Raw genomic sequence first — 53,095 nt, 5'->3', positions numbered from 1 at the left:
ACGGCGTGCTTTGATGATTTCTTCAATCGGCTCTTGGGCTTTTTCTGTCCACATTTCAATCAAGAAAGCACCTCGGTAATTGAGTTCAGCAAGGGTTTTAAAGCAGGTCACAAAATCCACACAGCCCTTACCAAATGGCACATCACGGAATTGCCCTGCGCAGGTTTCTGTGACTTTATAAGTATCTTTCAAATGAATCGCAGAAATCTTGTCGATGCCTAATTTCAATTCCTCTACCACATTGTCATTCCAGGCAGACAGGTTGCCGAGGTCTGGATACACGGTAAACCAAGGGGAACGGATAATGTCATCCCATTTTTTCCAACGCGTAATGGAGCTCATAAATTGCGTATCCATAATTTCCATAGAGAGGGTTACTTGATTACTTGCTGCTAACTCAACCGCCCATTCCATCCCTTGATGAAAGCGCTCAAGCGTACCTTCATCTTGCTCTTCGTAATACACATCATAGCCTGCCAGTTGAATAGTGCGAATACCAACATCTACCGCCAGCTGAATGGCTTTTTCCATGATTTCATAGGCTTTTTGGCGTGTAGTTTCATCGTGGCTGCCAAAAGGAAAGCGGCGATGCCCTGAAAGGCACATAGAGGGAATCGTCACGCCGGTATTGATGATAGTTTGCACCAGTTCAAGGCGCTGTGCTTTTGTCCAATCTAAGCGGCTGAGGCGCTCATCGCTTTCATCAATGGAGATTTCCACAAAATCAAAGCCACAGGCTTTGGCGATGGAAAGTCTATCTTGCCAGCTGATATGTTTAGGTAAGGCTTTTTCATAAATGCCTAATTTGTGTTTTCTCATTTTGTTTTCCTAATAAAATTAGTGAAATTTTGACCGCACTTATGTTTATTACGCAAGAATAACTTCAAGGCCTAATAAGGTTAGCTGTTCAATAATTTGTGGATCGGCTTCTTTACCCGTAATGAGTAAATCTATATCTTGTAATTGGGTAAATAGCATCCCTACTTGTTTGCCTAATTTCGAGCTATCTAGTAGTACAACGTATTTTTCTGCTTTTGAGGAAAGTTGTTGCTCTGAGTTGGCAATAATCATATCTGTTTTGAATAGACCATCACGCGTAAAACCTTTACCGCTAGTAAACATAATATGTGCAGAGTAATTGGTTTCATTTTGTTGGTTAAGAGAGAGTGTTATTGCTTTTTCCTTATTATATTGTCCTCCCATAATCACTAGATCAGAGTGTCGACATTCAATTAGGTAATTAGCCAGAGGAATGTAGTTCGTTATGATTTGGACATCTTTTCTGCTTAGTTGCTTACCTAATAATTGCACTGTTGAACCACAGGTTAAAATAACACTTTCCCCGTTCTTACATAGCTGCGCGGCTGCTTTCGCAATACGTTGTTTTTCATCAAAGTGATTGATGGTTGTTTTTTCAATAAGGGGAATGGTTCCTTTGATTGCTTCTGCCCCATTACGAATTTTTTTTAGTTTGCCTTGTTGATCGAGTTTGCTAATATCTCTACGCGCTGTTGCTGGAGAGATATTTAATAATTGCATAATTTCAACAGTAGACAGTACATTTCGTTCTTCAAGTAAATTGAGCAATGCTTTATGTCGATAGTTTTCGTTCATTATATTTCCTTAATGATCACTAGAAGTTACTGCAATAATGAGCGAAATCCCCTGCTTTCACAGGGGATGACCAATTTTAAAGCATGGCTTTAAATTGGATATTCGGCTCTTGCTCAAAGCAGTCATCAAAACCTCTAGGATGATGGTATTCAATGAGGTCTTTATCCCTTGGATAAACATATTTTCCGCCAACTTCCCAAATGAACGGATGGAATTTATATTGTAAACGTTCTTTGCGCATTTTCCATAAGGCAATGATCTCATCTGTGCTTGCCATAAAGTTCGTCCAGATATCATGATGGACAGGGATGATGACTTTACAGCGAAGACTTTCTGCCATTCTAAGTAGATCAATGGATGTCATTTTATCGGCAATACCGACAGGATTTTCGCCATAGTTATTTAATGCAACGTCAATATCAAATTCTTTTCCATGTTTAGCAAATTGGATAGAGAAGTGGGAGTCCGCACCGTGATAAATTGTGCCACCAGGAGTTTTGAATACATAGTTAACCGCTTTGCGTCCCATTTCTTCATCACTCGGACATAGCCCTTTCAATTCTCCACCTTGTTCTTCTGCCCCTTCCACTGGAAGGGTAACAAGGCAAGTTCTATCAAAAGAATCTAAGGCGTGAATTTCAACATCCTTAATTTTCACTACGTCTCCCGGTTTTACTGTAATTAGACGATCTTCTGGTACGCCCCATTTTTTCCATAATTCTGTGCAATGCCACGGGCCTACAAATTTTACATGGTCTAATTTAGGATTGTTCACAATAGCGGCGGCCACATTTACATCAATATGATCGCTGTGGTAGTGGGAGGCGAGAATAAAATCCACTTCATTAATAGCAAAAGGATCAATAACCATTGGTGCTGCGCGTAAATTGGGCTGTAATTTACGCACGCCAGCCATATTTGCCATTTGGTGACCTCGAACCATATCTTTTACTTTTTTGGTTGATTTACCGCGGCTACACCATAAATCCATACATAAATTTGCTCCACCGGGTGTTTTAATCCAGACGCCAACGCAGCCTAGCCACCACATAGCAAAGTTACCTTCTGGGACAACTTCTTGCTCTATTTCTTCATTTAACCAAGTTCCCCATTCAGGAAAGGTAGATAAGATCCAGCTTTCGCGGGTGATTTCATTTACATTTGGCATAATCGACTCCTATAAGGTTTGTTATCTTCTTTAATCTTTTTTAATCATAAATAATCATTAAGGGTAAATAAAGATGATTTTCATCGAATTGTGACATAGATCACGTTTTATCTGATTGCATCCTTCTGTTTACGGATATCTTTCCTTATTTTTATTAGTTGTGATTTTATTTTATATGATTATTTTTGTGACTTTGCTCACATATTGTCAAAAATAATCTTTTTATCTGATTGTAATTGAGTATTATAGTCACGATTTTTGTCGCGTTAGATAAAAACATCTTTTCATAATCATTGTTTATTCAAGGGGATAAATATGGATACAATAATGCACTATTTCGGTATTTTTAATACGCAAGTCTTATCTAAGGCACCTTTCTTGTTAGGTATTGTTGCGTGTTTGGGATATATTCTTTTAAAGAAAGATACAACTACGGTTATTAAAGGTACGATCAAAACCATTGTGGGTTTTATGATCGTGCAGGCAGGGTCAGGGTTCTTAGTTACAAACTTCAAACCTGTAATTGAAGGGCTTTCTAAATTTCATAATCTGACAGGGGCTGTTATCGATCCTTATACCAGTATGCAGGCAACCATCCAAACTATGGCGGACAATTATGGTTGGGTTGGTTATGCTGTTATTGGCGCATTATTTTTAAACATCTTATTAGTTGTATTTAGACGTTTCACGGGCATTCGCACTATTATGCTAACTGGACACATTATGTTCCAACAAGCTGGTTTAGTTGCGGTATTTTATATGATCATTGGCGCTTCAATGTGGGAGACAGTCATTTATACTTCGGTATTAATGGCGTTATATTGGGGGATTTCGTCAAATATTATGTATAAACCAACTCAAGCAGTTACTGGTGGAGCAGGTTTTTCCATTGGACATCAACAACAAATTGCTTCTTGGATCGCAACCAAAGTTGCGCCAAAACTGGGGGATAAGACTGACAGTGTTGATAATATGAAGTTGCCAAAATGGCTACATATTTTCCACGATAGTATTTCTGCAACAGCATTAGTTATGACGATATTCTTTGGGATTATCTTGCTCTCTTTTGGTTTAGATAATTTGCAAGCAATGGCGGGCAAAACCCATTGGTCTATGTATATTTTAGAAATGGGACTAAAATTTGCTGTTGCAATCCAAATTATTGTAACTGGTGTTCGTATGTTCGTGGCTGAATTGTCTGAGGCTTTCAAAGGAATTTCTGAACGTCTTATTCCTAATTCTGTGTTAGCGATTGACTGTGCTGCCATTTATGCCTTCTCGCCAAATGCGATGGTATTTGGTTTTATTTGGGGGGCGATTGGTCAATTTGTTGCAGTCGGATTGTTACTTGGGTTTAATTCTCCGATCTTAATTATTCCTGGTTTTATTCCAATGTTTTTCTCTAATGCGACTATTGGTGTATTTGCGAACCAATTTGGTGGCTGGAAAGCAGTGATGAAAATTTGTTTTGTGATGGGGATTGTCGAGGTAATGGGGTCAGCGTGGGTAATCCAACTTTTGGCTACGCAAGGTGCAGAGTTTAATGGTTGGATGGGAATGGCTGACTGGGCATTATTTTTCCCACCAATTTTACAAGGTATTGTAAGTGTGCCGGGATTCTTCTTTGTTATTCTTGCGCTTGCTATGGTCTATATGTTCTTTGCTTCTCGTAAATTGCGAGCTGATGAAGCAGCAGCGGCTGCGGCAGGGAAAACATTGGAACAAATGGATGGCTACGGCAATGATGATGTGGTTGAGCAAGAGTTAGGTGCAGAAGTGCAAGCAGAAAGCCCAATGGGAGAAAATCCAGTACGCATTTTGGCGGTATGTGGCTCAGGACAAGGTTCATCAATGATGATGAAAATGAAAATTAAAGGTTATTTAGATAAACAAGGAATTGCCAATATTATGGATTCTTGCGCTGTGACTGATTACAAAGGAAAATTAGATGGCGTGGATATCATTGTGTGCTCTAAACACCTTGCCGATGAAATTAATGGTGGAGAGCGCGTTTCTGTACTAGGCGTACAAAATATGCTAAACCCAAATTCCTTTGGCGATGAATTAAAAGCGTTAATTAAGAAGTATCAGTAATTTGTGTATCCTGCCGCATTTTATCTAAGTGCGGTAGGAATTTTGGAGATTTTTATATGTTAAAGCAATCATTAATTGAAAATAATTCAATCAAGTTACATCAGAAAGCGGAAAATTGGGAAGAGGCGATTAAACTTGGAACAGATATGCTTGTTGCTTCAGGCGCAATAGAGCCTCGTTACTATGATTCCATCATCAATATGATCAAACAAATGGGGCCTTATATTATTTTATCACCTGGTTTAGCTATGCCGCACGCAAGACCCGAAGATGGTGTAAATCGCACAGCCTTTGCTTTAGTTACATTGGACACGCCTGTGCAATTTGAAGGAGAAGAAGAACCGATTAGTGTATTAATTACTCTCGCAGGAAGCGACTCTGATCAGCATATGCAAGGGATTATGGAAATAACTCAAGTATTAGAAGACGATGATCCAAATAGTGAAACAGGTGTTGATTTAGAAAAAATACTTCAGTGTCAGCGTGCCGAAGATGTCCATCTCGTTATTGATCAAGCATTATCAAATTAATTGTTAATTAGAAGGAAGAAATTATGTCAAAACCTTTACTACAAATTGCGTTAGATTCTCTTTCATTAGAAAAAGCTGTTGCAGATGCTAAACAAGCTGAAGCTTTAGTGGATATTATTGAAATTGGCACAATTCTCGCTTGTGCTGAGGGAATGAAAGCTGTTAGCACACTACGCGCCTTACATCCCAATCACATTCTAGTCTGTGATCTTAAAACAACAGATGGTGGCGCGATTTTAGCAAAAATGTCTTTTGAAGCCGGGGCTGATTGGCTAACAGTTTCTGCTGCCGCGCATCCTGCAACTAAAGCAGCTTGTAAAAAAGTAGCAGATGAATTTAACCAAGCTCATCCAGAGCTCAAAGTGAAAAAAGAAATTCAAATTGAGATTTACGGCAACTGGACACTTGAAGACGCTAAACAGTGGGTTGATCTTGGTGTCACTCAAGCGATTTATCACCGTTCTCGTGATGCCGAATTAGCAGGTAAAGGTTGGACAGCGGAAGATATTGAAAAAATGAAAGCACTAGAATCTTTAGGGTTACAACTTTCCATTACAGGCGGGATTGTGCCTGAGGATATTCATTTATTCAAAGATATCAAAAACGCCAAAGCCTTTATTGCTGGGCGTGCGTTAGTGGGAGAAAAAGGTCAAGCTACAGCGCAAGCTATCCGAAATGAAATTGATAAATATTGGTCTAAGTAAATTTTTAAATCTAAATAGAGAAATGGCACTTTGAATAGTGCCATTCTGGATTTTGTCTAGATACAACAATTGTATGCTTTGCGTATGTAATTAACATATTTAAGCAAGTAAGACAAAATTTTTCTATATAACGGATAAGTTTGTCAAGCAAAATTAAATCGTATTTGCATTTTATATGCGTTATCAATAGCATGTAGCTATTATGATAAAAATTATCCACTCAGAATTAAAACCGAAAAGAATGGGGGGAATTTTTATGTTTTTATTTGCTTAGACTTCTATTTAGCTTGATTTTCTAAGTAAATCCACTCTGCCACTTGTTTGGCGAAATAGGTGAGAATGCCGTCTGCGCCTGCGCGTTTAAAGCACAGCAGACTTTCCATAATACATTCTTTTTCTTTCAACCAGCCGTTTTGAATAGCCGCCATATGCATTGCGTATTCACCCGATACTTGGTAAGCAAAAGTTGGCACGCCAAAGTGTTGTTTCACGCGGTACACCATATCCAAATAAGGCATTCCCGGTTTTACCATCACCATATCCGCACCCTCTTGAATGTCTAATGCCACTTCTTGCAGGCCTTCATCGCTGTTGGCAGGATCGAGCTGGTAGGTTTTCTTATCGCCACCTTTCAGATTGGCTGAAGATCCCACCGCATCGCGGAATGGGCCATAATAATTCGAGGCATATTTGGCAGAATACGCCATAATTTGCGTGTTGATAAAGCCTTTTTCTTCAAGTGCGGTGCGAATTTTGCCAATTCTTCCGTCCATCATATCACTTGGTGCGACAATATCAGCCCCTGCTTCGGCGTGGGAAAGGGCCTGTTTCACCAACACTTCCGTGGTGATGTCATTGAGAACATAGCCGTCATCATCAATAATGCCGTCTTGTCCGTGTACCGTGTAAGGATCGAGTGCCACGTCTGTTAGCACGCCCAATTCTGGATAAGTTGCTTTTAACGCTTTGACCGCACGTTGTACTAAGCCATTAGGATTGTAGGCTTCTTCCGCCATCAGGGATTTTTTACTTTGATCAATCACAGGGAACAAGGCGATCACTGGCACGCCATATTTGACTAACAATCCCGCTTCAATAAGTAACTGATCTAAGGTTAAACGCTCCACGTTAGGCATTGACGGCACAGGTTCGCGATAATTTTCACCTTCAATAATAAACACCGGATAAATTAAATCATCTGCTGTGAGCTTGTTTTCTGCCATTAAGCGGCGGCTGAAATCGTGCTTACGCATACGGCGTAAACGGCGTGCAGGAAAGCCTGTAAAAATTTGTTGAGTCATCATTATTCTCCAAAATCTTTTCGTTATAAGGATAAGGGGCGAACACATTGGTTTGCCCTAAAACTGGTTGGAAAGAAATTATTCTTTGTTTTGTTGTGCTTCACTCTCGTTGCTGTCGGTGTCGCTGCCCGTGTCGTCATTATCTTCTTTCGGGCGATAAAAACGCGCAAATAATAACCCCACTTCAAATAATAGGCACATTGGAATAGCAAGCAAGGTTTGTGAAAAAATATCCGGCGGTGTAAGCAACATTCCCACCACAAAGGCGGCAACGATAATGTAAGGACGTTTTTTCTTCAAATCGTCAATAGTGGTAACCCCAGACCAACAAAGCAAAATAATCGCCACTGGAACTTCAAAACACACGCCAAAAGCAAGAAATAAGGTGAGAACGAAATCTAAGTAGCTACTAATATCCGTGGCAATGGCAACCCCTTCTGGCGCGGTTTTGGTAAGAAAACCAAACACGAGCGGAAACACCACATAATAGGCGAACGCCACGCCTAAATAAAACAGCACAGTGCTAGAAAATAACAGCGGATAAATTAAGCGTTTTTCGTGCTGATACAATGCTGGCGCGATAAATGCCCACACTTGGTAAAGCAAGAATGGCACAGAAATAAACACCGCGACAACACCCGTTAATTTCAATGGGGTAAAGAAAGGCGTCGCGATATTGGTTGCGATCATACTCGCCCCTGACGGCATTACGCTGAGTAATGGCGAGGCGACAAAATTATAAATATCGTTGGCAAAATAAACCAAGCCTAAAAAGACCAGCGCCACCACGAACACGCAACGTAATAGACGATCACGCAGTTCAAGTAAATGGCTAATTAAAGGTTGGGTTTCTTCAACAGTCATAAAATGCCTTTATGCTTTTTCTGATTGGGATTTTGTTGAAGGGGCAACATCAGCAAGGGTATCATCTTCAGGATAGTATGCACTGGTTAGCTCCAATTGAGATTCATCTTGCTCGGCAAGCTCTGCCATATCCGCAGGGGAAAGTGCGTTTTCTGCTGATGTATCACTTTGAGTGCTGTCGTGATGTGCGGTTTCTTGCTGTGCAATTTGTTCAGAATTTTGCACCGCACTTTTTAATTCTTGCACTTGATGCTCAAAGGACGTTTGCGTGCTTGCCGCTTTTTCTTCTAAATTGGCTTTAATTTTTTCCGCAGAAGCCTTTAATTCTTCCACCGTTTGGCTCAATTCAGGAGAAAGCTGCTGTAAATTAAGGTGTTCGGCTTTTTTGATGCTTTCCTGTAATTCCTGCAATTTTAATTCTTGGCTCAATTCATTTTGAACATTCGCCGCTAAGCCACGAATGGTGCGAACCCAGCCCATCACGGTACGAATCGCCACGGGCAAGCGTTTAGGGCCTAGCACCACTAAGCCCACAATAGAAATTAACAGTAATTCAGAAAAACCAATATCAAACACGGATTATGCCTGTTCTTTGTCTTTTACAGTTTCCGCTTTCGCTTGTTGTGCGTCATCGACAATTTTTTTCGGCTCTGCAGCTGTTTCATCATCTTTCATTGCGTTTTTAAAGCCTTTCACTGCAGTCCCTAAATCTGAACCCACATTACGCAATTTTTTTGTGCCGAAGAAAACTAATACAATTAACAAAACAATGAGTAATTGCCAAATACTTACGCCACCTAAACCCATTTTTTTACTCCTATAACTAACTTAATGAAATCGTGCCAAAATATAACTTTTTTATTCATCTTGAACAATAGACAATTTGCATTATTTCACATTTTATTGATTTATCGCCACATTTTGCCTATAGATAAAGGCTATGGCATTATCAGAGCTATAAGCCAAAGCACTCCACCGCCTGTTAATAAACCGATATTTTCCCATAAAGGTAAAGCGGAAAATTGCCATAATGTTCCCAAAAACAGCACCGTTCCCATTATCAGCGCAAGGGCTTTTTTCTGCCAGCGTTGCTGTCTTGCCAACTTTTTATTGATTTCGTGTAACTGTTGGCGAATTTGTGTTTGCTGTTTCAAGGCGTCCATTAATGTCGCGGGGAATTGGGGTAAATGCTCGGTAATATAAGGCAAACTGGCTTTTAAATTTTTGGCGAACGCTTTAATGCCCATTTGCTCATCTAACCAATTTTGTAAAAAAGGTTTTGCTGTATCCCATAAATCCAACTGCGGATAAAGTTGTCGTCCCAAACCCTCAATATAAAGCAAGGTTTTTTGCAACAACACCAGTTGCGGTTGCACCTGCATATTAAATTCGCGTGCCACATTGAATAAATTGAGCAATACCTGCCCGAAAGAAATTTCCGATAAGGGCTTGGCGAAAATTGGCTCGCACACTTCACGGAAAGCCTGTTCAAATTCATCAATATTAGTATCTTGCGGCGTCCAGCCTGCATCAACGTGCATTTGTGCTACGCGGCGATAATCACGGTTAAAAAAGGCGACAAAACTTTCTGCTAAATAGCGTTTATCGTTATCGTTCAAACGTCCAACAATCCCGCAATCAATGCCGATGTATTGTGGATTTTCAGGGTGATTTGGATTAACAAAAATATTGCCTGGGTGCATATCGGCGTGGAAAAAGCTATCACGGAACACTTGGGTAAAAAACACTTGCACGCCACGTTCTGCCAGCAATTTCATATCCGTGCCGTTGGCTTTTAGGGTTTCCACATCAGAAACGGGAATGCCGTAAATACGCTCCATTGTGATCACATTGCGATAGCAAAATTCTTGATACATTTCAGGAATATACAACATCGGGCTATCGGCAAAGTTGGCTTTGAGCTTAATGGCGTTCGCCATTTCGGTGCGTAAATCCAGTTCATCACGCAAGGTTTTTTCATATTCGCGGATCACCTCCACCGCCCGCAACCGATAGCCTTCGCTTGATAAACGGGGAATCCAACTCGCCAGCTTGTACATCCAGCTCAAATCCGCATCAATTTGTGGCTGAATATTTGGGCGTAGCACTTTCAGCACCACTTCTTTGCCCGCAAGGGGTTGTTCGGCATTAAAGCGAGCGGTATGCACCTGTGCAATGGATGCGGACGCGAGCGCGATTTCATCAAAATCTTCAAACCAAGTTTCTAATTTTCCGCCAAAGGCTTGTTCAATTTGTTCGCGAGCGATTTTGCCGTCAAATGGCTCAACTTGATCTTGCAATAATGCCAATTCATCAGCAATATCAGGGGGGAATAAATCTCGTCTTGTGGAAAGCATTTGTCCGAGCTTGATCCAAACTGGCCCAAGCTCTTGTAACGCAAGGCGTAAACGCAAACCAAAGGCGAGATCTTTATGCTGATTGCGTAGCCAAAATAAGGTTTTTCGCCAACAGCGCAAAGGTCGCGTATAGGCGTTGTGGGGCAAGGCTTCATCAATGCCGTAAATTAAAAAAGTGCGGATAATTTTGTATAAACGTTTGAAATCTTTAAAAGTCATCAGATTAAATTCGGTTCTTTTCAAGTTGAGCTAATTTTTGTTCCACAAGTGCGGTCTGTTTTTCCAGTGTTTTTACTTGCTCGCAAAAATCTGCAATGGCAAGGCTTGGCGAGATCACCGCCCATTCTTCCGTTAAACGCTCGCCGCAATATTGTTGGCTTTCGCTCAATTTGCGTTTTGCGATTTGACAAAAACCACGCAAAAAATCCACCGCACTTTGTGCGATCACATCGCCGACAAAAGGAGAAAGCAGTTCGGCAGGATCTTTTTCTAAAAATTCTAGCAGAGCGGTGAAGTCTTGCAACACTTGCAGATCCCCTTGAAGCTGAATAGATTGATCATTCAGATAGCGGGATAATTGCTGTTTGCTCGGCATTTTGAATAATAATTGAGCGTTCAGGCTGACCGCACAATCTACCTCGCCCTCATAGCGATTGAGCAGGTCGATACGTTGCGGTGAAAATAAAAAATATATCGAAAAATCAAACTGTTGCGGCTGGATTTTCAGCACCTTGCCGTTAAGTTTGCGTAAATAAATTTCGCTATGTGTGGTGCGTTTTAACAAATAATTGAGTAAGGATTCCAACGCACCGTTGAGCCATTGTGGCAGCATTAATTGTTGCAGGAAGTTCATTTTTTGCTCGCTTAAAATTTATAGCCACGGTGCAACGCCACAATGCCCGCGCTGAGATTGTAGTAACTCACTTGCTCGAACCCCGCTTGCTCCATCATTGTTTTAAGATCTTCTTGTTTCGGGTGCATTCGGATTGATTCGGCTAAATAACGGTAACTATCGCCGTCATTCACCACCACTTCACCGATTTTCGGCAAAATATTGAAAGAATAAAAATTATATATTTTGCTGAGTGGATCTAAAATCGGTTTGGAAAATTCCAACACCAACAAACGTCCACCGGGTTTCAGCACGCGAAACATTGAACGCAATGCTTTGTCTTTGTCTGTAACATTACGCAACCCGAAACTGATAATCACGCAATCAAAGGTGTTATCAGCAAAAGGCAAGGTTTCCGCATTGGCTTGCACATAATTGATGTTGCCAATCACGCCAAGGTTACGCAACTTTTCTCGCCCTACATTGAGCATTGAGGAATTAATATCCGCCAAAATTACTTGCCCAGTTTCCCCCACAATGCGAGAAAACTTGGCACTGAAATCCCCCGTTCCCCCTGCCAGATCAAGCACTTTCTGCCCTTTGCGTACGCCGCTGCAATCAATGGTAAAGCGTTTCCAAACACGGTGAATGCCAAAAGAAAGCAAGTCATTCATTAAATCGTATTTGCCCGCCACCGAATGAAACACGTTAGCTACGAGCTTTTGTTTTTCTGCTTTCGCCACAGTTTGGAAGCCAAAATGGGTGGTTTCTTGCTCGTTATCAATAGGATCTACGTTAAGCTGTTCTACATCAGTTTGCGCAAAGTGCGGTGCATTTTCTTGCTGTTTTTTGTGGGTATTGTTGTGGGAAGTCATAACCTTGTCCGAAAATAATCTGAATGCTACTTAGGATAACAAAAAATAGCGGATTTCTCCGCTATTTTTATTCGATGTGAAAAAGAAAATAAGGGCGAAAGGTTGCTTTCGCCCTTATCATTTTAGAACCACAATAAATAAGCCACTGTACCAATCACAAATACGCTAATGAGATTGAGCAAGATACCAGCTCGGATCATTTCACGTTGTTTCACTTCGCCAGTACCAAATACAATCGCGTTTGGCGGTGTGGCGACTGGTAACATAAAGGCACAAGATGCCCCTAAGCCGATGATTAACGCAAGGCCAAGCTCTGGCATTCCTAAAGATTGTGCAATGGAGATAAAAATCGGTACTAATAAGGCCGCACTTGCGGTGTTAGACGTAAATTCCGTTAAGAAGATGATAAATGCTGCCACCAATAAGCCGATGAGATAGAAATGTCCGCCTTCAATTAAGAATACGATACCATCAGCCAAAATGCGGCTCGCGCCTGAATCACGCAATACGGAACTTAGGGTTAAACCACCACCAAACAGCATTAACACACCCCAGTCCGTGTTGTTTTGTAATTGTTTCCAAGAAGCAACTCCTGTGGCACAAATCACCACCGCAGCGAAGAGCGCAATCACACTATCAAAGCTGGCAATTTTTTTCTCAAGCCCTAGTAAGGAAGAAAGCATTGGGTTGATTTTGCTGCTGAATACCCAGCATAGTGCGATCAAAACGAAAATCGCAAGGGTGATAATGCGTTTTGGATTAAACTCAATTTTCTCAAACTCTTGTTTGAAGTGAAGATTAAGTTTTGGTCGGAATACCATATATAATGTGCCGATCATTATTGGCAATAACAGGATCATTACAGGTAAACCATAACCTAACCAATCAGAGAATGTCAGTTTAAGTTGGGTGGCTACAATATTATTCGGTGGGCTACCCACGAGTGTTCCCATACCGCCGATACTTGCACTATAAGCAATCCCTAATAGTACGAAAACATAGGTATTATGCTCACGTTCTTTATCCATTTGGCTTAAAATCCCCATTGCCAGTGGTAACATCATTGCCGCGGTTGCGGTGTTACTCATCCACATTGATAAAAATGCGGTAATGGTAAAGAGATAAAGCACCGCCACCAATAAACGTCCGCCTGCTAATGCCATAATTTTGTTGGCAATCATACGGTCAATATTTTGTTGGTGTAAGGCTGTGGCAAGCGCAAATCCCCCAAAGAATAGGAAGATATTTGGATCAGCAAAGGCAACCAGCGCCTGCTTGGTGGTAACCAAATCCAACACAATGGCCAATAGCGGCACTAAAAGCGCAGTGATGGTAACGTGCAAGGCTTCGGTAAGCCATAACACGGCGATAAATGCCAGCATTGCTAAGCCTTTGTTCGCTTTGGGATCGAAAGGCAGAAAATTCAATAAAATAAAGAAAAGCACCATATCGGCAATAAGAATAATTCCATTGCGATGTGAGGTGGTTTGAGTTGATGTTGCATTCATAGTAATTCCTCTTTATGGTTGTTATTTGTGCTAACTTTTTTGGGTTAGCCATAAAGACAAGCTAACGTTATCAACTTGTTAATAAAAAGCAACAAAAAATTTGTGGTTTTGTGAGGCAGGTCAGAAAAATAATTGGGGAAATCGTACAAAGGGATAAGAAAAGGAAAAATAAGGACAAAAAAATAATGGCAAGAAAAACTTGCCATTATGTTAATCCTTAATCAAATTATTCTTCTTCGGTATCTTCTAACTCTAACGGCTCTTGCGAAAGAATAATGCCAGTTAAATCTGCATACACATAGTCTTCCGGGTAGAAAGTAACACCACCAAAATTCACTGGCACATCGACTTCCCCTTGCGTATCATCACTTGCGCCCACTGGAATTGGCGCAAGGGCTTGAATACCAATATCTAAATTTTCTAATTGTTGAAGTTGGCGAACCGCACCGTAAACAATAATTCCTTCCCAGCCATTATCTAGGGCAAGCTGAGCAAGATCCGCATCAATCAAGGCTTGGCGCACTGCACCACCACCATCAATTAATAATACGCGACCTTCACCGTTTTCTTCTAAAATCTCGGCAATTAAGCCATTGCTTTCAAAGCATTTTACCGTGGTAACCTTGCCGTAAAATGAGGTTAATCCGCCAAAATTAGAAAAGATCGGTTCAACAACATCAACTTGATCTAAATAAACATCGCACAATGTGGAAGTATCAATACACATAAGTTCACCTTTTTACGCTGAAAATGATTGTTCTAGTATATGCCTATTGCTAGCCCACTAGCAAGCCGAAACTAAAAAGTAAGTTGGTTAAAAGCGCTAACATCGACATTTGCCCAAGCATTGGACGCAATAATAGGGGATCTTGGCTACGATAAACATACAGGGCGTGCTTTACCAGTAAAGGATACACCAAAAGGAAAATAAAACTGAATAAATGATGGAAATTTGCCAACGCAAAAATCACATAGCACAATGCGCCTACGCCGAGCAATATACAATGATAAATACGCCCATTTTTTGCCCCAAGACGCACCGCAAGCGTATTTTTACCTACTTTGCGATCTTGCTCAATATCGCGTAAATTATTGATATTTAATACTGCAGTAGCAAAAAACCCCGTTGCAAGTGCGGGTAAAAAAATCATTAAATTTAATTGATGCGCTTGTAAATAATAAGTGCCACATACGCCCAAAATACCAAAAAACAGCAGCACGGAAATATCGCCCAACCCCATATAACCATAGGGCTTTGCGCCTACGGTATAAGTAATCGCGGCAATAATGGTAAGCCCACCTAAAAGAGAAAATGCCAAGAGATCCGCATAACTTTGATACGCAATGCCAATTAACAGAAAACCGAAAAATAAACTTGCTAAGATCACCGCAATAAGCCCTTTTTTCAGCTGCTGCGCACTAATCACACCGTGCTGAATACCGCGCAACGGGCCGATACGCTCTGCGGTATCACTGCCTTTTTGGTGATCGCCATAATCATTGGCAAAGTTAGAAAGAATTTGTAGCAACAAGGTGGTAATCAAGCATAACAGACTGATTTGCCAGCTAAATTTATGATCCCAATAGGCAAGTGCTGCCCCCATAACAATTGAAGCGGCGGCTAAAGGCAGGGTTTTTGGTCTTGCGGTTTCCACCCACATTTTAACAACTTGTTTATCCATATTTTTCACTTATCTTTCTAAATCCTGATTTTGGCGTAAAATATCCCACAGAATGGGCTATTGTACTCATTTATTTTCGCCATTTTAACTGTTTAAGGAAAATATGTCGCAACTTAATTTAACCCTTTCCCCTATCGGGATTATTCACACGCCTTATAAAGAGAAATTTTCCGTGCCACGCCAGCCCAATTTAGTGCAAGACGGCATTGGCACAATCCGCTTACTCGCCCCTTATAACCAACCTGAAGCTGTGCGTGGCTTGGATCAATTTTCTCACTTATGGCTTATTTTCCAGTTTGATAAAATCCCTACAGGAAAATGGCAGCCCACCGTTCGTCCACCACGTCTTGGCGGTAATCAACGCATTGGCGTATTTGCTTCACGCGCCACACATCGCCCCAATCCTTTAGGGCTTTCCAAAGTGGAATTGAAACGCATTGAAATCAATCAAGGCGAAGTGTTGTTGCATTTAGGCTCGGTCGATTTGGTGGACGGCACCCCTATTTTTGACATTAAACCCTATATTGCCTATGCCGACAGCGAACCCAATGCCAACTCAGGCTTTGCCCAACAGCCACCCGAAGCAAAGCTACAAGTACGCTTTTCCCCACAGGCTCAAGGGCAATTAATAAAGTGCGGTGCAAAATATCCACATTTTCAGCGTTTTATCACAGAAGTGCTACAACAAGATCCCCGCCCCGCTTATCAACAAGGAAAAACCTCTGATCGTATTTATGGAATGAAATTGTATGATTTTAATGTTCGGTGGTGGGTGAGAGATGATGAGTGGGTGGAGGTGATTGAGATTGCAGAAGAATAAGGCTAGCCTCACATAAAAAAGCGTCCAAATATCCCCAATTTGAACGCTTTCCTTTTTCCTATTCGTGTTTACATTAAGGCGTTGTACAGTAAACCTGCCAACACAGCCCCTGTAACTGGGCCTAAGACAGGTACCCAGCTGTATTGCCAATCCGCAGACGTGTTTAAGGTTTTACCTAGTAAGCCAAGGGTTAGACGAGGCCCAAGATCACGGGCAGGATTGATGGCATAACCTGTTGTACCGCCTAAGCTCAAGCCGATTGCCCACACTAAGATCGCTACCGGTAAGGCACCAAGCGAACCTAAACCAATTGGCGTTGGGTTTCCTTCTGGAAAATTCAGGCTTGCGCCAGTGATGTAGAAAATCACAAATAATAAAACAAAAGTGCCAATCACTTCACTAATAAAATTGCTAGCATAGTTGCGAATAGCTGGCTCTGTACAGAAACACGCGCGTTTTGTGCCTTGATCTTCAGTGGCGGAGAAATGATCTTTATAAAAAATATATACAAGTAGCGCGCCGAACATTCCCCCGGCAATTTGCGCGGCTACATAGCCTAAAATCATTGAAGGCGCGAAACTGCCAATGACCGCTAAGCCAAGCGTTACTGCAGGGTTAAGATGTGCGCCACTATAAGGCCCTGTTACGACCACGGCCACATAAACTGCAAATGCCCAAGCGGCAGTAATCACAATCCAGCCCGCATTTTGCCCTTTGGTTTTATTTAAACAGACATTTGCAACGACACCATTTCCCATTAAAATCAGTAATGCCGTACCAATAAATTCAGCCAGATAAGCATTCATAATGCACTCCTTTTTAATCTATTTTATGAGATCTGTAATTTTCTTTCGTTTAGATCCAAAAAGTGTTCTTTTGAATATTATTGGTGCGTATTCCATTATTAATAGAAAATCCTATAAAGCAATACTTTTTGTAAGGATTTATCTACTTTTTATCCAATTTGCTATCTGGATCACATTTTTAATTTATTGATTACTATTGAAATCTAGCAAATAACTCATCATAGGGAGTGGTAAAAATATTTTGTGAAGTGGATCAAAAATTTGAATATTTCCCATTTTAAACTTGAGCGTTTTCGATTATTTTCTTTCAGGTAATTCTTTCGTTTTAGCTCAAAACTAATGTTCTCGTGAGTAAAAAGGTGCAACATTTTACTTATCTAACAGACAAAAGAGGATCGATTATGACAGAGAAAAAATATATTATCGCTTTAGATCAAGGCACAACCAGTTCCAGAGCGGTATTGCTCGATCATAATGCCAATGTTGTTGAAATTGCGCAGCGTGAATTTACCCAAATTTACCCACAAGCAGGCTGGGTAGAGCATAATCCAATGGAAATTTGGGCAACACAAAGTTCCACCTTAAACGAAGTGGTGGCGAAAGCCGGCATTTCTTCTGATAGCATTGCCGCGATAGGGATCACGAATCAACGTGAAACTACTATCGTATGGGAAAAAGAAAGCGGCAAACCTGTTTACAATGCCATTGTGTGGCAATGTCGCCGTACTGCGGATATTACCGATAAACTCAAAGCAGACGGCCACGAAGATTATATTCGTAAAACCACAGGATTGGTGGTAGATCCTTACTTTTCTGGTACTAAAGTGAAATGGATTTTGGATAATGTAGAAGGAGCAAGAGAAAAAGCTGAACGTGGCGAATTGCTTTTTGGTACGGTGGATACTTGGCTTGTGTGGAAACTCACCCAGGGACGCGTACACGTTACGGATTACACCAATGCTTCTCGCACAATGTTATTTAACATTCATACCAAACAATGGGATGACAAAATGCTCGAAATTTTGGACATTCCAAAATCAATGCTACCTGAAGTGCGTAATTCTTCGGAAATCTACGGACAAACCAATATCGGCGGAAAAGGCGGAGTGCGTATTCCAGTGGCGGGTATTGCAGGCGACCAGCAAGCCGCTCTTTATGGACATCTTTGCGTTCACGCAGGGCAAGCTAAAAATACCTATGGTACAGGCTGCTTTATGTTAATGCACACGGGCGATAAAGCCGTACAATCGCAAAATGGCTTGCTCACCACCATTGCTTGTAATGCCAAAGGCGAGCCTGAATATGCTTTAGAAGGCTCAATTTTTATGGGTGGTGCATCAATTCAGTGGTTGCGTGATGAACTTAAAATTGTTCACGATAGTTTCGACAGCGAATATTTCGCACAGAAAGTGCCTGATTGTAACGGTGTTTATGTTGTTCCCGCCTTTACTGGTTTAGGCGCGCCTTATTGGGATCCTTACGCCCGAGGTGCAATTTTAGGCCTATCTCGTGGCGCAAACCGCAACCACATTGTGCGCGCTACCCTTGAATCTATCGCCTATCAAACTCGTGATGTGTTAGAGGCAATGCAATCCGATTCAGGGGAAAAACTTAAATCCTTACGTGTGGACGGCGGCGCAACCGCTAATAATTTCCTAATGCAATTCCAAGCTGATATTCTCAATACCCCAGTTGAACGCCCCGTGGTGAAAGAAGTTACCGCACTAGGCGCCGCTTATCTTGCAGGGCTTGCCACAGGATTCTGGAAAGATTTAGACGAATTGCGTGATAAAGCCGATGTTGAACGCACTTTTCTGCCTGATGACGATGAAGCCAAACGCATTAAACGTTACAAAGGCTGGAAAAAAGCCGTGAAACGTGCATTAGAATGGGAAAAAGATGAAGATTAATATTCCTTGTTAGAAAAAGTGCGGTGAAAAATCACCGCACTTTTTATATGGCTCTTTTACGCAATGGAATTTTTATATAGCCCTATCTTTTGTGGTACTATAAGCAGGCTTATTTATGCAAACACGATTATTTTTTATCATAAGCTAAGGATAAACCAATGAAAAAATTTTCACCAAAACTTACTTTAGGGGCAATATTAGTTGCCTGCTATTCACAAGCGAATGCGATTGATTTGACTTGTTCTAATGGGTATGGTTGTAATTTTACGACTCATATTTCTAAATCTAGTGCTTATCAAATTTACGAACCTCAATTTTCAAGAGAAAATACGCGTCTTTTATTAGAAGGAGAATTTCCTTCTGATGATAAAGCCTTCAATATTACCGTTCTAAAAGGAAATTATAAAAATAGAGCTGTAACTTCTAATGGAATAAATAAAGATGGAGAGAAGGTTGGTGGTTCACTATTTATGGTAATGGATATTTCTAAGAAAAATCGTATTACTTTAAAAGAGGGGGTATTCGCCACTTTAGATCGTTATCCTAGTGAGGGCAGTGCTATTCTTGGGCTTGGGCAAGGTGATACGGGAGTGATTGAACAAGGCGTAACATTGACAGTTGGTTCAAGCATTGAGCAAATTAATGGAGAAGATGAGTACGGCGGTATAGCAATTAATCTGCATCGAGGAGATTTAATCGCAAAAGGGGGAAAAATTATTTTAAATGGTTATGGCAGCGAGGGGATCAATGCCTATAATTCCAATATTCAGCTAGATAATTTATCTATTTTGATGAATGCAGATAGAGCAAATGCAATATCAAATTTTGGAGGGATAAATTTTAAAGGGAATAATTTATCAATAACAGGAAATCAAGATGGGCAATTTGCGTTTAGTCTTTCCAAAGAAGTTGAAGATCAAATTACTTTGAATTTAACGAATAGCCAAATTTCTTTAAATAATAAAAGCAAAGTTCTTGATTTAGAAGGTCCAACACGGGGGGATGAAACTAAGCTATTAGTTTCTAAAATGACCTTTAAAGATAACCGTATTTCAGCTGGTACTTTCTTTCATTATATTACTGAGAATGCAAGAAAAGATGCCATTGATCTTCAAATTAATGGTGGTGAAATTAAAGCAGATCGATTAATTAATATTAATGATCAGCATATCATTGATATGATTAGAGAAGAAGAACCTGATGCTCCTGAAATCACCAACAACCTATCCCTAAAAATCCAAGCCGATCAAGGCGCAAAATTGCAAGGTGTTAGCTATATTAACCCTAATTACGAACACGGCACGGTGGATTTAACCTTAAATGGCAATAGCCATTGGAAATTTAAAGGAGATAGCACCTTAGATAATCTCAGCGTCAATAATTCAACCGTTGAGTTTGAGCCAGATTCTGCATTCCACACCTTAACAATTAACCAAGATTTATCGGGCAACGGTGAATTTATTCTAAATTCCGATCTCGCTTCTGAAAAAGCTGATCAAATTATTGTCAAAGGTAGCGTAACAGGTGATCATCGTTTACAAGTACGAAACTCTCGCAACGAACCGAAAAAAGAAAATGGCAAAGTCATTTTAGTGAAAACCAATTCAGGTGATGGAACATTCAGCTTAAAAGATAAACCTTATGTCGATGCAGGAATTTATCGCTATGAATTAGCGAAAGATAATAATAACTGGGTATTGGCACATAAAGGAAAATCAGCCGATACTGAAGAACCGCAACCGCAAGGCGATGATGAGGGGGCGAGAACATTTAGTCAATATGCCAATAATGTGATTTCAATCCAACAGGCGGCGCGCGCTTATTTATATACACAAGGGGAAACAGTAAGCGAACGCGTTGGATTCTTGCATAACACGGAACGCTTAACCGGATTCTGGGTGCAAAATAGCAATAATTGGAGCGAAGTGGATTCTTATCAAACACTCTTAGCCAACACATCTGGCTTTAAACAGCGTAATCATTTGCTGAGCGTTGGTTATGATACGCATTTTGTCAATCAAGATACCTATTACTATGCAGGGCTTTATACGGGGCTTGGCCAAGGCAAAATTGATTTCGACAAAGATTATGGCAGCGCGAAAATCAAAGGCAACCATATCGGTATTTATGGCGGAATGCAGTGGCAAAATGGCTTATTCCTTGATGCTGATTACAGCTACAACCGCTTACGCTTAAGTGGTGATGAAGTTGATAAACAAAGCTTCAATGCGCATAGCTTACGCCTTGGTACAGGCATTAAATTGCCAATGTCTGCTAATTGGAGTGTTGTGCCACAAGCGAGCATATCGGCAACCAAATTCAATGGTAACACAACTTATCGCAGCAAATTGGGCGCTCAATTTATGGGAAATATTGCATTTTCATCGCTTAGCCTAAAACCTTATGCCGGAATTTATTGGCTAAATGATTTTGGCTCAAGCGATATTGTTATCAATCAACATAAAGCCGATATTCAATCATTCGGCAACCGCGCTCAGTTTGAATTAGGTACAGCACTGCAAACCACATTGGGTTCTTTCGATGTATCAGTGAAAAATCAAATGGGAAGCCGTTATAGAGAGAATGTACAGCTAAATTTGGGGTATAGCTATCAATGGTAATGAGCTAAAAATAAAAGTGCGGTGCTTTTTTATTAAATTTTTAAACCGCATATAAGAGAAAAGGCAACGTATTAATATTTACTTGAACGTTGCCTTTTTAGTACGAAATATATTAAGCCTTATTTCACAAACTCACTAAAGGTCAATTCATAGTGATCCCCATCTTTATCGTAGGAAATATAGCGCGGGAATTGTTCGCCTGCGTATTTTTTCACTACAAAAGATTTTTCACCCGTGCGGAATTGATAGGTGATTTCGGTGTGCGATTGATTATCTCGCGTTACTTTTCGTTCGCTTTTTTTCACCAATACATTTTTCATTGGATACAATTTTTTGCCGTTAGTAATTTGGAAATTTTGTGGCAATTTATCGTAATAGCTAAGCTGGAACGCCACAGTGAATAAATCAAAGGTTGGCATTTCAAGTGGCTCGCTTTTCAAACCGTTTTTCACTTTACCATAAGCAATTTCATTACCTTTTATGATCGTTTTGGCATAAGGCTTACCATTACGCACATCTTGGTAATTGGTCATTTTAAAATCCGTTTTGCTTTGTGTCCCAACGGATTTAAATTCAATGTTATACAGCGGAATATTGATCTTAGCATCAACGCGATATTGCGATCCGTTGGCGTTAAAATGCACATAAGCAGGCATTAAATAATTTGAGCTGTATTTGATATTGGTATCTAAATTTGCCCACGCATTAGGCAAAGCAAACAAGCTAAGCAAAAGCACTTTGAATCGTTTCATTAAAATTCCTTCTAATACTAATTAAATGAAGTGTTTATTTAGATTGCATTGCGAAACAATAGTTCATTACAAAAGAAAGTGCGGTGAAAATTAGGCGAATTTTTCGCCTAATTTATGATTAAAATAAAATCGCGATAAGTATTAAAGGGCAACAAAACCGATAGCTTTGTACACCGCATCTAATGTGGCTTTCGCGCGTGCTTGTGCTTTTTTCGCCCCTTCGGCAGCGATTTTATGCAATAAAGCTTCATCATTACGGAAATGGTGGTAGCGTTCCTGCAACTGGGTGAGCATTGCAGACACTTCATCGGCAACGGCGGTTTTTAAATGACCGTACATTTTGCCTTCAAATTCTGCTTCTAATTCGGCAATGCTTTTGCCAGTAATCCCCGCCAAAATATCTAACAAGTTAGACACGCCCGCTTTATTTTTTACGTCATAACGAATTACAGGTGGCTCATCAGAATCCGTTACCGCACGTTTAATTTTTTTCACCACAGATTTTGGATCTTCTAATAGACCAATCACGTTGTTGCGATTTTCGTCTGATTTCGACATTTTTTTCTCTGGCTCAAGTAATGACATCACGCGTGCGCCCGCTTTCGGAATAAATACTTCTGGAATGGCAAAATGTTCGCCATAAAGCGCGTTGAAGCGCTGTGCAATATCACGGGTGATTTCTAAATGTTGTTTTTGATCTTCCCCCACTGGCACTTGATTGGTTTGGTAAAGCAAAATATCTGCTGCCATTAAAACAGGATAGGTAAATAATCCAACATTCACATTTTCGGCGTGGCGTGCGGATTTATCCTTAAATTGGGTCATACGCCCCATTTCGCCAAAATAGGTGTAACAATTTAGCACCCACGCAAGCTGAGCGTGTTCTGGAACGTGCGATTGAATAAAAATCGTGCTTTTTTCAGGATCAATGCCGCAAGCTAAATACAACGCTAGCACATCAAGGGTAGCAGAATGTAATTTTTGCGGATCTTGACGCACTGTGATGGCGTGTTGATCCACGATACAAAACAGGCATTCATAATCATCTTGCATTTTCACCCATTGGCGTAACGCGCCAAGGTAGTTACCAATAGTCAATTCACCAGAAGGCTGAACGCCACTAAATACGATAGGTTTGGTCATTGTTATATCCTTTTTAATTCATATTAAACAATTTGCAGAATTTGCGCGAAATCATCAAAAACCCAATCAGGGTGCGCTTCTGCAATAGGAATATTATAGTTGTAGCCGTAGGTTAATCCCACCACAGGGCAGCCTGCGGAAGTGGCGGCAATGATGTCATTTCTTGAATCACCCACAAATAAAATTTGTTTTGGGTATAAGCCGAATTTACCGCATAAGTAATACAATGGCGCAGGGTGTGGTTTGATTTGCGGTAAGGATTGCCCGCCCAAGGTTTCGCTAAATAAATGATCAATACCAAAGGCTTTTAGCACAGGGAGAACGTGTTGCGTTGGCTTATTGGTTACCACGGCTAAAATAAAGCCACGCGCTTTTAACTCAGTCAGCGTTTCTTTCACATTAGGATATAAACGGCTGAGATTACACAGATTTTCGCCATAATAAAAATTAAAGCGGGTTTTTACTTGCTCAATTTCTACCGCACTTAATGTTTTGCCTGTTTGTGCAGCAGCCCATTCCAATGCGCGTCCAATCAATACGCCCGCGCCATTGCCGATCCAAGTTAGCACCAATTCTTCAGGGGCTGGTGGTAAATCCACTTCACTTAATGCAGAATTCACGGAAAGCGCTAAATCAGGCAGGCTGTTTACTAGCGTGCCGTCTAAATCGAAACCAATCAGTTTAAATTGTGATGCCATTATTTGCTTACCTTACTTAATTCTTGACGCATTTCGTCAATCACTTTTTGATAATCTGGTTGATCGAAAATTGCTGATCCAGCCACAAAGGTATCCGCCCCTGCGCGTGCAATTTCCGCAATATTGTTTACTTTCACCCCACCATCGACTTCCAAACGAATATCCAAACCGCTTTCATCAATGCGTTGGCGAGCTTGTTTTAATTTTTCCAACGTCGCAGGAATAAAAGACTGACCGCCAAATCCTGGGTTTACCGACATCAGCAAGATCATATCCACTTTATCCATCACATAATCCAAATAGCTCAGTGGCGTAGCGGGATTAAACACTAAGCCTGCTTTACAGCCATTATCACGAATAAGTTGCAATGAGCGATCAATATGCTCTGTGGTTTCAGGGTGGAAAGTGATGTAATTCGCCCCAGCTTTGGCAAAATCAGGGATTAAACGATCCACCGGTTTCACCATTAAATGCACATCAATGGGCGCGTTAATGCCATAATCACGCAGGGCTTTGCATACCGCAGGGCCAAAGGTTAAATTCGGCACATAATGATTATCCATTACATCAAAATGAATTAAATCTGCACCGCACTTTAGCACGTTTTCCACGTCTTCGCCCAAGCGGGCTAAATCCGCTGATAAAATAGATGGCGCAATTAAAAAAGGTTTCATTTTATCCCTCTAAATAGGCTGAAAATAAGTGTCGATAGTGTACTACTTAATAAGGCAAAGTTTAAGGAAATTTGCCCTTTGCGATTGATTATTTTCACCTGTGGCTTTTATAATCGCCATTTTGAATCATTAGGGGATCACAAAGGGAAAGCAATGGAATTTTATCTACAAGGCTTTTTAATGTGCTTTGGGCTTATCGCCACCATTGGCGCACAAAACACATTTTTACTTAAACAAGGCTTGCTCAAACAGCACGTTTTCGTGCTTTGTGTACTATTTTTTCTCTGTGATTGCTTGTTATTTTCCCTTGGCGTGTTTGGTTTAGGGCATTTCATCAGCCAAGAAAAAATCGCCAGTGTGGTATTAGCCTTAGTGGGGGGATTATTTTTGCTGGTTTATGGTGGCCGCGCTTTCCTTTCCGCTTATCGCAACAACACCGCGCTCGCCTTAGAACAAGGGGCAAGCTTATCCCTTAAAAGAACGGTGGCGATCGCCCTCGCACTCACTTTTCTTAATCCACACGTTTACTTGGATACCATTGTTATCGTAGGCGGTATTGCTGGCACCTTAAGTATTGAGCATAAAACCGCGTTTCTAATCGGCACGATTTCCGCGTCAGGATTATGGTTTTTCAGTGTGGGCTATGGCGCAAGATTGCTGATCCCCTTTTTCCAAAAAGCAATCACTTGGCGTTTGTTGGATTGCTCAACTGGGATCATTATGTGGTTTATTGCCTTTAGCTTGATTAAATATGCTTTGGCATAAAATAGAAAGAACAAAAATAACAATCCGCACGTAAAACGTGCGGTTTTTAGGCTACCCTATAAGGGCCTAGGACTTCACATGCCCCTCAAGGGGCATGTGAAAAACTGACAACCGCACAATAACTCTATGGATTACCCCTTAAAGGGGTCTACATATTCTTTCTTCGATAAACTATCTGAAATCATATCTTCCTTCTCTTGATTCCTGATATATTCTTCTACTACCTTCGTATTTAGACCCACTGTACTTAATAATACCCTTTCGCCCAAAAATTCCGACTTCCATACTTATATTTTAAATTCGCATGTCTTTCGAATATCATTAGCGATGACTTCCCTTTCAGATAACCCATAAAACTCGATACTGCCAATTTCGGGGGGATCNTGACTAACATATGAATATGANCTTTCATCGCATGTGCTTCTAGGATTTCTACATTTTTGTAAGTACATAACTGCCTTAAAATACCGCCTATATCTACTCGTAATTTTCCATAAATTGCCTTTCTTCTATACTTCGGAATAAAGACAATATGATACTTACAGTTCCATCTTGTATGTGATAGACTTCAATCGTCATTGGATTTACTTGCCATGACTTATCCTCCTATATTCTGAATTTTGGTTGTCTGCCTTATTCATTATAGGAGGACTTTTTTATTCTGTTCACCGCTTAAGCTTTTTGATTCCATACGCATAGCGTATGGTTTTATAGCTAGACTTTGTCTAGCTATAATGAAAAAGGGCGATAGCATTCGCCCTTATTTGGGAGGGATTATTTTCTTACGGCAATCGCTTCAATCTCTAAACCCACATCTTTTGGCAATCGAGCCACTTCTACGCAAGAACGCGCAGGGAAATTAGGGTGATTATTTTCTTTAAAGAAACGTTCATATTCTGCATTTACTGTAGCAAAATCATTCAAGTCTTTAACAAAAACTGTCGTTTTCACAATATCAGCCACAGTTAAACCCGCTTGTTCAATAATAGCTTTCACATTTTCTAAAGATTGGCGTGCTTGAGCCACAATATCCACCGGCACTTCACCTGTTGCAGGATTTACCGGAATTTGCCCAGAAGTTAGCACTAAATTGCCTAAATCCACCGCTTGTACATAGGGCCCAATCGCCACTGGCGCTTTTTCGGTATGAATAATTTTTGTCATTTTATTTCCTTTTATTGAATGAAAAGATGGTTTTATTCTATGCAATCTTGCCGAAAACTGAAAGGAAAATCTATTTATAATGGGAGATTAATCTCCCATTATATTTGATATTTTGGTATCAAAAATCTTCTTCATGTCCCCTTACACACCATTTTCCCCACCAAAAAATCAATCACCGCCGCTACGCGTTTAATCTTTTGGCTGGCTTGTGGGTAATACAAATAAACAGGTGGATAATTGCGCCAATAGTCGGTTAATACAGGGATAAAGTCGTTTTTATCGGGCAATTGCTGATGAATGGACGTGAATAAACGCCCGATGCCCAAGCCAGCGCGCACGCCGTCTGCGATGGTGTCGATGTCGTTGCAGATGATTGGCGTAGGCATTTCCACGCTTGCGCTTTCGCCGCCTTGTTCCAAAATCAGCGGCAGGATTTGTCCTGTGGTGATGAAGCGATAGCCGATCAGTCGGTGTTGATGCAGGTTATCTCTTTGCGGTTCGCCATATTGTTGCAGGTAATTTTTGGAAACATATAGCCCCTCTTGGAAAGATGGCAGTAATTGACGCGCTACCATATTTTCATCAATTTTATCGCCAAAGCGAATGCCCAAATCATAGCCTGCTTGTACCAAATCCACCGTACCGTCATAGACGGAAATGTCCAAGCAAATATGCGGATAACGCTGGTTAAATTCGGCTAAATAAGGCTGAATAATCAAACGGTACGCAAAACGCGAAAGGGTGATTTTCACCAAGCCTGCGGGTTCGTGTTCTTCGATGATCAGCGCGTCAAAGCTGTGTTCCAGCTGTGCCATTAATGAACCCGTTTGGTTCAACAATCGTTGTCCCGCATCCGTTAGCACCACACGCCGAGTGTTTCGCCAAAACAGTGGCATATCCATTTTTTGTTCCAGCAATTTCAATGCCTGACTAGCAGAAGGTGTGGTCATTCCCAATGTGCGAGCCGCTTCGCTGATGCTGCCAGCACGGGCAATGGCGTGGAAAATACGCAGTTGTTGGTAGGTTGAGCTATCCATTGTTAGTTTTTACCTAATTCTGTTTTAGTTATTGTTAGTCTAGTTTAATCAATGGCGCAAGTCTATACTACGCATCAAATTCATTCAGAACGCAATAAGGAACAAAAATGAACTCAGTATTAATTATTTCAGGACACCCCGATTTAGAGCATTCTGTGGCGAATCGTGAAATTCTCGCTCAACTCGAAAAAGCCTTGCCACAAGCCGAAATAGTGCGTTTGGACTTGGTTTATCCAAATTACCAAATTGATGTGGCGGCGGAGCAGAACCGCTTGCTCAATGCGGACACAATCGTGTTGCAGTTCCCTTTTTATTGGTATAGCTATCCTGCACTGTTGAAAAAATGGGTGGACGATGTGTTTGTGTATGGCTTTGCGCACGGCAGCACGGGCGGCAAATTGGCGGGCAAAAAATTGCTTATCTCTTTCACCACGGGCGCAGCGGCGGAGCAATATCAGCCTGACGGTGCAATGCATCACACAGTAGAACAATTTTTACCCGCATTTCAACAGCTTGCGAACCTTTGCCAAATGCAGTGGCTACCGCCTGTGTATTCCAATGGAATGATGATAATTCCGAATGTCAGCACTGCGGAACAGCTTGCAGCAGTGCGTGAGAAAGCCCTTGATCACGCAACACGCTTAGTTAAAACCATTCAAGATTAAGGAAAGTGCGGTATGTTTTTAGTACAAATTTCATTAGATCCCACAAATAACACCGTGAATGCCTTGTTAGAAGAGCATCGAGCTTGGCTGAAAAAGTATGCGGAAGCGGGCGTATTCCTGCTATTTGGCCCATACGCAGATCACAAAGGCGGTTTGATTATCGTCCAAGTGGAAAATGAAGCCGCTTTGCAAGCGATTCTGGCGGAAGACGTGTATTTCCATAAACAGTTAGCGGATTATCAGGTTCGTGAGTTTGCTGCCAAATTTATCGCAAATGATTTAATAGAAATGGCAAATTAAGCGAAATCACGCCAAACAAGCTTTCAGACGGCCTTATCAAATGCTTATGCCGTCTGAAAAAAAGAAATAAAAATCTCATAAAATTTGCCCGCACTTAACATTTGGTCAAATCTTTCTCTCTCGCAAAATAGGAGCAAAAAATGCAAAATATTCAAGATAAAGTCGTCATCATCACAGGCGCATCATCAGGTATTGGCGAAGCCACCGCCTATAAACTGGCAGCAGCAGGCGCAAAAATCGTCTTGGGCGCGCGCCGTGAAGACAAGCTCAAAGCCATTGCCGACAAAATCGCGCAAAACGGCGGTGAAGCCGCTTACCGCGTGACGGACGTAGTCAAAGCCGAAGACAATCAAGCCCTTGTACAGCTTGCCAAAGACCGTTTCGGCAAAGTCGATGCCATCTTCCTCAACGCAGGCCTCATGCCCAGCTCGCCGCTTTCCGCATTGGAAACCGGCAATTGGAATGCCATGGTGGACGTGAACATCAAAGGCGTATTGAACGGCATTGCCGCCGTCTTGCCCACTTTTGAGGCACAAAAATCAGGGCATATTCTCAGCACCTCATCAGTGGCAGGGCTGAAAGTCTATGCAGGCGCGGCGGTATATTGCGGCACCAAATGGGCAGTAAAAGCCATCATGGAAGCCTTGCGGATGGAATCCGCCCAAGCGGGCACCCATATCCGCACCACCACCCTCTATCCTGCCGCCGTGCAGTCAGAATTGGTCGCAGGCATCACCAACGAACAGGTTTCCAAAGGCTATCGTGAACTGTACGACACGTACGAAATCCCTGCCGACCGTGTCGCCAATGCCGTGCTGTTTGCTCTAAGCCAGCCAGAAGACACCGACATCAGCGAAATCACCATTGGCCCAACCACCCAGCCTTGGTAATTCAATCAATCGCACGAAAGACGGCGGAAAGCATGCGTTTTCCGCCGTCTTTTTGAGGAAAAACCATGAAAAAAATCATGACCGCATTTGCCCTTTCAGCCAGCCTCAGCGTTCAGGCAGCCCCCATCATGAACTTCTTTGAACTTGGCATTGCCGAAGGCCAAAACGCCGATTATGAAAAAGTCGCCGAATACAATATCCAAACCTCCCTCAAAAACGAAAAAGGCACACTGGCGATGTATGCCGTGCAGCCGAGCGAACAGCCCGATATGGCATATATGATCGAAATCTATGCCGATGATGCGGCATACCAAACCCACCGCGAATCGCCACAATACCAAGCCTTTTTAGCCCAGTCGCCCACCATTTTGACCGACCACAAAGTGTTCACCCCGCTTGTGCCACAATTTTTAGGCGACAAAAAAGTGCAAGCCACCGCGCCCTATCGCACCAATTTGGTGATGGTGGAAGTGAAACCGCAACACAACGCCGACTTTAAACGCATCGTCAGCCAAGAAATGGCACAATCACTCGAAACCGAAAACGGCGTACTGGCAATGTATGCCGCCACCTATCAAAATCAACCCAACAAATGGCTGTTTTTTGAAATCTACGCCGATGATGCCGCCTACCAAGCCCACCGCCAAACACCCCATTTCCAAGCTTACCTCAAAGACACCGCGGCAATGCTGGAAAGCAAAGATTATCGAACCGTTCAACCGCTGTATCTTGGCAATCAAGGCGGGGTGAGTTGGACGGCGAGATAGGTGGCTGCCTGAAAATAGGTATTTTCCACAAGATTTTTAGCCATTATTCAATACAGAAGAGCAAATAAAGATAGAGCGATATGCTTGGATTTTGTAATCCATCCTGCAATTATTTATGTTTAAAAATGATTGAGATCTTCTAAAATAACTTTCATTTTATTGGCTAATTGGCTCAATTCGGTGAAAGTGTCATAAATACCGTCTTCAGATAAAACGTGATAGTGATTATTCGTTTCAATGGGAAAGTCCGCCATTTTTTCGTGTAATGCGAGCCATTGTTGAGAGGAATAAAAGGTTTGAAGCGTTTTGGCAAGATGGGCGGCTTGTTGCCATTTGGCGATGTCTTTTTGAAAAACGTCGATTAAATCAACCAGTTGATTGTATTGATTTTGTAGGTGTTGAAGATCTTCTGATGTCATAAGAATTCCTTAAGTTGTTCCTTCAGGGAGGATAATCAAATTGTAGAAGGGGAATCCCTTCTCATTCAGGGCAATACGTTTATTATATACGAAACACCTTATTTTTGGGGAAATAGCCCTATTCTTCCTCCTGCAACACCTCCACCAACGCTTTAAATAGCGGTGAATGCTGGCGGCGGTGGGGGTAGTAGAGGTATAAGCCATCGTAGTGAATGGCGGTTTCGGGGAGTGAATGGTTTTAGGGCAGTTTTTTTGAGGAAAAACCATGAAAAAAATCATGACCGCACTTGCCCTTTCAGCCAGCCTCAGCGTTCAGGCAGCCCCCATCATGAACTTCTTTGAACTTGGCATTGCCGAAGGCCAAAATGCCGCCTATCAACAAGTGGCACAGCACAATATCCAAACCTCCCTCAAAAACGAAAAAGGCACGTTGGCGATGATTGCCTTACAATCCCAAGAGAATCCGCAACTCGGCTATATGCTGGAGTTATACGCCGATGAAGCCGCTTACCAAACCCATAAAAACTCACTGCAATACCAGTATTTTTTGCAAGCATCGCCGAAAATTCTTACCGACCATAAAAAATTCACCCCATTAACCCTGCAATTTTGGGCAGAGAAAGCCTTTACGCCCAGAGAAACCATGCAGACCAATTTGGTGAAAGTCCGCGTCAAACCCGAGTATCAAAGCGAGTTTGCCCAAATAGTGAAAAATGAAATGCAAATCGCGATGGACAAAGAAAACGGCGTTTGGCTGATGGCGGCAGGCACGGAGAAAAATGCCCCGAATCATTGGCTATTTTTTGAAATCTATGCCGATGCCAAGGCCTATGAACAACACCGCCAAACTCCGCATTTTCAGGAATATTTGACCAAGACGGCGGAGATGGTGGAAGAAAAAGAAATGCTGAAGGTTAAGGCTGAAGTGGTAGGCAATCAGGGCGGTTTTCGGTATTAAAGGCCGTCTGAAAATATCTTCTCAACCCCACTGTCTATCTTTTTACTCTTGATTTAGTCTGAAAATTGACTATAATGGCTTTTTAGTCAATTTTCGGACTTTTTTATGCGCAATCATCTGGAACAGCTTGCTCAGCAAATGGGCAGTATCGAACATTTATATGACCGCTGGCTGCAAAAGCAGGGCATTCCCTACAACCGTTTTGCCGTGCTGTATGGCATTGCGGTGTCAGAAGAGCAGCGTTTGACGCAGAAAAACATCAGCGAGGCATGGCAATTGTCCAAGCAGACGGTGTTTAGTCTGTGCAAACAATTGCAGGAACAGGGCTTGATTGCCATTCAGGACAGCGAAAAGGACAGACGGGAAAAATGGTTGGTTTTAACCGAAAAAGGCCAAGCACAGGCGGACGGTTTGGTGCAGGCCTTTGAGCAATTAAGCCAGACGGTTTTTGAGCAGTTTGGTGCGGAAAATACGCGCCAGCTGTGTCAGCTATTACAGCAGTTTGAGCAAGTATTTGCCCAGCATGTGGAGCAGGCATCATGTGGCAAAGCCTGAAAAATATCGGTCAGAACCATTTCCGCTTATTACTGGCCACTTTTGCCTTGGTCGGTGCGGAAAATTTGCTGTTTCTTTGCTATCCCTTATTTGGCGGTTTTGCCGTCAATGCGGTGATGAATGGGCAAGTGTGGCAGTCGCTGACTTATGGCCTGTTGGTGCTGTTGATGTGGGGCATTGGCGGATTGCGCCGTTCGGTCGATACCCGTGCATTTACTCATATTTATACGCAAATCGCCGTCCCCGTGATTTTAAAACAGCGGGCGCAGGCGGTTTCTGTTTCTGCCATTACCGCAAGAGTGGCTTTGTCGCGGGAGTTTGTTGAATTTCTTTGAGGAACATTTGCCGCAGTCCATCACCTCTATTTTGTCGATTGCGGGGGCGTGTCTGATGTTAATGGTGTTGGAATGGCCGATTGGTCTGTTTTCTTTGTTGATTTTATTGCTGTTTCTGTCGCTGCTGCCGTGGTTTTCCCGAATGAGTGAGGGGCTTTATGGCCGTCTGAATAACCGTCTGGAGCAGGATAATCACCATATCCGCCAAAGTGATGCCAACCGTCTTTGGCGGCATTATCGTTTGGTGGCGCGTTTGCGCGTGCTGATTTCTAATCGTGAGGCTTTGGGCTATTTTCTGATTGGGACGGCGATGAGTGTGCTGTTTGGCTTTAGCTTTGTTTATTTAAGCCTGCACGGCTATCAAAGCGCTGGGCATGTTTATTCGATAACGACTTATTTGTGGATGTTCGCCATGGCGCTGGATGATGCGCCGCGTTTGGTGGAAAACTACAGTAATTTAAAAGACATTGCGCAAAGGGTGCAGGTGGGGTGAGGAAAAACCGTCTTGATAAAAACCCGAGTTTGAATAGTGGACTTGGGTTTTTCTTTTTAGGTTGCCTGAACAGGCTATCGCACGCACCACGCCTGCTTTGGCAAATACTCGCTCAAAAAATCAATCAGCAAGGCGACTCGGGCGGTGAGTTGGCAGTGGCGGTAATAAACGGCGTAGATGGGCTGTAAAACCGTTTGGCGTAGATCGGGTAAAACTTCAACTAGTTCACCATTTTGCCGTGCGGTTTCCGTCATCATATCCGATAGACAAACCACGCCAGTATGATTGAGTGCCAACGCAAGCAAGCTTTCGCCGCTGGAAGCGGTAACGCTAGGGTGAATGGTGAGCATTTGCCCGCTGGCGTCTAATATCGGCCATTGGTTTAAGTGGGCGGGTTGAGAGAAGCCTAATAAACGATGTTGTAATAATTGTTCGACATTATGAATTTCGCCGTGCTGTTTTAAATATTCGGGACTAGCCAAAATGCGGATCGCTGTTTTGCCCAATAGTCTTGCGTGCATACTGGAATCTTGCAACGCACCTATCCGAATGGCGACATCGGTGCGTTCTTCCAACAAATCAATTAAGTTATCATTGCTGTTCAGTTCTAATTCAATGCGAGAATAACGCTGTAAAAATTCCGCTAAGGCAGGGATTAAAACGTGCCGCATTACGGGAGCGGCGGTGTTAATGCGCAATAACCCGCTGGCATCGGTTTTGCGTGCCAACAATTTTTCTTCGGCGATTTGTACGCTGTCTAGGATTTGCCGTGCTTGTTGTAATAATAATTCGCCTTCAGCGGTCAGATACATTCGCCTTGTGCTGCGTTGCAGTAAAACCGTGTCTAAGTCATTTTCTAATTTTGATAGGCTGCGACTGACCGCGGAAACTGGCAAATTCAGGCTTTGTGCCGCTGCGCTAATTGAGCCTTTATCTACAATTTGTACGAAAGTATGTAAGGCGTCTAGGTTCAGTTTCATTGAATACTTCCTTAAAAAATTTCCTTACAGATTAGCGCCAAGCCATAGAATAGACAAGTCATTTTCGCAAAATAAGCAAATATAATTTGCGATTTAGGCTCTTTTTCACAAAAATCTATGCCGTATAATGCCCTACATCAAGCACACAAGGTGCGAAATTTACTTAATTTACATAATGGAGAACTTATGATGACAATTCCAAAATTCGGTGTGGGGACTTTCCGTTTACAAGGTCAAACCGTGATTGATTCAGTAAAAAATGCGTTAGAGGTTGGCTATCGTGCCATTGACACTGCCCAGATTTACGGCAATGAAGCGGAAGTGGGGCAAGCCATTGCGGAAAGCGGTGTGCCGCGTGAAGATTTATTCTTAACCACCAAAATTTGGGTGGACAATTACAGCCCAGAAAAATTGGCGGAAAGCCTAAAAGACAGCTTGCGTAAATTGCGTACTGATGTAGTGGATTTAACCTTAATCCATTGGCCAGCGCCGGGCAATGGCGTGGCATTGCCTGATTATATGAATGCGTTATTAGAAGCAAAACAAGCGGGCTTAACTAAGCAAATCGGCGTGTCTAACTTCAACATCGCTTTAACGCAACAAGCGATTGAAACAGTGGGCAAAGAGCATATCGCCACTAATCAAATTGAGCTTAGTCCTTATTTGCAAAACCCGAACTTAGTGAATTTTCTGCAAAAAGAAGGCATTGCCATTACATCGTATATGACGTTGGCTTATGGCAAAGTGTTAAAGGATCCTGTATTGACACAAATTGCCGAAGCACATGGCGCAACCACCGCACAAGTGGCACTGGCTTGGGCATTGGCACGCGGTTTTGCGGTGATTCCTTCATCAACCAAACGAGAAAATTTAATTTCTAACTTAAAAGCGCTAGAACTCAAACTTAGCGATCAAGAAATTGAAATGATCAACGCGCTAGACCGCGGTAGCCGTGAAGTTAGCCCTGAAGGCTTGGCTGCGGAATGGGACGACTAAACCCAACGCCGTCTGAATTTTTAAGTTGTTTTAGCAAAGAAAAGTGCGGTGTTTTTTTCCGCACTTTTTCTTAGAGATAAGTGAAAAGAAGTGCAATAGCACAAATTTTTGCTAATTTCGCAAAAATAATTTGCAGATTAAGTGCTTTTTCTTAAATAATCTTAATCTTATAATTCTCATATCAAACAACAGTTATCAATAATCAAGGATAAATTATGAACATTTTATTACTTAACGGCGGAAAATCTTTTGGTCATTCTCACGGTGAACTTAACGCGACATTACACGAAGAAGCGAAGAAACTACTCACCGAACTCGGACATAGCATTCAAGAAACCCACATTGACGCAGGCTATGACATTGAAGCGGAAATCGAAAAATACCTTTGGATGGACGTGGTGATTTACCAAATGCCAGGTTGGTGGATGGGCGAGCCTTGGATCGTGAAAAAATACATTGACGAAGTGTTCACCTTTGGACACGGCAAAATCTACCAAAGCGATGGCCGCCACCGCGTGAACCCTACCGAAGGCTACGGCACAGGCGGATTATTGCAAGGGCGTAAACATATGCTTTCGCTCACTTGGAACGCGCCGATTGAAGCCTTCACCCGTAAAGGCGATTTCTTTGACGGCGTGGGCGTGGACGGTGTGTACAACCACTTCCACAAAGCCAACGAATTTATTGGTACAACAGCGCTGCCAACGTTTATCTGCAATGACGTGATTAAATCACCGAATGTGCCGCTGTATATTGAGAATTACCGCAAGCATTTGGCGGCGGTTTTTGGTAAGGCGGCGTAATCGTTTTAATGAATGAATAAAACCCGAGTTTGAATAGTGAACTCGGGTTTTTCTTTTTGGCTGCCTGAAAACTTAACCGTCTTTCAGGCAGCTTTTTTATGTCACCTTCTCCACAAACCACCCATTGGGGACGTTTATTTTTCTAATGATGTTTTGGGCAAAAAACTGCTGGAGGTAGGGCAGCATCCAATTCAGGACACGCCCAGTCCGCCTGCCATGTTTGAATGAGGTGCAATAGTCGGTCGGCCAATTCTTGTTCTTTTTGTTGATAGGTATGCCCTGTTTTTTCGATAAATATCAGGGTGTTTTCCTCGCTATGGGGAAAGTGGATATTGATGTTTTGCAGGAAATGTTTGGGGTCGCCGTAGGTAAATCTGTCCAGCGTGCCAATGAGCAATGCACCGCGGTGTTGTATGGAACGGATTTGGGAAAAGTCGCCGTCTGTTTCAACGTGAACGTTGTTGAGCAGGTCGGAATAGAGCCATTGGTAGGCGGTGTCGGCCAGTGCAGGCAGCCAGCCAAAGAGTTCAAAGGGCAGGAGACGCTGTCCTTGTCCGTTTTGGATTTGCTGGCGGATGTATTGGCGTTCGTTTTCGCTGATGGCGTTGGTTAAATGGGGCACATTGGCGGGGCTTAATAGGATAAAGCAGTCGATGCGGCTGTCTTGGGTTTGTGAGAGGTAGTAGATGACTTTGTTCGCACCGAGGGAATGTCCTGCCAAGATGATGCGCTGATAGCCTGCCTGTTCGGCGTAATCGATATAGGCTTGCACGTCATCAAGGGTGTCGGCGAAGTTTTCGTTAAATGAACCGATGGTTTCTTTTTGGCCGTTTTTTTGGTTGATGATGTCTATTTTGCCAAAGGCATTTCGGGTTTGGGCGTAGATAAAGTCAATGCCGTGCTGGCTGAGGGTGTCGCCAATGGTGTAATAAAAGAGGTTGGAGTAGCAGTTGCCGTGTATGCCTGTGATGGCGATGACGACAGTATCGGCAGGGCGTTCGGAGAATAAGGCACCGTGTAATACCGTGCCTGTTTTGGTTGGAATATTGAGTGTTTTCATGGGGTTTTCTCTCTTATATCGCACCGTCTTTCAGGCTGCCTGAAAGTGCGGTGCTTTTTTTATGGGTTTTTAAAAGTGGTTGCTGATGTAACGCACGCCGTTTTGTTTTGACGGCGGATAGAAATCCGTTCCCATTTGTGTGCCGTGCAACATGGCAGGGGTGTAGCGGTATTTCTTGGCTTGTTCCCAATCAAAGGCGGTTTCAATTTCATCTTCACGGCCGTTTTCAATCAGCTTGATGAGCTGCGGATTGAGCATGATGCTTTTGCCAATGGAAACGCTTTCCACCCAGCCTGTTTGATAGGCTTTGAGCATGTCGTCAGCGGTGTAAAGGTTGCCCGAACCGAAAAAGGGCAGACGGCCGTTGATGCGGTCATGCACCACTTGCATTCGGGTGAAACGCGGGGCGGCACCGCGGCGGACTTTTTTGTAAAAATCCCATAGAGAGATGTGCAGGTATTGCAGCGGTTTTGCTAATAAGGCATCCACCAGTGCCAAGGTTTCTTTCATGGTAATGCCGTCTGCCCCTGGTTCTTCAGGCGAAAAACGGTAGCCAATGATGAAATCAGGACGCTGATGTTTTTGCCGCATGGCATCAATGGCATCGACAATGGCAAGGGGAAAACGCATTCTTTTTTCTAAACTGCCGCCCCATTCGTCTTGGCGTAAATTGGTGGCGGCGGAAAAAAATTGCTGAATCTGCCAGCCATTGGCTCCGTGAATTTCCACACCGTCAAAACCTGCCCGCCGCACCAATTCGGCGGCATAGGCATAATGCCCCACCATGTCTGTGATTTCTTGTGCCGTCATGGTGCGGATTCGGCCAAATACATCACCGGTGGGGGCAATCACCTCATGCCCCTGCGTCATGCTGGGGTCGGCACGGAAACCGCTGTGGGCTATTTGCACCACCGCTTTCGCCCCCGTGCGTGTGCCATGTCGGCGTATTCGCGCAAAGTCGGCAAATGGCGTTCGTCAAAGGCATTGGGCGATTCAAAGCCAATCCCACTGGGGTGAACATTGGTAAACGGCATGATGTATAAGCCAAAACCTTCAAAACGGTCGTGCCAAAAACGGCGGCCAGCGTCCGTCATCTCACCGTCTGGCCCTGAGTCATAAATGGTCAAAGGGGCAACGGTAAAACGGTTTTTAATGGTCACGCCATTGTTTAAGGTGTAAGGCTGAAAAAGGGGTTGATACTTCGGATTCATCGAATTACTCCATCAAAAAAAGATGGAATCATTATATTGATTCTTTTTGGTTGATAAAGATGATAAAATTCCAAAGACTATAGAATAAAATTCCACAATGGAGCGAAAATGGACGAACGGTTTTCAGGTATCCGAGAATTTTTAGCCGCAGCAGAAGCAGGCAGTTTCACCGCCGCGGCCGACAGGCTCAACCTCACGGGGTCAGCGGTCGGCAAAAGCATTGCCCGCTTGGAACAGCGGCTCAACACCCAGCTTTTTCACCGCACCACCCGAAAAATCACCCTCACCGCCGAAGGCGAGTTATATCGGCAAAGCTGTTTGCGTGTGATGGAAGAATTGACACAAGCAGAAGCCCTGCTTTCGCGCGAACAAAGCCAGCCCATTGGCACCGTCCGCATCGATATGCCCACCGTCTTTGGACGGGAATGCCTGCTGCCCAAGCTCATGACTTTGGCGAAACGTTACCCCAAACTGCATCTGCACCTGAGTTTTCAAGACCGCAAAGTGGACATGATTGGCGAACAAGTGGACATTGCCGTGCGGTTTGGCGAACTGGGCGATTTAAGCGACATCATCGCCCAGCCCATTGGCGAAACACAAAATCTGCTGTGTGCTAGCCCCGAATTTTTACGTGGCAACGGCTGCCCGACATCGCCCGCCGACCTGCGCCAATTTCCCTGCATATCAGGCAGCGGCAAAGCATGGCGGCTATACAACGCCGAAAAAATCCCCACGGATTACCCCATCGCCCTGCAGCACCAAAGCAATGACGGTGATGCCATGCTCAAACTGGCACTCAACCATCTGGGCATCGCCTACCTGCCCAACTGGCTGATTGCCCCGTATCTGCAAACGGAACAGCTAACGGTGATTCTGCCCGAAACCGCCTTACCACCCGTGCCGATTTATGTGCTGTGGCAGAAGAAAATGAATTTACAGCCGAAGATTAAAGCGGTGGTAGAGGGGCTGAGGGAGAGTATAGGGGAAGCTATTCAGGCAGATTGGAAGTGATGTAAAAAGTATGAAACCAAGTTTAAATAAGCTTGGCTTTTTTAAAGCTGGGCATTTCTTCGCCATACTTCCGCAAAATGTCTTTCAGTTACTCAAAATCTCACTCCACCTTAAACCGATAAATCACCTGATTTGCCGATCCACGCCAAATAAGTGAAGGATCGGCTTGTTCTTTGATAAATTTGCCGTCAATGAGAACATCAATATAAGGCAGCATTTGGCGTTGAAGATCGTTAAGTTCGGCGAGTTTGTAGCCTGTCCAAAGCCAAATGTCTTTCTCTGGGCATTCCCTTTTGACGCGTTTGACTAAGGCGAGCAAGGTTGGCACGTTTCTAGGGTGTAAGGGATCACCGCCTGATAAGCTAAGACCTTGCCGTTTAATGCGTTGATCTTGTAGATCGCGAATAATTTGATCTTCCATCGCTTTATCAAAGGGAACCCCTGCACTGAATGACCAGCTTTTTTGGTTGTAACAGCCTTTGCAAGCGTGTTCGCAGCCACTCACAAATAAAGTGCAACGCGTGCCTTCGCCGTTTACGATGTCAACGGGGTAATATTGGAGGTAGTTCATAGTGTTTGTTTTTTATTCAGGTTAATTTCTTATTTCTTTGTGATTAATAACGGGTTTCGCCGTTGAGCGACTTCCTTTCTTTTGCTTCCCCAAAAGAAAGGAAGCAAAGAAAAGGGAACCCCGATCAAACCGCTTTTCCTCATTCCAATAAAATTTTCTTAACGAAAAATCAGCCTGATGTTCGCTACGCTCTCGCTCGGTGTGATTTTTCTAAAAATTTATCTCCATTCGGGCGGTTTGGACGGGGAAATTCAGTTAGGGCAAATTTAAAGTGCGGTGGAAATTCTTTGAATTTGTTAGAAGTTAGAAAGTACAAAGAAAATTTTCTCGCCCCAGCCACGGTGTGGCTGTGTTATCTAACTACCTACGGCTCGTAGGTGGCGAAGTACTTTCCAGAACAAATCTCCCCAACCCCTCTTTACTAAAGAGGGGCTTGAAAGTTCCCGCTTTATAAAATCTGGGGTTGAATACAGTATCTCCCCACTTATTTCAGAAGGGCTTTAAAATCCCCCTCTATGATCTGGAAAAAATAATGAATTAATCTCCCGTGTAAATTGCCTTCATTTTTAACAAATTTTTAGAAAAGTAACGCCTGAACGCAGTGCAGCGAGTATGGACTTACTTTTCGTTAAGAAAATTTGTTAAAAATGAAGATAAGCAATTTAGTCGGGTGCCTTTTTCTTTGCCTACTTTCTTTTGAGCAAGCAAAAGAAAGTAGGTCGCTCAACGAGCTAAACTCGTTCTTAATTACAAAGAAAAAAGCGATTTGACGATAAAACAAAATTTAACCCCAAAATAAAACGCCATTCCCCACCTACAAATGCTTCACGCGTCTTTTCACCTCTTCCTGCTTCCCTGCATTAAACGGTCTGGCGTCTGGGCTGCCTAGGTAGCCGCAGACTCGGCGGGTGACGGAAACTTTTTCGCTGTCGTGGTTGCCGCACTTAGGACAGGTGAAGCCTTTGCTGGTGCAGTGAAATTCGCCGGTGAAACCGCATTCATAACATTCATCAATCGGTGTGTTGGTGCCGTAGTAAGGCACGCGGTCGTAGCTGTAATCCCACACATCTTCTAAGGCTTTGAGATTGTGCTGAATATTAGGGTATTCGCCGTAGCAAATAAATCCGCCGTTCGCCAATGGTGGGTAAGGCATTTCAAAATCCAGTTTGTCGTAAGGATTGACCTTTTTCTCCACATCTAAATGATAGCTGTTAGTGTAGTAGCCTTTGTCGGTTACGCCAGTTATCACGCCAAATTGTTTGGTGTCTAAACGACAGAAGCGGTCGCATAAATTTTCGCTTGGGGTGGAATAAAGGCTAAACGCGTAGCCAGTTTCTTGTCGCCATTGTTTGGTGGTTTGGGCTAAATACTCCACAATCGCAATGCCTTTTTGTCGCAATTGTTCATCATCATAAATATGATGTTGCGGATAAAGCGCATTAATGGTTTCGTGAATGCCAATATAGCCAAGGGAAATGGAAGCACGGCCATTTTTGAAGATCTCTGCCACGTTGTCATCAGCTTTCAATCGCACGCCACACGCCCCCTCCATATATAAAATAGGGGCAACTCGTGCTTTGGTATTTTCAAGGCGAGCAATGCGCGTCATTAAGGCTTTTTTCGCGATAGCAAGGCGTTCATCAAGTAAGGCATAAAAACGCTGCTCATCGCCTTTGGCTTCAAGTGCGATACGCGGTAAATTCAGGCTAACTACGCCAAGGTTATTGCGTCCATCGTGCTGTAATTCACCGTCTTGTTCATACGCGCCTAAAAAACTGCGGCAACCCATTGGTGCTTTGAAAGAGCCAGTTACTTTGACCACTTGTTCATAATTGAGAATATCGGGATACATTCGTTTAGAAGCACATTCCAACGCCAGTTGTTTGATGTCGTAATTAGGATCGCTAGCTTGTTGGTTTACGCCTTTTTTAATAGTAAAAACCAATTTCGGGAAGACGGGCGTTTTGTGATTTTTGCCTAAGCCACGAATGCGGTTGCGTAAAATGGCTTGCTGAATTAAACGCGCTTGCCAGCTCGTGCCTAAACCAAAACCAAAGGTAACAAAAGGGGTTTGCCCGTTGGACGTGTGAAGCGTATTCACTTCATATTCCAAGGATTGGAACGCGTCAAAACAATCCTTTTCAATCAACGCCTTGGCATAATTTTCAGGCTCAGGTACATTCCATTGCTGGGCGGTTTTTAAATGCTTTTCATAACTCAGTTGTACATAGGGTACAAGCACTTCATCAATGCGATTAATGGTTGTGCCGCCGTAAATATGGCTCGCGACTTGGGCAATAATCTGCGCGGTAACTGCCGTTGCCGTACCGATAGATTTCGGTGGTTCAATTTCTGCATTACCCATTTTAAAACCTTGGGTGAGCATTCCTTTAAGATCCACCAACATACAATTAAACATTGGGAAGAATGGCGCGTAGTCCAAATCGTGATAATGAATTTCCCCTTTTTCGTGGGCTTCCACCACATCACGCGGCAGAATGTAACGCTTGGCATAATGTTTCGCCACAATGCCTGCCAGTAAATCCCGCTGCGTTGGGATCACTTTCGCGTCTTTGTTGGCATTTTCATTGAGCAATTCCACGTTGCTTTGCTCAATCAGCCCTTCAATTTCACGCGTGAGCTGGCTACGTTTTTCCCGTGCTAAATCACGATCGTGGCGATACTCAATATAAGCTCGTGCGACTTGCGGATAATCGCTCGCCATTAACTGATTTTCAACCAGTAGCTGAATGTCGTGGATGTCAATTTCCTGCTGATACTTAGCAAAAATGCCATTGGCAACCTGTTGCCCCATTTTTTGCCAATAATCGTCCTGCTCAATGCCAACCGCCAATGCCGCTTTACGAATAGCATTGATGATGCGCTGAATATCAAATTGTGCGCGTGAACCATCGCGTTTAATCACAAAAAACGAACTCATTGTAAAACCCCTATATCTTGTGTCTTTATAATTCTGAAAGCACTATATATAGATATTTTGCTAAATTCAACAGACAAAAATTAGGGTTTTGTAGCTTGTTTTTTGAACGAAATGGAGTGAATGAGTTGATTTTACTGGGCTATTTTTATCTTTGTTGATGAGAATTGTTCTCAATAAATGTTTTGTTTTATTGATTTAGATCAAAGTTTATAAAAATAAAAGTGCGGTGGAAAATTCAGCAATTTTTGCGGTTAGGGAAAAAATTGATAATAAAAATGCGGTGAAAAATCACCGCACTTTATTACTTATACATTTTTTCAATTTGTGCTTTATAACGCTCTAAAATCACCTTGCGGCGTAGTTTTAAGGTCGGCGTAATTTCGTTCATTGCGGTAGTGAAAGCCTGTGGTAGCAGGGTGAATTTCTTCACTTGTTCAAAGCTCGCTAGCTCTTTCTGTAATTCATTTAAGCGTTTTTCAAAAAGCTGAATAATTTCGGAATGTTTGATTAACTCCATACGATCTTGATATTTGATATTGAGCTTTTTTGCATATTCTTCCAAGGAAGCAAAACAAGGCACGATCAAGGCGGAAACATATTTTTTCGCATCAGCGATCACGGCAATTTGCTCAATAAATTTATCTTTACCGATTTTGCCTTCAATGTGCTGTGGCGCAATATATTTGCCGTTTGAGGTTTTCATCAGCTCTTTGATGCGATCAGTGATGTAAAGATGGCCTTGTTCATCTAATTGACCTGCATCACCAGTTTTTAAGAAACCATCAGCAGTAAAAGCGGCAGCTGTTTCTTCTGGTTTTTTGTAATAACCACGCATTACCATTTCACCACGCACTAAGATTTCATCATTTTCGCCAATTTTCACTTCCGCACCCGGCATTAGCTTGCCGATAGAATTTGGCTCGAAATGATCATCTTCCCAGCACGAAACAGTGGCGGTGGTTTCCGTCATACCATAGCCTAGCTTAATGTTAATGCCAATGCTGTGGAAAAATAGCCCAATGGTAGGTTCTAATTTTGCTCCGCCACAGGGCATCATACGAATACGTCCACCGAGTAGGTTGCGTAATTTGCTCAGCACCAATTTATCCGCTAAGAAAAATTGCTGTTTAAGCCAAAATGGAATGGGTTGTTTTTGGCTTTTACGATCAAAATAACGATGTCCCACGCTCATTGCCCAGTTAAATAAGGCACGGCGAAGCTTTGGCGCTTGCTGCACTTTATCGTGGATCGCGGTGTAAATTTTCTCATAAAAACGTGGTACGGCGCACATTAATGTAGGACGGATTTCACTTAACGCTGCACGCACTTGATCGGTGTTTTCAAGATAACAGTTCACCGCGCCACGGTGTAGCACATAGGCCACCCACGCACGTTCAAAAATATGAGAGAACGGCAGGAAAGAAAGAGAAACGTCCTGTTCTGTAATCGGTTTCAATGCTTGATCGTGAGCTTTTAGCTGATGAGCAAGGTTGGCATAATCCAACATTACGCCTTTTGGCTCACCTGTAGTGCCAGAAGTATAAATCAGGGTAAATAGATCATTGAGTTGTTTTTCATCAAGACGCTGTTGTAATTCTGCGGAATTCGTGTGCGAGCCTGTTGCGATAAAGTCTGCCCAATGGCAAGCCAGTGGGTGATCGTGTAGTTGAATGCTGTCTTTCATCGCGACAATATGTTGTAACTGCGGGCAATCTGCAACGATTTGTAGCGCCTGATCATACTGTTCTTGATCGCCAACAAACAGAATTTTAATATCGGCATCATTAATGATAAATGCTGCTTGTTGTGCGGTGTTCGTGGCGTAAATAGGCACGGTAACAGCGCGAATTTGCAAAGTGGCAATATCAGCGACTGTCCAGCGCGGCATATTGTGTGCAAAAATACCAATTTTATCTTGTACATCAATATGATGAGCAAGCAACGCAAGAGAAAGGGCGTTTACTTGCTGTTGAAAGTCTGCCCAAGAAATATCGTGCCATTGTTGATTTTCAAAATAACGAAGTGCGGTGTTATTTTTTAATGTTTTTGCCTGCTGTTGAAAGCGGCTAACAAAATGAAAATCAAGGGTATTTGTCATTCTTCTTTTCCTATTTAACAAATCGTTTTTAACAAATCGCTGAGTTTTAGCGTACAGCTGTAAGGCTAAATATAATCGTTAATGAAAGAAAAAGCGAGAAAAATCCGTTGAAAACTACGGATAACCAGTGATTTTGTGAGCAATATAACAGTTTTAGCGAGCGAACAGCTGTTCATTTTTATCTAGAAAAGACAGGATATTCTTAGCGAAAAGTAGGCAGGGAAATCAGAGATAATCAATTACAGCAATAAAAATGTGGCGAAAAAAAACCGCACTTTAAAAGTGCGGCTTAATTTTAAAGGGTTTTTAATTAGCCTTTGTAGTTGTGAATGTGAGCTACTAAGTCTAATACTTTGTTTGAATAACCTGTTTCGTTGTCGTACCAAGATACTAATTTAACGAAAGTATCAGTTAATGCGATACCTGCTTCAGCATCGAATACAGAAGTTAATGCGCAGCCGTTGAAGTCTGTTGATACTACTGCATCTTCAGTGTAGCCTAAAACGCCTTTCAATTCGTTTTCAGAAGCACGTTTGATTTCTGCACAGATTTCAGCGTAAGTTGCTGGTTTTTCAAGGTTTACAGTTAAATCAACTACAGACACGTTTGGTGTAGGAACACGGAATGCCATACCAGTTAATTTACCATTTAATTCAGGAATTACTTTACCTACTGCTTTCGCTGCACCTGTTGAAGATGGAATGATGTTTTGAGAAGCACCACGACCGCCACGCCAGTCTTTCGCTGAAGGACCATCAACGGTTTTTTGCGTTGCAGTTGTTGCGTGAACAGTTGTCATTAAACCGTCTTTGATACCCCATTTGTCGTTAATTACTTTCGCTAATGGTGCTAAACAGTTTGTTGTACAAGATGCGTTTGAAACGATGTCTTGACCAGCATAAGTATCAAAGTTTACGCCGTTTACGAACATTGGCGTCGCATCTTTAGAAGGACCAGTTAAAACAACTTTTTTCGCGCCAGCTTCAATGTGTTTGCGAGCAGTTTCATCTGTTAAGAAGATACCTGTTGCTTCAACTGCGATATCAACACCGATTTCGTTCCATTTAAGGTTTGCAGGATCACGCTCAGAAGTTACACGGATTGTTTTACCGTTCACCACTAAATGACCGTCTTTCACTTCAACAGTGCCATCGAAACGACCGTGCGTTGAATCATATTTCAACATATAAGCCATATATTCAACGTCAATTAAGTCGTTGATACCTACAACTTCGATGTCATCACGTTGTTGTGCTGCACGGAATACGATACGACCGATACGGCCGAAACCATTGATACCAATTTTAATAGCCATAAGTTTTTCACCTATAATTTAAGTTAAACAAAAGGGTTACGGTGCATAGAAAGCATTCTATTTTCCGTTCGCGGTGGATTATAGCACGCTTTTTAGGTAGGGTGAAACTAACTCGCAAGAAAACCGTAAAACATTTGTGATCTACATCAAAACTTTGCGGATCAGCCAGTTAGCTTGTTTTTATTTTGTTAAAATTAAATGAAAAAATACCGCACTTCTAATGATTTTTTTCCGATTTATCGGCATAATGAACGAAATTTGATGAAAATGTAAGGATAAACAATGAGCCAAGGTAACCTTTATATTATTTCAGCCCCAAGTGGCGCGGGGAAATCGTCTTTAATCGCCGCCTTATTGGCGAAAGACAATGGGCGTGAAATGATGGTTTCTGTTTCCCATACCACGCGTGCGCCGCGCCCCGGTGAAGTGGACGGTGTGCATTATCATTTTGTCAGTAAAGACGAATTTGAACGTCTAATCGAACAAGATTTGTTCTTGGAATATGCCAAAGTGTTTGGCGGCAATTATTATGGTACGTCCTTGCCGACTATTGAAAAAAGTTTGGCGCAGGGCATTGATGTTTTTTTAGATATTGATTGGCAAGGGGCGCAACAAATTCGCGCTAAATTACCGCAGGTTAAAAGTATTTTTATTTTGCCCCCTTCGGTTGAAGAATTGGAACGCCGTTTAATTGGACGCGGGCAGGATAGCGCAGAAGTCATTGCTGATCGTATGGCAAAAGCCACCAGTGAAATGTCCCACTATGACGAATATGATTATGTGATTATTAATGATAATTTCGAGCAAGCCGTGGCGGATTTACAACACATTTTGCGTGCGGAATGTTTAACTAGAAGTTATCAACAAGCGCAAAATATCGCTTTAATTCATCAATTACTGGCAAAATAATTGACATTTTAGTATCATTAGATCCCTTTTATTTATTGAAGAATTTTAACTGATTGGAGTAAATTTATGGCTCGTGTAACAGTGCAAGATGCGGTAGAGCAAATTGGTAACCGTTTTGATTTAATTTTAACCGCAGCACGCCGTGCAAGAGAATTACAATTACATTTGCGTGAACCTTTAGTTCCAGAAGATAACGATAAACCAACGGTAATCGCCTTGCGTGAAATTGAAAAAGGCTTGATTAACAACGAAATTATGAATGCGCACGAGCGTCAAGATGCTTTAGAGCAAGAAGCAACAGAGCATCACGCAGTGTCTTTATTATCTTCATAAGCGATAAAAGTGCGGTTGTTTTTTGTTCCATTTTTATCATTGGCAATAAAATTTGAATAAAAAGTTAGGTGTCCTTTGTACTTATTTGAACGTTTAGAGCATATTATCCGAGGCTATTTACCGCCTGAACAAATTGAATTAGTAAGACGTGCATACGTTATCGCACGAGATGCACACGAAGGACAATCTCGCTCCAGTGGCGAGCCGTACATTACTCACCCTGTTGCGGTGGCATCAATTATTGCAGAAATGCGTTTAGATCATGAAGCCGTGATGGGCGCATTGTTGCACGATGTGATTGAAGACACCCCTTACACCGAAGAACAACTCAAAGAAGAATTTGGCGCGAGTGTTGCTGAAATTGTGGAAGGCGTATCTAAATTAGATAAGCTCAAATTCCGTACCCGCCAAGAAGCCCAAGTGGAAAATTTCCGCAAAATGATTTTGGCGATGACCAAAGACATTCGCGTTGTTCTGATCAAACTGGCTGACCGCACCCACAATATGCGTACCCTTGGCGCATTACGCCCTGACAAAAGGCGTAGAATTGCGAAAGAAACCTTGGAAATTTACGCCCCACTTGCCCATCGTTTAGGGATCGAACATATCAAAAATGAACTGGAAGATCTCGGCTTTGAAGCAATGCACCCACAGCGTTATGCCGTCTTACAAAAAGTCATTCAAATTGCACGCGGTAACCGCAAAGATATGATCGAACGGATTTCTGATGAAATCAAAGGGCGTTTAGCAGATGTGGGCATTGAAGCGCGCGTATTTGGGCGAGAAAAACATCTTTATGCCATTTATCAAAAAATGCGCTTAAAAGATCAGCAATTTCATTCCATTATGGATATTTATGCGTTCCGTGCAGTGGTGAAAGATGTGGACACTTGCTACCGAGTGCTAGGGCAAATGCACGGTTTGTATAAGCCACGTCCGGGGCGAGTGAAAGATTATATCGCCGTGCCGAAAGCAAATGGCTATCAATCCCTGCATACTTCGATGATCGGCCCACACGGCGTTCCGGTGGAAGTGCAAATTCGCACGGAAGAAATGGATCAAACCGCGGAAATGGGCGTGGCGGCGCATTGGGCGTATAAACAAGGTGGTAAGAATGATAGCACCACCGCACAAATTCGCGCGCAGCGCTGGTTGCAAAGTCTGATTGAGTTGCAGCAAAGTGCGGGTAATTCTTTTGAATTTATTGAAAGTGTCAAATCAGAATTTTTCCCGAAAGAGATTTATGTGTTTACCCCGAAAGGGCGTATTGTGGAATTGCCAGTGGGTGCCACCCCAGTAGATTTCGCTTATGCGGTGCATTCTGGCATTGGCAATGCCTGTATCGCAGCCAATGTGGATCGCAAACCTTATCCCCTTTCACAGCCACTGCAATCAGGGCAAACTATTGAAATTATTACCGCACCGACAGCACAACCTGATGTGGGCTGGCTGAATTTTGTGGTAACCGCAAAAGCCCGTTCTAATATTCGCCACGCCTTGAAAAATCTGCGTTCAGATACGGCGATCGTTCTTGGCAAACGCCAACTTACTAATGCGTTGTTACCACATAAATTAGAACAAATCCCTGAGCAACGTATTGATGAATTATTAAGCGATCTAAAACTTAATCGTTTTGAAGATTTATTGGCGGAAATCGGTTTAGGTAACCAAATGAGTGCGGTGATTGCCTATCGTTTATTAGGTGAAAGCATTGAAATTGATACAGACGGCGATCTTAGCAACAATAAAAATATTTTTGCCATTAATGGCAATGAAAGCCTGCTTACCACCTTTGCGCAATGTTGCCACCCAATTCCGGGTGATCCAATTGTGGCATACGCAAGCCCAGGGAAAGGCCTAGTGGTGCATCACGAGGCTTGTGCAAATTTGCGTAATCGAAAAGAAAATCCTGAACATTTCACCCCAGTTACTTGGGAGAAAAGCGATAACAAAGTGGAATTTGAAACCGAATTACGCATTGAAATGATTAATCAGCAAGGGGCGCTGCCGAATTTAACCTCTAATATTTCCGCGATGGATAGCAATATTCACAGCATTTGGACGGAAGAACAAGACGGCCGTTTATATCAAATCGTGGTGTTGCTCACGGCAAAAGATACCCATCATTTAAGTCAAATTATGCGTAAAATCAAAACCTTACCAGGTTTTGTCAGCATTGAACGTAATATAAATCGCTAATGGCTACGGAAATTCTTGGTGCAGTTCCGCTGACTACACTTTCTGGTGTAGGCGCAGCAGTTTCGGCAAAATTGAGCCGAATTGGCATTAATAATCTGCAAGATTTGCTTTTTCATCTGCCTAGCCGTTATGAAGACCGCACAAGAATTACGCCCATAATCGATCTTCGCCCTGAACAATATGCCACAATTAGCGCCACGGTTCAGCTTTGCGAAGTGCAATTTGGACGCCGCCCAATTTTAACTGTAGTAGTGTCGGACGGCACATCAAAATTAACCTTACGTTTTTTCAATTTCAATGCCGCAATGCGAAACAGCTTTCAAGTGGGAACGAAAGTGAAAGCCTTTGGCGAGATCAAACGAGGTCGCTTTATGGCAGAAATTCATCACCCTGAATATCAAATTATTCGTGATGATGCCCCTTTGGTAATGGCTGAAACCCTGACGCCAATTTATCCTACCACAGAAGGCTTAAAACAAAATTCTTTACGCAAATTAACGGATCAAGCGCTGGCTTTGCTTGATAAAATTCAGTTGCCCGAAATTTTGCCTGATGAATTTAATCCTTATCCATACAGTTTGAAAGAGGCGATCCGATTTTTGCACTGCCCACCGCCTGATGTTTCTTTAGAAATGTTGGAAAAAGGGCAACACCCCGCACAAGTGCGGTTAATTTTTGAAGAATTATTAGCGCATAATTTAGCAATGCAAAAAGTGCGGTCAAATATTCAGCAGTTTTTTGCTCTGCCCTTGCAATATCAAACGGATCTCAAATCTCGCTTTTTACAGCGTTTGCCCTTCAGCCCCACTAATGCACAATGCCGCGTGGTGCAGAATATTGAGCAGGATTTGCAAAATACCTACCCAATGATGCGATTGGTGCAAGGCGATGTTGGCTCAGGAAAAACCCTTGTTGCTGCGTTGGCAGCCTTGGTGGCGATCGATAATCAAAAGCAAGTGGCACTTATGGCGCCGACAGAAATTTTGGCGGAACAGCATTTTGCCAATTTCCAAGCGTGGTTTGAACCGCTTGGTATCAAGGTAGGTTGGCTGGCTGGCAAAGTGAAAGGCAAGGCACGCCAAGCGGTACTTGAACAAATGAAAGCGGGTGAGGTGCAAATGATTGTTGGCACGCACGCCCTATTTCAGCAAGATGTGGAATTTCACGATTTAGCCTTAGTGATCATTGATGAACAACATCGCTTTGGCGTTCATCAGCGGCTAATGTTGCGGGAAAAAGGCGAAAAATCAGGCAATTACCCTCATCAATTAATTATGACCGCCACCCCTATTCCGCGTACCTTAGCAATGACGGTGTATGCGGATTTAGATACATCAGTTATTGATGAATTACCTCCAGGGCGAACGCCGATTACCACTGTTGCAATTTCAGAAGAGCGCCGTGCAGAAATTGTCGCACGCGTATATCAGGCTTGCGTGAATGAAAAACGGCAAGCCTATTGGGTTTGTACGCTCATTGATGAAAGTGAAGTGCTGGAAGCACAAGCAGCGGAAGCCATTTGGGAAGATTTAACCAAAGCGCTGCCAAATTTACGCATCGGTTTAGTTCACGGGCGAATGAAACCCACTGAAAAACAAGAGATTATGGCAAGTTTCAAAGCAGCCGAGTTAGATGTATTGGTGGCAACCACCGTGATTGAAGTGGGTGTAGATGTGCCTAATGCCAGCTTGATGATTATTGAAAATGCCGAACGCCTTGGGCTATCTCAACTTCACCAGTTGCGTGGTCGAGTTGGGCGCGGAAGTACGGCATCTTTCTGTGTTTTAATGTATAAGCCTCCGCTTGGTAAGGTGTCGAAAAAACGCTTGCAAGTATTGCGTGAAAGCCAAGACGGCTTCTATATTTCGGAAAAAGATCTGGAAATTCGTGGGCCGGGGGAAGTGTTAGGCACAAAACAAACGGGCGTGGCCGAATTTAAAGTGGCGAATTTAATGCGTGATCGTAAAATGATCCCGACTGTACAACATTATGCCAGAGAAATGATCGTGAAATATCCCCAACTTTCTGAAGCTTTAATTCAGCGTTGGCTTGATGAGAAAACCATTTATTCCAATGCGTAACACGAGCCTTTTGCTTGAGATATAGCGAGCGAAGGTATAAGATCGACGCAACATCAATTTGATTTTCAATAATTAATGACAAATTCACCAACCATTCTTTTTTTTGACTCGGGCATCGGCGGTTTAAGTGTCTATCGCGAAGTGAAAACGCTGCTACCAAATTGCCACTATCTTTATTGCCTCGATAACGCATTTTTTCCTTATTCTGAAAAAGAAGAGCAAGCCATCATTGAACGTTGTGTCGCGATCTGTAAAAAAATTGAACAGGATTACCCGCTGGATCTCATCGTTATCGCTTGCAACACCGCAAGCACGGTCGTGTTGCCCTCATTGCGTGATGCTTTTACCTGCCCGATTGTGGGAACAGTTCCTGCCATTAAACCCGCCGCACAAAAAACCGAAAGCGGTGTCATCGGGTTGCTTGCCACGAAAGGCACGGTGAAACGCCCTTATGTGGACAAGTTAATTCAAGATTATGCGAGTGAATGCCGAGTAAGCAAACTGGGCAGTACCGAATTAGTCAAAATGGCAGAGGAAAAATTGCAAGGTAAGCCGGTTGATCCCATTCGGCTTTTGTTAGAAATCAAAGATTGGCGAGAAGATCTGGCATTGGATACGGTTATTTTGGGGTGTACCCATTTCCCTTTCCTGAAATCAGAGCTAATGGCAAGTTTGCCCCAAGTGAAATATTTTCTTGATCCGAGTAAAGCGATAGCAAAGCGAGTTAAAGATCTTTTGGGCGAAGTAACAGGGCAAAGCACAAAACCGAATAAGGTTTATTGCACGCAAGAACAACATTTGCTACTTAATGTGTTTGAACAATTTGAGTTTATTGAATTAAAAACCTTATCAATGGAAAAATAAAGAAACAAAGTGCGGTACAAAAAGCCCCCCAAATTTAGACCGCACTTTACATTTCTTCAGCAAAAATTGGATGATAAACCCTCAAGGCGTTGAGAGAATAACCAAACAACAAAAAAATTAAAAATTTTTGCAAAAAGGGGTTGCATCGATTTCAAAAATCCCTATAATACGCTGCACACAACGACGCGACGTTGTAAACAAGTTGAAAATACACCTCGCGTCGTTGTTTTTTTTGCTCTTTAACAATCAATCAGACAATCTGTGTGGGCACTTGTTGATTCTGGAAAAATTTAAAAGATTTAGAACAATTAGTGCTTAACTGAAATTCATAGTGATTTTAAATGAAATCACAGAGCTTTGTTAGTGTACGAATTGAGAAAGATTAAACTGAAGAGTTTGATCATGGCTCAGATTGAACGCTG

51 protein-coding genes and 2 pseudogenes are annotated in these 53,095 nt (G+C 42.5%); 23 read left to right on the top strand and 30 right to left on the bottom strand.

All coding sequences use genetic code 11. The features are described 5' to 3' along the window. The 3 genes from ACNAV8_RS08640 to ulaG form a co-directional block, all read right to left on the bottom strand. The coding region (locus tag ACNAV8_RS08640; RefSeq protein ID WP_415777573.1) for an L-ribulose-5-phosphate 3-epimerase at positions 1–819 on the bottom strand (819 nt) is incomplete at its 3' end. Positions 820–867: 48 nt separating this feature from the next. Beyond that, positions 868–1,614, bottom strand: a complete 747-nt coding sequence (gene ulaR, locus ACNAV8_RS08635; protein WP_103855234.1) for an HTH-type transcriptional regulator UlaR — start codon at positions 1,612–1,614, stop codon at positions 868–870. A 76-nt stretch (positions 1,615–1,690) separates the two neighbouring features. Then, positions 1,691–2,782: an L-ascorbate 6-phosphate lactonase gene (gene ulaG, locus ACNAV8_RS08630; RefSeq protein WP_103855235.1), complete on the bottom strand. Its 1,092-nt coding sequence runs from the start codon at positions 2,780–2,782 to the stop codon at positions 1,691–1,693. A gap of 315 nt (positions 2,783–3,097) precedes the next feature. Between ulaG and ACNAV8_RS08625 the strand changes: the two genes are divergently transcribed. From ACNAV8_RS08625 to ACNAV8_RS08615, 3 genes are read left to right on the top strand one after another with little or no spacing between them, the layout of a single operon-like run. Further along, entirely contained in the window at positions 3,098–4,876 is a 1,779-nt protein-coding gene (locus ACNAV8_RS08625) for a PTS ascorbate-specific subunit IIBC (RefSeq protein WP_103855236.1), read from the top strand. A gap of 56 nt (positions 4,877–4,932) precedes the next feature. Beyond that, complete coding sequence (locus tag ACNAV8_RS08620; protein ID WP_103855237.1) at positions 4,933–5,406, top strand: PTS sugar transporter subunit IIA; 474 nt, start codon at positions 4,933–4,935, stop codon at positions 5,404–5,406. A 23-nt stretch (positions 5,407–5,429) separates the two neighbouring features. Next, positions 5,430–6,110, top strand: coding sequence for a 3-keto-L-gulonate-6-phosphate decarboxylase UlaD (locus ACNAV8_RS08615; protein WP_103855238.1), 681 nt, complete (start codon positions 5,430–5,432; stop codon positions 6,108–6,110). A 278-nt stretch (positions 6,111–6,388) separates the two neighbouring features. On the opposite strand, the gene hemB is transcribed toward ACNAV8_RS08615, so the two are convergent. The 10 genes from hemB to ACNAV8_RS08565 all read right to left on the bottom strand — a co-directional run bounded on the left by hemB (position 6,389) and on the right by ACNAV8_RS08565 (position 15,529). Then, entirely contained in the window at positions 6,389–7,411 is a 1,023-nt protein-coding gene (gene hemB / locus ACNAV8_RS08610) for a porphobilinogen synthase (protein WP_415777576.1), read from the bottom strand. A 78-nt stretch (positions 7,412–7,489) separates the two neighbouring features. Beyond that, positions 7,490–8,275, bottom strand: a complete 786-nt coding sequence (gene tatC, locus ACNAV8_RS08605; protein ID WP_103855239.1) for a twin-arginine translocase subunit TatC — start codon at positions 8,273–8,275, stop codon at positions 7,490–7,492. A 9-nt stretch (positions 8,276–8,284) separates the two neighbouring features. After that, on the bottom strand, positions 8,285–8,851 hold the full coding sequence (gene tatB, locus ACNAV8_RS08600) for a Sec-independent protein translocase protein TatB (RefSeq protein WP_415777572.1): 567 nt from the start codon (positions 8,849–8,851) through the stop codon (positions 8,285–8,287). 3 nt (positions 8,852–8,854) lie between these two features. After that, a complete protein-coding gene (gene tatA / locus ACNAV8_RS08595; protein WP_103855241.1) occupies positions 8,855–9,082 on the bottom strand; it encodes a Sec-independent protein translocase subunit TatA in 228 nt (75 codons plus the stop codon). 131 nt (positions 9,083–9,213) lie between these two features. Next, the gene (gene ubiB / locus ACNAV8_RS08590; protein WP_103855254.1) at positions 9,214–10,851 is read right to left on the bottom strand and encodes a ubiquinone biosynthesis regulatory protein kinase UbiB; all 1,638 of its coding nucleotides are present in this window, start codon (positions 10,849–10,851) and stop codon (positions 9,214–9,216) included. Between the two features lie 4 nt (positions 10,852–10,855). Beyond that, entirely contained in the window at positions 10,856–11,485 is a 630-nt protein-coding gene (locus ACNAV8_RS08585) for a ubiquinone biosynthesis accessory factor UbiJ (protein ID WP_415777570.1), read from the bottom strand. 11 nt (positions 11,486–11,496) lie between these two features. Further along, positions 11,497–12,339 carry a bifunctional demethylmenaquinone methyltransferase/2-methoxy-6-polyprenyl-1,4-benzoquinol methylase UbiE gene (gene ubiE, locus ACNAV8_RS08580; RefSeq protein WP_245872564.1) on the bottom strand — a complete coding sequence of 281 codons (843 nt, stop codon included), beginning with the start codon at positions 12,337–12,339 and terminating at the stop codon, positions 11,497–11,499. Between the two features lie 122 nt (positions 12,340–12,461). Beyond that, the gene (locus ACNAV8_RS08575) at positions 12,462–13,847 is read right to left on the bottom strand and encodes a DASS family sodium-coupled anion symporter (protein WP_103855242.1); all 1,386 of its coding nucleotides are present in this window, start codon (positions 13,845–13,847) and stop codon (positions 12,462–12,464) included. Positions 13,848–14,073: 226 nt separating this feature from the next. Further along, on the bottom strand, positions 14,074–14,574 hold the full coding sequence (rraA, locus tag ACNAV8_RS08570) for a ribonuclease E activity regulator RraA (RefSeq protein WP_103855243.1): 501 nt from the start codon (positions 14,572–14,574) through the stop codon (positions 14,074–14,076). A gap of 49 nt (positions 14,575–14,623) precedes the next feature. After that, complete coding sequence (locus ACNAV8_RS08565) at positions 14,624–15,529, bottom strand: 1,4-dihydroxy-2-naphthoate polyprenyltransferase (RefSeq protein WP_103855244.1); 906 nt, start codon at positions 15,527–15,529, stop codon at positions 14,624–14,626. 103 nt (positions 15,530–15,632) lie between these two features. Here ACNAV8_RS08565 and tsaA point away from each other — a divergent pair, with 103 nt between their 5' ends. Then, on the top strand, positions 15,633–16,349 hold the full coding sequence (gene tsaA / locus ACNAV8_RS08560) for a tRNA (N6-threonylcarbamoyladenosine(37)-N6)-methyltransferase TrmO (protein ID WP_103855245.1): 717 nt from the start codon (positions 15,633–15,635) through the stop codon (positions 16,347–16,349). Positions 16,350–16,417: 68 nt separating this feature from the next. Here the strand turns inward: tsaA and ACNAV8_RS08555 are convergent, their stop codons facing one another. Further along, positions 16,418–17,155 (bottom strand): MIP/aquaporin family protein, encoded by a 738-nt coding sequence (locus ACNAV8_RS08555; RefSeq protein ID WP_103855246.1) that lies wholly within the window; start codon positions 17,153–17,155, stop codon positions 16,418–16,420. A gap of 401 nt (positions 17,156–17,556) precedes the next feature. On the opposite strand from ACNAV8_RS08555, the gene glpK reads away from it, so the two are divergent. After that, on the top strand, positions 17,557–19,065 hold the full coding sequence (gene glpK / locus ACNAV8_RS08550) for a glycerol kinase GlpK (RefSeq protein WP_103854131.1): 1,509 nt from the start codon (positions 17,557–17,559) through the stop codon (positions 19,063–19,065). Between the two features lie 158 nt (positions 19,066–19,223). Beyond that, on the top strand, positions 19,224–21,686 hold the full coding sequence (locus tag ACNAV8_RS08545) for an autotransporter outer membrane beta-barrel domain-containing protein (RefSeq protein WP_415777569.1): 2,463 nt from the start codon (positions 19,224–19,226) through the stop codon (positions 21,684–21,686). Between the two features lie 119 nt (positions 21,687–21,805). On the opposite strand, the gene ACNAV8_RS08540 is transcribed toward ACNAV8_RS08545, so the two are convergent. From ACNAV8_RS08540 to rpe, 4 genes are all read right to left on the bottom strand, one after another. Next, positions 21,806–22,438 carry a hypothetical protein gene (locus tag ACNAV8_RS08540; protein ID WP_103855250.1) on the bottom strand — a complete coding sequence of 211 codons (633 nt, stop codon included), beginning with the start codon at positions 22,436–22,438 and terminating at the stop codon, positions 21,806–21,808. Between the two features lie 141 nt (positions 22,439–22,579). Next, positions 22,580–23,581, bottom strand: coding sequence for a tryptophan--tRNA ligase (gene trpS, locus ACNAV8_RS08535; protein ID WP_103855251.1), 1,002 nt, complete (start codon positions 23,579–23,581; stop codon positions 22,580–22,582). A 23-nt stretch (positions 23,582–23,604) separates the two neighbouring features. After that, a complete protein-coding gene (locus ACNAV8_RS08530) occupies positions 23,605–24,279 on the bottom strand; it encodes a phosphoglycolate phosphatase (RefSeq protein WP_103855252.1) in 675 nt (224 codons plus the stop codon). Further along, the gene (rpe, locus tag ACNAV8_RS08525) at positions 24,279–24,953 is read right to left on the bottom strand and encodes a ribulose-phosphate 3-epimerase (protein WP_103855253.1); all 675 of its coding nucleotides are present in this window, start codon (positions 24,951–24,953) and stop codon (positions 24,279–24,281) included. Before rpe ends, ACNAV8_RS08530 begins: the two co-directional genes overlap by 1 nt. A gap of 153 nt (positions 24,954–25,106) precedes the next feature. On the opposite strand from rpe, the gene ACNAV8_RS08520 reads away from it, so the two are divergent. Continuing rightward, a complete protein-coding gene (locus ACNAV8_RS08520) occupies positions 25,107–25,718 on the top strand; it encodes a LysE/ArgO family amino acid transporter (protein ID WP_103854130.1) in 612 nt (203 codons plus the stop codon). A gap of 131 nt (positions 25,719–25,849) precedes the next feature. On the opposite strand, the pseudogene tnpA reads toward ACNAV8_RS08520, so the two are convergent. From tnpA to ACNAV8_RS08500, 4 genes and pseudogenes are all read right to left on the bottom strand, one after another. After that, positions 25,850–26,101, bottom strand: a pseudogene (gene tnpA / locus ACNAV8_RS08515) (IS200/IS605 family transposase); the annotation flags it as partial. Between the two features lie 22 nt (positions 26,102–26,123). Continuing rightward, a partial coding sequence (locus ACNAV8_RS08510) for a transposase (protein ID WP_415777575.1) occupies positions 26,124–26,250 on the bottom strand: 127 nt, incomplete at its 3' end. A 242-nt stretch (positions 26,251–26,492) separates the two neighbouring features. Further along, complete coding sequence (locus tag ACNAV8_RS08505) at positions 26,493–26,882, bottom strand: RidA family protein (protein WP_103854125.1); 390 nt, start codon at positions 26,880–26,882, stop codon at positions 26,493–26,495. A 131-nt stretch (positions 26,883–27,013) separates the two neighbouring features. Then, the gene (locus ACNAV8_RS08500) at positions 27,014–27,919 is read right to left on the bottom strand and encodes a LysR family transcriptional regulator (RefSeq protein ID WP_103855299.1); all 906 of its coding nucleotides are present in this window, start codon (positions 27,917–27,919) and stop codon (positions 27,014–27,016) included. Positions 27,920–28,026: 107 nt separating this feature from the next. Between ACNAV8_RS08500 and ACNAV8_RS08495 the strand changes: the two genes are divergently transcribed. The 4 genes from ACNAV8_RS08495 to ACNAV8_RS08480 all read left to right on the top strand — a co-directional run bounded on the left by ACNAV8_RS08495 (position 28,027) and on the right by ACNAV8_RS08480 (position 30,541). After that, positions 28,027–28,584: an NAD(P)H-dependent oxidoreductase gene (locus ACNAV8_RS08495; RefSeq protein WP_103855298.1), complete on the top strand. Its 558-nt coding sequence runs from the start codon at positions 28,027–28,029 to the stop codon at positions 28,582–28,584. Between the two features lie 12 nt (positions 28,585–28,596). Further along, on the top strand, positions 28,597–28,884 hold the full coding sequence (locus tag ACNAV8_RS08490) for a YciI family protein (protein WP_103855297.1): 288 nt from the start codon (positions 28,597–28,599) through the stop codon (positions 28,882–28,884). A gap of 140 nt (positions 28,885–29,024) precedes the next feature. After that, a complete protein-coding gene (locus ACNAV8_RS08485; RefSeq protein ID WP_103855296.1) occupies positions 29,025–29,774 on the top strand; it encodes an SDR family oxidoreductase in 750 nt (249 codons plus the stop codon). A gap of 65 nt (positions 29,775–29,839) precedes the next feature. Beyond that, a complete protein-coding gene (locus tag ACNAV8_RS08480; protein WP_103855295.1) occupies positions 29,840–30,541 on the top strand; it encodes a putative quinol monooxygenase in 702 nt (233 codons plus the stop codon). A gap of 119 nt (positions 30,542–30,660) precedes the next feature. On the opposite strand, the gene ACNAV8_RS08475 is transcribed toward ACNAV8_RS08480, so the two are convergent. Further along, positions 30,661–30,960: a DUF4298 domain-containing protein gene (locus ACNAV8_RS08475; protein WP_039162333.1), complete on the bottom strand. Its 300-nt coding sequence runs from the start codon at positions 30,958–30,960 to the stop codon at positions 30,661–30,663. 265 nt (positions 30,961–31,225) lie between these two features. On the opposite strand from ACNAV8_RS08475, the gene ACNAV8_RS08470 reads away from it, so the two are divergent. From ACNAV8_RS08470 to ACNAV8_RS08455, 4 genes are all read left to right on the top strand, one after another. After that, positions 31,226–31,918 (top strand): putative quinol monooxygenase, encoded by a 693-nt coding sequence (locus ACNAV8_RS08470; protein ID WP_415777568.1) that lies wholly within the window; start codon positions 31,226–31,228, stop codon positions 31,916–31,918. 105 nt (positions 31,919–32,023) lie between these two features. Beyond that, positions 32,024–32,473 (top strand): MarR family winged helix-turn-helix transcriptional regulator, encoded by a 450-nt coding sequence (locus tag ACNAV8_RS08465; protein ID WP_103855293.1) that lies wholly within the window; start codon positions 32,024–32,026, stop codon positions 32,471–32,473. Continuing rightward, a complete protein-coding gene (locus ACNAV8_RS08460; RefSeq protein ID WP_245872571.1) occupies positions 32,458–32,808 on the top strand; it encodes an ABC transporter six-transmembrane domain-containing protein in 351 nt (116 codons plus the stop codon). The genes ACNAV8_RS08465 and ACNAV8_RS08460 overlap by 16 nt, the downstream gene beginning before the upstream one ends. Next, positions 32,795–33,301, top strand: a complete 507-nt coding sequence (locus ACNAV8_RS08455) for an ABC transporter six-transmembrane domain-containing protein (RefSeq protein WP_245872570.1) — start codon at positions 32,795–32,797, stop codon at positions 33,299–33,301. The genes ACNAV8_RS08460 and ACNAV8_RS08455 overlap by 14 nt, the downstream gene beginning before the upstream one ends. A 74-nt stretch (positions 33,302–33,375) precedes the next feature. Here the strand turns inward: ACNAV8_RS08455 and ACNAV8_RS08450 are convergent, their stop codons facing one another. Next, positions 33,376–34,281 carry a LysR family transcriptional regulator gene (locus ACNAV8_RS08450; protein WP_103855292.1) on the bottom strand — a complete coding sequence of 302 codons (906 nt, stop codon included), beginning with the start codon at positions 34,279–34,281 and terminating at the stop codon, positions 33,376–33,378. Between the two features lie 186 nt (positions 34,282–34,467). Here ACNAV8_RS08450 and dkgB point away from each other — a divergent pair, with 186 nt between their 5' ends. Together dkgB and ACNAV8_RS08440 are read left to right on the top strand one after the other, a co-directional pair. After that, positions 34,468–35,277: a 2,5-didehydrogluconate reductase DkgB gene (gene dkgB, locus ACNAV8_RS08445; protein WP_245872569.1), complete on the top strand. Its 810-nt coding sequence runs from the start codon at positions 34,468–34,470 to the stop codon at positions 35,275–35,277. Between the two features lie 215 nt (positions 35,278–35,492). Next, positions 35,493–36,080 (top strand): NAD(P)H-dependent oxidoreductase, encoded by a 588-nt coding sequence (locus tag ACNAV8_RS08440; RefSeq protein WP_103855291.1) that lies wholly within the window; start codon positions 35,493–35,495, stop codon positions 36,078–36,080. Between the two features lie 142 nt (positions 36,081–36,222). Here the strand turns inward: ACNAV8_RS08440 and ACNAV8_RS08435 are convergent, their stop codons facing one another. Both ACNAV8_RS08435 and ACNAV8_RS08430 read right to left on the bottom strand, forming a co-directional pair. Then, positions 36,223–37,140, bottom strand: a complete 918-nt coding sequence (locus ACNAV8_RS08435; protein WP_415777567.1) for an alpha/beta hydrolase — start codon at positions 37,138–37,140, stop codon at positions 36,223–36,225. 69 nt (positions 37,141–37,209) lie between these two features. Continuing rightward, positions 37,210–38,351, bottom strand: a pseudogene (locus tag ACNAV8_RS08430) (NADH-dependent flavin oxidoreductase). Positions 38,352–38,459: 108 nt separating this feature from the next. Between ACNAV8_RS08430 and ACNAV8_RS08425 the strand changes: the two are divergent. Beyond that, positions 38,460–39,362, top strand: a complete 903-nt coding sequence (locus tag ACNAV8_RS08425; RefSeq protein WP_103855645.1) for a LysR family transcriptional regulator — start codon at positions 38,460–38,462, stop codon at positions 39,360–39,362. 100 nt (positions 39,363–39,462) lie between these two features. On the opposite strand, the gene nrdG is transcribed toward ACNAV8_RS08425, so the two are convergent. The 4 genes from nrdG to gapA form a co-directional block, all read right to left on the bottom strand. Beyond that, positions 39,463–39,933 (bottom strand): anaerobic ribonucleoside-triphosphate reductase-activating protein, encoded by a 471-nt coding sequence (nrdG, locus tag ACNAV8_RS08420; RefSeq protein WP_103855644.1) that lies wholly within the window; start codon positions 39,931–39,933, stop codon positions 39,463–39,465. Between the two features lie 814 nt (positions 39,934–40,747). Continuing rightward, positions 40,748–42,874: an anaerobic ribonucleoside-triphosphate reductase gene (gene nrdD, locus ACNAV8_RS08415; protein ID WP_415777566.1), complete on the bottom strand. Its 2,127-nt coding sequence runs from the start codon at positions 42,872–42,874 to the stop codon at positions 40,748–40,750. 301 nt (positions 42,875–43,175) lie between these two features. Then, on the bottom strand, positions 43,176–44,972 hold the full coding sequence (locus tag ACNAV8_RS08410; protein WP_415777564.1) for an AMP-dependent synthetase/ligase: 1,797 nt from the start codon (positions 44,970–44,972) through the stop codon (positions 43,176–43,178). Between the two features lie 310 nt (positions 44,973–45,282). Next, positions 45,283–46,287 (bottom strand): glyceraldehyde-3-phosphate dehydrogenase, encoded by a 1,005-nt coding sequence (gapA, locus tag ACNAV8_RS08405; protein WP_103854106.1) that lies wholly within the window; start codon positions 46,285–46,287, stop codon positions 45,283–45,285. Positions 46,288–46,569: 282 nt separating this feature from the next. On the opposite strand from gapA, the gene gmk reads away from it, so the two are divergent. The 5 genes from gmk to murI all read left to right on the top strand — a co-directional run bounded on the left by gmk (position 46,570) and on the right by murI (position 52,673). Next, on the top strand, positions 46,570–47,196 hold the full coding sequence (gene gmk, locus ACNAV8_RS08400; RefSeq protein ID WP_103855461.1) for a guanylate kinase: 627 nt from the start codon (positions 46,570–46,572) through the stop codon (positions 47,194–47,196). A 66-nt stretch (positions 47,197–47,262) separates the two neighbouring features. Then, positions 47,263–47,529 (top strand): DNA-directed RNA polymerase subunit omega, encoded by a 267-nt coding sequence (gene rpoZ, locus ACNAV8_RS08395; RefSeq protein ID WP_103855460.1) that lies wholly within the window; start codon positions 47,263–47,265, stop codon positions 47,527–47,529. 75 nt (positions 47,530–47,604) lie between these two features. Continuing rightward, on the top strand, positions 47,605–49,728 hold the full coding sequence (gene spoT, locus ACNAV8_RS08390) for a bifunctional GTP diphosphokinase/guanosine-3',5'-bis pyrophosphate 3'-pyrophosphohydrolase (RefSeq protein ID WP_415777563.1): 2,124 nt from the start codon (positions 47,605–47,607) through the stop codon (positions 49,726–49,728). Beyond that, entirely contained in the window at positions 49,728–51,809 is a 2,082-nt protein-coding gene (gene recG / locus ACNAV8_RS08385) for an ATP-dependent DNA helicase RecG (protein ID WP_415777562.1), read from the top strand. Before spoT ends, recG begins: the two co-directional genes overlap by 1 nt. A gap of 75 nt (positions 51,810–51,884) precedes the next feature. Beyond that, positions 51,885–52,673, top strand: coding sequence for a glutamate racemase (gene murI, locus ACNAV8_RS08380; protein ID WP_415777561.1), 789 nt, complete (start codon positions 51,885–51,887; stop codon positions 52,671–52,673). Positions 52,674–53,095 lie beyond the last annotated feature (422 nt).

It is taken from the genome of Avibacterium endocarditidis (genome assembly GCF_965138825.1).
Classification (GTDB): Bacteria; Pseudomonadota; Gammaproteobacteria; order Enterobacterales; family Pasteurellaceae; genus Avibacterium; species Avibacterium endocarditidis.
This window is presented reverse-complemented; position numbering and strand designations above follow the sequence as displayed.

Coding starts and splice junctions, on each gene's coding strand:
- ulaR (WP_103855234.1), bottom strand. CDS start 1,614: ATGAACGAAAACTATCGACATAAAGCATTGCTCAATTTACTTGAAGAA.
- ulaG (WP_103855235.1), bottom strand. CDS start 2,782: ATGCCAAATGTAAATGAAATCACCCGCGAAAGCTGGATCTTATCTACC.
- ACNAV8_RS08625 (WP_103855236.1), top strand. CDS start 3,098: ATGGATACAATAATGCACTATTTCGGTATTTTTAATACGCAAGTCTTA.
- ACNAV8_RS08620 (WP_103855237.1), top strand. CDS start 4,933: ATGTTAAAGCAATCATTAATTGAAAATAATTCAATCAAGTTACATCAG.
- ACNAV8_RS08615 (WP_103855238.1), top strand. CDS start 5,430: ATGTCAAAACCTTTACTACAAATTGCGTTAGATTCTCTTTCATTAGAA.
- hemB (WP_415777576.1), bottom strand. CDS start 7,411: ATGACTCAACAAATTTTTACAGGCTTTCCTGCACGCCGTTTACGCCGT.
- tatC (WP_103855239.1), bottom strand. CDS start 8,275: ATGACTGTTGAAGAAACCCAACCTTTAATTAGCCATTTACTTGAACTG.
- tatA (WP_103855241.1), bottom strand. CDS start 9,082: ATGGGTTTAGGTGGCGTAAGTATTTGGCAATTACTCATTGTTTTGTTA.
- ubiB (WP_103855254.1), bottom strand. CDS start 10,851: ATGACTTTTAAAGATTTCAAACGTTTATACAAAATTATCCGCACTTTT.
- ACNAV8_RS08585 (WP_415777570.1), bottom strand. CDS start 11,485: ATGAACTTCCTGCAACAATTAATGCTGCCACAATGGCTCAACGGTGCG.
- ubiE (WP_245872564.1), bottom strand. CDS start 12,339: ATGACTTCCCACAACAATACCCACAAAAAACAGCAAGAAAATGCACCG.
- ACNAV8_RS08575 (WP_103855242.1), bottom strand. CDS start 13,847: ATGAATGCAACATCAACTCAAACCACCTCACATCGCAATGGAATTATT.
- rraA (WP_103855243.1), bottom strand. CDS start 14,574: ATGTGTATTGATACTTCCACATTGTGCGATGTTTATTTAGATCAAGTT.
- ACNAV8_RS08565 (WP_103855244.1), bottom strand. CDS start 15,529: ATGGATAAACAAGTTGTTAAAATGTGGGTGGAAACCGCAAGACCAAAA.
- tsaA (WP_103855245.1), top strand. CDS start 15,633: ATGTCGCAACTTAATTTAACCCTTTCCCCTATCGGGATTATTCACACG.
- ACNAV8_RS08555 (WP_103855246.1), bottom strand. CDS start 17,155: ATGAATGCTTATCTGGCTGAATTTATTGGTACGGCATTACTGATTTTA.
- glpK (WP_103854131.1), top strand. CDS start 17,557: ATGACAGAGAAAAAATATATTATCGCTTTAGATCAAGGCACAACCAGT.
- ACNAV8_RS08545 (WP_415777569.1), top strand. CDS start 19,224: ATGAAAAAATTTTCACCAAAACTTACTTTAGGGGCAATATTAGTTGCC.
- ACNAV8_RS08540 (WP_103855250.1), bottom strand. CDS start 22,438: ATGAAACGATTCAAAGTGCTTTTGCTTAGCTTGTTTGCTTTGCCTAAT.
- trpS (WP_103855251.1), bottom strand. CDS start 23,581: ATGACCAAACCTATCGTATTTAGTGGCGTTCAGCCTTCTGGTGAATTG.
- ACNAV8_RS08530 (WP_103855252.1), bottom strand. CDS start 24,279: ATGGCATCACAATTTAAACTGATTGGTTTCGATTTAGACGGCACGCTA.
- rpe (WP_103855253.1), bottom strand. CDS start 24,953: ATGAAACCTTTTTTAATTGCGCCATCTATTTTATCAGCGGATTTAGCC.
- ACNAV8_RS08520 (WP_103854130.1), top strand. CDS start 25,107: ATGGAATTTTATCTACAAGGCTTTTTAATGTGCTTTGGGCTTATCGCC.
- ACNAV8_RS08505 (WP_103854125.1), bottom strand. CDS start 26,882: ATGACAAAAATTATTCATACCGAAAAAGCGCCAGTGGCGATTGGGCCC.
- ACNAV8_RS08500 (WP_103855299.1), bottom strand. CDS start 27,919: ATGGATAGCTCAACCTACCAACAACTGCGTATTTTCCACGCCATTGCC.
- ACNAV8_RS08495 (WP_103855298.1), top strand. CDS start 28,027: ATGAACTCAGTATTAATTATTTCAGGACACCCCGATTTAGAGCATTCT.
- ACNAV8_RS08490 (WP_103855297.1), top strand. CDS start 28,597: ATGTTTTTAGTACAAATTTCATTAGATCCCACAAATAACACCGTGAAT.
- ACNAV8_RS08485 (WP_103855296.1), top strand. CDS start 29,025: ATGCAAAATATTCAAGATAAAGTCGTCATCATCACAGGCGCATCATCA.
- ACNAV8_RS08480 (WP_103855295.1), top strand. CDS start 29,840: ATGAAAAAAATCATGACCGCATTTGCCCTTTCAGCCAGCCTCAGCGTT.
- ACNAV8_RS08475 (WP_039162333.1), bottom strand. CDS start 30,960: ATGACATCAGAAGATCTTCAACACCTACAAAATCAATACAATCAACTG.
- ACNAV8_RS08470 (WP_415777568.1), top strand. CDS start 31,226: ATGAAAAAAATCATGACCGCACTTGCCCTTTCAGCCAGCCTCAGCGTT.
- ACNAV8_RS08465 (WP_103855293.1), top strand. CDS start 32,024: ATGCGCAATCATCTGGAACAGCTTGCTCAGCAAATGGGCAGTATCGAA.
- ACNAV8_RS08460 (WP_245872571.1), top strand. CDS start 32,458: ATGTGGCAAAGCCTGAAAAATATCGGTCAGAACCATTTCCGCTTATTA.
- ACNAV8_RS08450 (WP_103855292.1), bottom strand. CDS start 34,281: ATGAAACTGAACCTAGACGCCTTACATACTTTCGTACAAATTGTAGAT.
- dkgB (WP_245872569.1), top strand. CDS start 34,468: ATGATGACAATTCCAAAATTCGGTGTGGGGACTTTCCGTTTACAAGGT.
- ACNAV8_RS08440 (WP_103855291.1), top strand. CDS start 35,493: ATGAACATTTTATTACTTAACGGCGGAAAATCTTTTGGTCATTCTCAC.
- ACNAV8_RS08435 (WP_415777567.1), bottom strand. CDS start 37,140: ATGAAAACACTCAATATTCCAACCAAAACAGGCACGGTATTACACGGT.
- ACNAV8_RS08425 (WP_103855645.1), top strand. CDS start 38,460: ATGGACGAACGGTTTTCAGGTATCCGAGAATTTTTAGCCGCAGCAGAA.
- nrdG (WP_103855644.1), bottom strand. CDS start 39,933: ATGAACTACCTCCAATATTACCCCGTTGACATCGTAAACGGCGAAGGC.
- nrdD (WP_415777566.1), bottom strand. CDS start 42,874: ATGAGTTCGTTTTTTGTGATTAAACGCGATGGTTCACGCGCACAATTT.
- ACNAV8_RS08410 (WP_415777564.1), bottom strand. CDS start 44,972: ATGACAAATACCCTTGATTTTCATTTTGTTAGCCGCTTTCAACAGCAG.
- gapA (WP_103854106.1), bottom strand. CDS start 46,287: ATGGCTATTAAAATTGGTATCAATGGTTTCGGCCGTATCGGTCGTATC.
- gmk (WP_103855461.1), top strand. CDS start 46,570: ATGAGCCAAGGTAACCTTTATATTATTTCAGCCCCAAGTGGCGCGGGG.
- rpoZ (WP_103855460.1), top strand. CDS start 47,263: ATGGCTCGTGTAACAGTGCAAGATGCGGTAGAGCAAATTGGTAACCGT.
- recG (WP_415777562.1), top strand. CDS start 49,728: ATGGCTACGGAAATTCTTGGTGCAGTTCCGCTGACTACACTTTCTGGT.
- murI (WP_415777561.1), top strand. CDS start 51,885: ATGACAAATTCACCAACCATTCTTTTTTTTGACTCGGGCATCGGCGGT.